54 protein-coding genes and 1 tRNA gene (1 of these 55 running past the window's edge) are annotated in these 56,204 nt (G+C 60.4%); 24 read left to right on the top strand and 31 right to left on the bottom strand.

Features of this window, described 5'->3' with window-relative positions; all coding sequences use genetic code 11:
* Positions 1-32: 32 nt before the first annotated feature.
* A complete protein-coding gene (locus PMI03_RS29695) occupies positions 33-773 on the bottom strand; it encodes an SDR family oxidoreductase (protein WP_007703179.1) in 741 nt (246 codons plus the stop codon).
* A gap of 123 nt (positions 774-896) precedes the next feature.
* On the opposite strand from PMI03_RS29695, the gene PMI03_RS29700 reads away from it, so the two are divergent.
* From PMI03_RS29700 to PMI03_RS29710, 3 genes are all read left to right on the top strand, one after another.
* Positions 897-1,808, top strand: a complete 912-nt coding sequence (locus tag PMI03_RS29700) for a LysR family transcriptional regulator (protein WP_007703182.1) — start codon at positions 897-899, stop codon at positions 1,806-1,808.
* A 142-nt stretch (positions 1,809-1,950) separates the two neighbouring features.
* Complete coding sequence (locus PMI03_RS29705) at positions 1,951-3,297, top strand: LLM class flavin-dependent oxidoreductase (protein ID WP_007703184.1); 1,347 nt, start codon at positions 1,951-1,953, stop codon at positions 3,295-3,297.
* A 10-nt stretch (positions 3,298-3,307) separates the two neighbouring features.
* Positions 3,308-3,850, top strand: coding sequence for a hypothetical protein (locus PMI03_RS29710; RefSeq protein WP_007703186.1), 543 nt, complete (start codon positions 3,308-3,310; stop codon positions 3,848-3,850).
* Between the two features lie 536 nt (positions 3,851-4,386).
* Here PMI03_RS29710 and PMI03_RS29720 read toward each other — a convergent pair.
* Entirely contained in the window at positions 4,387-4,815 is a 429-nt protein-coding gene (locus tag PMI03_RS29720) for an OsmC family protein (RefSeq protein ID WP_007703190.1), read from the bottom strand.
* Between the two features lie 153 nt (positions 4,816-4,968).
* Between PMI03_RS29720 and PMI03_RS29725 the strand changes: the two genes are divergently transcribed.
* The 3 genes from PMI03_RS29725 (at position 4,969) to PMI03_RS29740 (ending at position 10,320) form a co-directional block, all read left to right on the top strand.
* Entirely contained in the window at positions 4,969-6,234 is a 1,266-nt protein-coding gene (locus tag PMI03_RS29725; RefSeq protein ID WP_007703193.1) for a glycerate kinase, read from the top strand.
* A gap of 545 nt (positions 6,235-6,779) precedes the next feature.
* On the top strand, positions 6,780-8,525 hold the full coding sequence (gene ggt / locus PMI03_RS29735) for a gamma-glutamyltransferase (protein ID WP_007703196.1): 1,746 nt from the start codon (positions 6,780-6,782) through the stop codon (positions 8,523-8,525).
* A gap of 340 nt (positions 8,526-8,865) precedes the next feature.
* Complete coding sequence (locus PMI03_RS29740; RefSeq protein ID WP_007703199.1) at positions 8,866-10,320, top strand: DHA2 family efflux MFS transporter permease subunit; 1,455 nt, start codon at positions 8,866-8,868, stop codon at positions 10,318-10,320.
* A gap of 76 nt (positions 10,321-10,396) precedes the next feature.
* Here the strand turns inward: PMI03_RS29740 and PMI03_RS29745 are convergent, their stop codons facing one another.
* Together PMI03_RS29745 and PMI03_RS29750 are read right to left on the bottom strand one after the other, a co-directional pair.
* Positions 10,397-11,242 carry a tetratricopeptide repeat protein gene (locus tag PMI03_RS29745; protein ID WP_007703202.1) on the bottom strand — a complete coding sequence of 282 codons (846 nt, stop codon included), beginning with the start codon at positions 11,240-11,242 and terminating at the stop codon, positions 10,397-10,399.
* Between the two features lie 400 nt (positions 11,243-11,642).
* Positions 11,643-11,852 carry a cold-shock protein gene (locus PMI03_RS29750; RefSeq protein WP_007703204.1) on the bottom strand — a complete coding sequence of 70 codons (210 nt, stop codon included), beginning with the start codon at positions 11,850-11,852 and terminating at the stop codon, positions 11,643-11,645.
* Positions 11,853-12,360: 508 nt separating this feature from the next.
* Here PMI03_RS29750 and PMI03_RS29755 point away from each other — a divergent pair.
* On the top strand, positions 12,361-12,585 hold the full coding sequence (locus PMI03_RS29755; RefSeq protein ID WP_007703207.1) for a hypothetical protein: 225 nt from the start codon (positions 12,361-12,363) through the stop codon (positions 12,583-12,585).
* A gap of 139 nt (positions 12,586-12,724) precedes the next feature.
* The gene (locus PMI03_RS29760; protein WP_007703211.1) at positions 12,725-14,278 is read left to right on the top strand and encodes a VOC family protein; all 1,554 of its coding nucleotides are present in this window, start codon (positions 12,725-12,727) and stop codon (positions 14,276-14,278) included.
* A 51-nt stretch (positions 14,279-14,329) separates the two neighbouring features.
* Here the strand turns inward: PMI03_RS29760 and PMI03_RS29765 are convergent, their stop codons facing one another.
* The 3 genes from PMI03_RS29765 to PMI03_RS29775 form a co-directional block, all read right to left on the bottom strand.
* Positions 14,330-15,079, bottom strand: coding sequence for a dienelactone hydrolase family protein (locus PMI03_RS29765; RefSeq protein WP_007703214.1), 750 nt, complete (start codon positions 15,077-15,079; stop codon positions 14,330-14,332).
* Between the two features lie 93 nt (positions 15,080-15,172).
* Positions 15,173-16,450, bottom strand: coding sequence for an L-fuconate dehydratase (locus PMI03_RS29770; RefSeq protein ID WP_007703216.1), 1,278 nt, complete (start codon positions 16,448-16,450; stop codon positions 15,173-15,175).
* A gap of 40 nt (positions 16,451-16,490) precedes the next feature.
* On the bottom strand, positions 16,491-17,651 hold the full coding sequence (locus PMI03_RS29775; protein ID WP_007703220.1) for a CaiB/BaiF CoA-transferase family protein: 1,161 nt from the start codon (positions 17,649-17,651) through the stop codon (positions 16,491-16,493).
* A 240-nt stretch (positions 17,652-17,891) separates the two neighbouring features.
* Here PMI03_RS29775 and PMI03_RS29780 point away from each other — a divergent pair, with 240 nt between their 5' ends.
* On the top strand, positions 17,892-18,305 hold the full coding sequence (locus PMI03_RS29780) for a carboxymuconolactone decarboxylase family protein (RefSeq protein ID WP_007703224.1): 414 nt from the start codon (positions 17,892-17,894) through the stop codon (positions 18,303-18,305).
* Positions 18,306-18,369: 64 nt separating this feature from the next.
* Here PMI03_RS29780 and PMI03_RS29785 read toward each other — a convergent pair whose 3' ends face one another.
* The gene (locus tag PMI03_RS29785) at positions 18,370-18,759 is read right to left on the bottom strand and encodes a hypothetical protein (protein WP_007703228.1); all 390 of its coding nucleotides are present in this window, start codon (positions 18,757-18,759) and stop codon (positions 18,370-18,372) included.
* Positions 18,760-19,097: 338 nt separating this feature from the next.
* Between PMI03_RS29785 and PMI03_RS29790 the strand changes: the two genes are divergently transcribed.
* The 4 genes from PMI03_RS29790 to PMI03_RS29805 all read left to right on the top strand — a co-directional run bounded on the left by PMI03_RS29790 (position 19,098) and on the right by PMI03_RS29805 (position 22,497).
* Positions 19,098-19,586, top strand: coding sequence for a cupin domain-containing protein (locus tag PMI03_RS29790; RefSeq protein ID WP_007703230.1), 489 nt, complete (start codon positions 19,098-19,100; stop codon positions 19,584-19,586).
* A 213-nt stretch (positions 19,587-19,799) separates the two neighbouring features.
* Positions 19,800-20,645, top strand: coding sequence for a MetQ/NlpA family lipoprotein (locus PMI03_RS29795; RefSeq protein ID WP_007703233.1), 846 nt, complete (start codon positions 19,800-19,802; stop codon positions 20,643-20,645).
* 120 nt (positions 20,646-20,765) lie between these two features.
* Positions 20,766-21,851: a methionine ABC transporter ATP-binding protein gene (locus PMI03_RS29800; protein ID WP_007703236.1), complete on the top strand. Its 1,086-nt coding sequence runs from the start codon at positions 20,766-20,768 to the stop codon at positions 21,849-21,851.
* The gene (locus tag PMI03_RS29805; RefSeq protein WP_007703239.1) at positions 21,841-22,497 is read left to right on the top strand and encodes a methionine ABC transporter permease; all 657 of its coding nucleotides are present in this window, start codon (positions 21,841-21,843) and stop codon (positions 22,495-22,497) included. Before PMI03_RS29800 ends, PMI03_RS29805 begins: the two co-directional genes overlap by 11 nt.
* 3 nt (positions 22,498-22,500) lie before the next feature.
* Here the strand turns inward: PMI03_RS29805 and PMI03_RS29810 are convergent, their stop codons facing one another.
* Positions 22,501-23,871 (bottom strand): LLM class flavin-dependent oxidoreductase, encoded by a 1,371-nt coding sequence (locus tag PMI03_RS29810; protein WP_007703242.1) that lies wholly within the window; start codon positions 23,869-23,871, stop codon positions 22,501-22,503.
* Positions 23,872-24,092: 221 nt separating this feature from the next.
* Between PMI03_RS29810 and tauA the strand changes: the two genes are divergently transcribed.
* From tauA to PMI03_RS29825, 3 genes are read left to right on the top strand one after another with little or no spacing between them, the layout of a single operon-like run.
* A complete protein-coding gene (tauA, locus tag PMI03_RS29815) occupies positions 24,093-25,100 on the top strand; it encodes a taurine ABC transporter substrate-binding protein (protein ID WP_007703245.1) in 1,008 nt (335 codons plus the stop codon).
* 60 nt (positions 25,101-25,160) lie between these two features.
* Positions 25,161-25,958, top strand: coding sequence for a taurine ABC transporter ATP-binding protein (locus tag PMI03_RS29820; RefSeq protein WP_007703249.1), 798 nt, complete (start codon positions 25,161-25,163; stop codon positions 25,956-25,958).
* Positions 25,955-26,794 carry an ABC transporter permease subunit gene (locus PMI03_RS29825; RefSeq protein ID WP_007703252.1) on the top strand — a complete coding sequence of 280 codons (840 nt, stop codon included), beginning with the start codon at positions 25,955-25,957 and terminating at the stop codon, positions 26,792-26,794. The genes PMI03_RS29820 and PMI03_RS29825 overlap by 4 nt, the downstream gene beginning before the upstream one ends.
* Before the next feature lie 20 nt (positions 26,795-26,814).
* Here the strand turns inward: PMI03_RS29825 and PMI03_RS29830 are convergent, their stop codons facing one another.
* The 4 genes from PMI03_RS29830 to PMI03_RS29845 all read right to left on the bottom strand — a co-directional run bounded on the left by PMI03_RS29830 (position 26,815) and on the right by PMI03_RS29845 (position 31,014).
* The gene (locus tag PMI03_RS29830; RefSeq protein WP_007703255.1) at positions 26,815-27,810 is read right to left on the bottom strand and encodes a prohibitin family protein; all 996 of its coding nucleotides are present in this window, start codon (positions 27,808-27,810) and stop codon (positions 26,815-26,817) included.
* Positions 27,811-27,905: 95 nt separating this feature from the next.
* On the bottom strand, positions 27,906-28,937 hold the full coding sequence (locus tag PMI03_RS29835; protein WP_007703259.1) for a hydroxyacid dehydrogenase: 1,032 nt from the start codon (positions 28,935-28,937) through the stop codon (positions 27,906-27,908).
* 57 nt (positions 28,938-28,994) lie between these two features.
* Positions 28,995-29,690 carry a DNA-3-methyladenine glycosylase I gene (locus PMI03_RS29840; RefSeq protein ID WP_007703262.1) on the bottom strand — a complete coding sequence of 232 codons (696 nt, stop codon included), beginning with the start codon at positions 29,688-29,690 and terminating at the stop codon, positions 28,995-28,997.
* A 121-nt stretch (positions 29,691-29,811) separates the two neighbouring features.
* Complete coding sequence (locus tag PMI03_RS29845) at positions 29,812-31,014, bottom strand: multidrug effflux MFS transporter (RefSeq protein ID WP_007703264.1); 1,203 nt, start codon at positions 31,012-31,014, stop codon at positions 29,812-29,814.
* Positions 31,015-31,237: 223 nt separating this feature from the next.
* Between PMI03_RS29845 and PMI03_RS29850 the strand changes: the two genes are divergently transcribed.
* From PMI03_RS29850 to PMI03_RS31950, 6 genes are all read left to right on the top strand, one after another.
* Positions 31,238-31,906 carry a TetR/AcrR family transcriptional regulator gene (locus tag PMI03_RS29850; protein WP_039974921.1) on the top strand — a complete coding sequence of 223 codons (669 nt, stop codon included), beginning with the start codon at positions 31,238-31,240 and terminating at the stop codon, positions 31,904-31,906.
* 141 nt (positions 31,907-32,047) lie between these two features.
* Complete coding sequence (locus PMI03_RS29855) at positions 32,048-32,308, top strand: DUF982 domain-containing protein (protein ID WP_007703267.1); 261 nt, start codon at positions 32,048-32,050, stop codon at positions 32,306-32,308.
* A 283-nt stretch (positions 32,309-32,591) separates the two neighbouring features.
* Positions 32,592-32,891, top strand: a complete 300-nt coding sequence (locus PMI03_RS31275) for a hypothetical protein (RefSeq protein ID WP_080515863.1) — start codon at positions 32,592-32,594, stop codon at positions 32,889-32,891.
* Positions 32,892-33,884: 993 nt separating this feature from the next.
* Positions 33,885-34,973, top strand: coding sequence for a porin (locus PMI03_RS29865; protein WP_007703270.1), 1,089 nt, complete (start codon positions 33,885-33,887; stop codon positions 34,971-34,973).
* A 295-nt stretch (positions 34,974-35,268) separates the two neighbouring features.
* A complete protein-coding gene (locus PMI03_RS29870; RefSeq protein WP_007703278.1) occupies positions 35,269-36,222 on the top strand; it encodes a glycosyltransferase family 92 protein in 954 nt (317 codons plus the stop codon).
* 71 nt (positions 36,223-36,293) lie between these two features.
* Positions 36,294-36,440 (top strand): hypothetical protein, encoded by a 147-nt coding sequence (locus tag PMI03_RS31950; RefSeq protein WP_309574496.1) that lies wholly within the window; start codon positions 36,294-36,296, stop codon positions 36,438-36,440.
* Here PMI03_RS31950 and PMI03_RS29875 read toward each other — a convergent pair.
* From PMI03_RS29875 to PMI03_RS29910, 8 genes are all read right to left on the bottom strand, one after another.
* A tRNA-Met gene (locus tag PMI03_RS29875) sits at positions 36,419-36,495 on the bottom strand. The genes PMI03_RS31950 and PMI03_RS29875 overlap by 22 nt on opposite strands.
* Before the next feature lie 164 nt (positions 36,496-36,659).
* Entirely contained in the window at positions 36,660-37,859 is a 1,200-nt protein-coding gene (gene mnmA / locus PMI03_RS29880; protein ID WP_007703284.1) for a tRNA 2-thiouridine(34) synthase MnmA, read from the bottom strand.
* 190 nt (positions 37,860-38,049) lie between these two features.
* Entirely contained in the window at positions 38,050-38,700 is a 651-nt protein-coding gene (locus PMI03_RS29885; protein WP_007703288.1) for a CDP-alcohol phosphatidyltransferase family protein, read from the bottom strand.
* Positions 38,701-38,704: 4 nt separating this feature from the next.
* Positions 38,705-39,091, bottom strand: coding sequence for a hypothetical protein (locus tag PMI03_RS29890; protein WP_007703291.1), 387 nt, complete (start codon positions 39,089-39,091; stop codon positions 38,705-38,707).
* A complete protein-coding gene (locus tag PMI03_RS29895) occupies positions 39,088-40,038 on the bottom strand; it encodes a phosphatidate cytidylyltransferase (RefSeq protein ID WP_007703294.1) in 951 nt (316 codons plus the stop codon). Before PMI03_RS29895 ends, PMI03_RS29890 begins: the two co-directional genes overlap by 4 nt.
* Positions 40,035-40,724: a lysophospholipid acyltransferase family protein gene (locus PMI03_RS29900; protein WP_007703297.1), complete on the bottom strand. Its 690-nt coding sequence runs from the start codon at positions 40,722-40,724 to the stop codon at positions 40,035-40,037. The genes PMI03_RS29895 and PMI03_RS29900 overlap by 4 nt, the downstream gene beginning before the upstream one ends.
* Positions 40,725-40,859: 135 nt before the next feature.
* Positions 40,860-42,455 carry a phosphoglycerate dehydrogenase gene (gene serA, locus PMI03_RS29905; RefSeq protein ID WP_007703301.1) on the bottom strand — a complete coding sequence of 532 codons (1,596 nt, stop codon included), beginning with the start codon at positions 42,453-42,455 and terminating at the stop codon, positions 40,860-40,862.
* A gap of 146 nt (positions 42,456-42,601) precedes the next feature.
* On the bottom strand, positions 42,602-43,780 hold the full coding sequence (locus PMI03_RS29910; RefSeq protein ID WP_007703305.1) for a phosphoserine transaminase: 1,179 nt from the start codon (positions 43,778-43,780) through the stop codon (positions 42,602-42,604).
* 280 nt (positions 43,781-44,060) lie between these two features.
* Here PMI03_RS29910 and PMI03_RS29915 point away from each other — a divergent pair, with 280 nt between their 5' ends.
* Positions 44,061-44,813, top strand: a complete 753-nt coding sequence (locus tag PMI03_RS29915; RefSeq protein ID WP_007703308.1) for a glycosyltransferase family 25 protein — start codon at positions 44,061-44,063, stop codon at positions 44,811-44,813.
* Positions 44,814-44,821: 8 nt separating this feature from the next.
* Here PMI03_RS29915 and PMI03_RS29920 read toward each other — a convergent pair whose 3' ends face one another.
* Both PMI03_RS29920 and PMI03_RS29925 read right to left on the bottom strand, forming a co-directional pair.
* A complete protein-coding gene (locus PMI03_RS29920) occupies positions 44,822-45,652 on the bottom strand; it encodes an outer membrane protein (protein WP_007703310.1) in 831 nt (276 codons plus the stop codon).
* Between the two features lie 251 nt (positions 45,653-45,903).
* Positions 45,904-46,758: an outer membrane protein gene (locus tag PMI03_RS29925; RefSeq protein WP_007703312.1), complete on the bottom strand. Its 855-nt coding sequence runs from the start codon at positions 46,756-46,758 to the stop codon at positions 45,904-45,906.
* Between the two features lie 359 nt (positions 46,759-47,117).
* Between PMI03_RS29925 and PMI03_RS29930 the strand changes: the two genes are divergently transcribed.
* Positions 47,118-47,633: an SH3 domain-containing protein gene (locus PMI03_RS29930; RefSeq protein ID WP_007703315.1), complete on the top strand. Its 516-nt coding sequence runs from the start codon at positions 47,118-47,120 to the stop codon at positions 47,631-47,633.
* A 22-nt stretch (positions 47,634-47,655) separates the two neighbouring features.
* On the opposite strand, the gene PMI03_RS29935 is transcribed toward PMI03_RS29930, so the two are convergent.
* The 8 genes from PMI03_RS29935 to tolB all read right to left on the bottom strand — a co-directional run.
* Positions 47,656-48,006, bottom strand: a complete 351-nt coding sequence (locus PMI03_RS29935; RefSeq protein WP_007703317.1) for a hypothetical protein — start codon at positions 48,004-48,006, stop codon at positions 47,656-47,658.
* Between the two features lie 76 nt (positions 48,007-48,082).
* Positions 48,083-48,541, bottom strand: coding sequence for a MarR family winged helix-turn-helix transcriptional regulator (locus tag PMI03_RS29940; protein WP_007703325.1), 459 nt, complete (start codon positions 48,539-48,541; stop codon positions 48,083-48,085).
* 170 nt (positions 48,542-48,711) lie between these two features.
* Positions 48,712-50,064 carry a phosphoglucosamine mutase gene (gene glmM / locus PMI03_RS29945; protein ID WP_012652248.1) on the bottom strand — a complete coding sequence of 451 codons (1,353 nt, stop codon included), beginning with the start codon at positions 50,062-50,064 and terminating at the stop codon, positions 48,712-48,714.
* A 239-nt stretch (positions 50,065-50,303) separates the two neighbouring features.
* Complete coding sequence (gene ftsH, locus PMI03_RS29950; protein ID WP_007703330.1) at positions 50,304-52,247, bottom strand: ATP-dependent zinc metalloprotease FtsH; 1,944 nt, start codon at positions 52,245-52,247, stop codon at positions 50,304-50,306.
* Between the two features lie 125 nt (positions 52,248-52,372).
* The gene (tilS, locus tag PMI03_RS29955; RefSeq protein ID WP_007703331.1) at positions 52,373-53,695 is read right to left on the bottom strand and encodes a tRNA lysidine(34) synthetase TilS; all 1,323 of its coding nucleotides are present in this window, start codon (positions 53,693-53,695) and stop codon (positions 52,373-52,375) included.
* A gap of 5 nt (positions 53,696-53,700) precedes the next feature.
* Positions 53,701-54,768, bottom strand: coding sequence for a tol-pal system protein YbgF (gene ybgF, locus PMI03_RS29960; RefSeq protein ID WP_007703333.1), 1,068 nt, complete (start codon positions 54,766-54,768; stop codon positions 53,701-53,703).
* A gap of 161 nt (positions 54,769-54,929) precedes the next feature.
* Complete coding sequence (pal, locus tag PMI03_RS29965; RefSeq protein ID WP_007703336.1) at positions 54,930-55,463, bottom strand: peptidoglycan-associated lipoprotein Pal; 534 nt, start codon at positions 55,461-55,463, stop codon at positions 54,930-54,932.
* Positions 55,464-55,618: 155 nt separating this feature from the next.
* Positions 55,619-56,204: the end of a Tol-Pal system beta propeller repeat protein TolB gene (gene tolB, locus PMI03_RS29970; protein ID WP_039974925.1), read on the bottom strand. It continues 719 nt past the right edge of the window; the window shows 586 of its 1,305 coding nt (coding positions 720-1,305); its start codon lies off the right edge, out of view; its stop codon occupies positions 55,619-55,621.

A 56,204-nucleotide genomic window follows, 5' to 3' on the forward strand; every position in this document is an offset into this window, starting at 1 on the left:
CGGCGGGCAAAGCCCGCCGCCAATCGGAAGGCTCAGACCATGCCGCCATTGGCGCGCAACGTCTGGCCGTTGATCCAGGAACCATCGGGGCCGGCGAGGAAGGAGACGGTGGCGGCGATGTCCTCAGGCGTGCCGAGGCGCTCTAGCGGGTTCATCTTGGCCATGCGGTCGATCAACTCGTCGCTCTTGCCGTTGAGGAAGAGATCGGTGGCGGTCGGGCCGGGCGCGACGGCGTTGACCGTGATCGAGCGGCCGCGCATCTCTTTGGCCATAATGCCGGTCAGCGTTTCGACGGCAGCCTTGGTGGCGGCATAGACGCCATAAGCCTCGAGCTTCAGCCCGACGACGCTGGTCGAGAAGTTGATGATGCGGCCGCCGTCACGCAAGCGCTTGCCGGCTTCGCGCAACGTGTTGAAGGTTCCCTTCAGGTTGATGGCGATCTGACGGTCGAAGTTGGCGTCGTCGGCATTGGTGATCTTGGCCAGCTGCATGATGCCGGCATTGTTGACGAGGACATCGACACCACCAAAAGCAGCCTCAGCTGCATCGAACATGCGACGCACGGCTTCGGCATCGGAAACATCGGCCTTGGCGGTCAGTGCCTTGCCGCCCTTTTCTTCTATTCTGCGGGCCAGTTCCTCGGCGGCGGCTTCACTGCCGGAGTAGTTGACGACGACGGTGAAGCCGTCCTTTGCGAGGCGTTCCGCGATTGCGGCGCCAATGCCGCGCGATGCACCGGTAACGATGGCTACTCTGTTGGAATTGTTGGTCATTGTCTTCATCCTTCATATCTCTGCGCCGTGGCGCGTTTCGATGAAGGGAAGATGCCTCTTTTCAATCGGCGGATAATCATCCATTAATCGGCATCACTATCCGAAACTAGCGAACAAAGAAAAATGGACAGATTCGATGCCATGCGGGTGTTTTCCCGCGTCGTGGAGCGGCGCAGCTTCACGCTGGCCGCCGAAGACACCGGCCTGCCGCGCTCGACGGTGACCGATGCCGTCAAGCAGCTAGAGGCGCGGCTCGGCGTTCGCCTGCTGCAGCGAACCACACGGCATGTCAGCCCGACGCTCGACGGCGAAGCCTATTACCAGCGCTGCTTGCGCATCCTCTCAGACATAGAGGATGCCGAGGGCGCCTTTGCCGGCGCCAAGCCGAAGGGGCTACTGCGCGTCGATGTGCATGGGACGCTCGCCCGGCATTTCGTTCTGCCCAACCTGCCCTCCTTCCTCGAAACCTACCCCGAGATCGAGCTTTACATGAGCGAGGGCGACCGTTTCGTCGACCTGATCCGCGAAGGCATCGATTGCGTGCTTCGCGTCGGCACGCCGCAAGACAGCGACATGATCGCCCGCCGCGTCGCCCTGCTGGAGGAGATCACGCTGGCCGCGCCGGCCTATATCGAGCGCTTCGGTATGCCGACGCATCCGGAAGCTCTCGACGGCCACCGCATGGTCGGCTTCCGCTCCTCGGCGACGGGCGGATTGCTGCCGCTGGAATTCACCGTCGACGGCGCGATCCGTAACATCACCTTGCCCGCCACGGTCTCCGTCAACGCCGCCGAGAGCTATTTTTCGGCCGCCAAGCTCGGCCTCGGCCTGATCCAGGTGCCGCGCTATCACGCTGAGGAAGCCCTGAAATCCGGCGAACTGGTTCATGTCCTCAAGGACTTTCCGCCGACCAGGACACCGGTCTCGATGCTCTACCCCCGCAACCGCCAGCTCTCGCCGCGCGTGCGCGTCTTCATCGACTGGCTCGTCCGGGTTTTTGCCCGACAAACCGAGGCTGAAGGCAGCAGTGGATGAATATTTCCCCGAACCGATCAAATAAATGAAACCAGCTCTTTGAATGCGCCGACTGTGCTCCTACGTCGAAGGGGATAGTCTCGCCGGCGCCCGTCCGCGCACGCCGCCATGACCCCTGTGATTTTCTTGAGGGACTGGATCCATGACTGAACAGAAGCAATTGAAGCTCGGGGCCTTCATGCGTCCCGTCAGCCTGCATACCGGCGCATGGCGCTATCCCGGCGCCTACCCGGATGCGAATTTCAATTTCCAGCATATCAAAGGCTTCGCCCAGGAACTGGAAAAGGCGAAGTTCGATGCCTTCTTCATGGCCGATCACCTTGCCGTGTTGAACATGCCGGTCGAGGCGTTGAAGCGCAGCCATACCGTGACGTCGTTCGAGCCGTTCACGCTGCTCTCCGCACTTGCCGCCGTCACCGAAAGGATCGGCCTCGTCGCCACGGCGTCGACCACCTTCGACCAGCCCTACCATATCGCCCGGCGCTTCGCCTCGCTCGACCATATCAGCGGCGGCCGCGCCGGCTGGAATATCGTCACGACCTCCAACCCGGACGCAGCACTGAATTTCGGCCTCGACGAGCATATGGAGCACGGCGAGCGCTATCACCGCGCCCGCGAATTCTACGATGTCGTCACCGGCCTCTGGGACAGCTTTGCCGACGATGCCTTCATCCGCGATGCCGAAAGCGGCATCTTTTTCGATCCGGACAAGATGCATGTGCTCGCCCACAAGGGTGAGGAACTGAGCGTGCGCGGGCCGCTCAACATCGCCCGCCCGCCACAGGGCTGGCCGGTGATCGTTCAGGCCGGGCAATCCGATGTCGGCCGTCAGCTTGCGGCTGAAACGGCGGAAGCGGTCTTCGCCGCCCCGCGTAATCTCGCCGATGGCAAGGCGATCTTCGCCGACATCAAGGGCCGGATGAAAAAGATCGGCCGCAACCCAGATCATCTGAAGATCCTTCCTGCCGCCTTTATTGTCGTCGGCGATACCGTCGAGGAGGCCAAGGCCAAACGCGCCAAGCTCGATAGTCTGGTGCACTACGACAGCGCCATCGCCTCGCTGTCGATCTCGCTCGGTCATGACGCTTCCGGCTTCGACCCGGACGGCCCGCTGCCGGCAACGCCGGAAACCAACGCCAGCAAAAGCGGCCGCGAACGCGTCATCGCTTTGGCCGAGGAGGAAAAGCTGACCGTGCGCCAGCTTGCCCAGCGCCTTGGCGGCTATGCCGGCCTCGCCTTCGTTGGCACGCCGCAGACCATCGCCGACGAGATGGAGCAATGGCTGCACGAGGAAGGCTCCGACGGCTTCAACGTCGTCTTCCCCTTCCTGCCGCAGGGCCTGCTTGACGTCACAACCCGCCTCGTTCCGGAACTGCAACGCCGCGGCATCTTCCGCCGCGACTACGAAGGCACGACCTTGCGCGAGCATCTCGGCCTGCCGCGCCCAGACAATCGCTTCTTCCCATCGCTTTCCGAAGCGGCGCAATAAGAGACAACCGATGAGCCATATCACGCCGATCGACTACGACACCGCCTCCGACGCCGTCCGCGCCGAGCATGACCGCGAGGTGGCGCTGCGTGGCCGCATGACCAATATGAAGCGCACCCTGCTGCATTCGCCGGTGGCACATCGCATCTATGCCGAATGGTTCACCCTGCGCGAAGAACTGCGGCCGGCGCTGGACGACCGTGCCGTCTGGCTCTTCTGCCAAGCCATTTCGCTGGAAAGCCGCGCGATCATTCCCGTCGGCTTCTTCCGGCGAGCGCTGATCAATGCCGGCCTGACGCCGGAGACCGTCGCGCCGACCGAAGAGGAAGCACTGCTGATCGATTTCGGCAAGGCTATCGTCAGGGATTCCAACGCCGTGCCGGAGGAATTGTGGGCGCAGTTGAAGGCGCGCTTTGACGAACCGACACTCGTCAACCTCGTCGCTTTCGCCGGCATCATGATCGCCACGGCGGTCTATACCAATGTGGTGAAGGTGGATATCGATCCGGAGCTTGGCGCGTATCTGGATGGGTTTGAGCTGCCGGGGCGGTGAAATAATGGAAATATTAGCGCCAAGCATCTTTGGGGTGGATTAAGACGCCAATCAGGCTTGTAAGGCTCCCAACTATCAAACCAAAAACCATGACGATCAGTAATGACACTGATATGTCTGTCTCCGTGACAAGGAAAAAATAAATTCTATCTAGACCTAGTAGTCCGGTCCTCACCTCACAAAAATTACGAGCGGATTCGTATCGAGCTTCAATAAATTGGATCGCTGAGCAACCAGTCAGCGGCCAGTTGTTATAGACGATGAACTGCCAAACTCTATATCCGATGACGGGTAGAAAAAGTAAAAGAGCTATGCTGGCCACCGCTAAATTTGCCAGACCGAATGCGATCAATACCCTGCCCGGCAGAGAAACTATAGCGAGTCCGAGTGCCCTGAAATCCATTGACGCGCCTACTATAACCAGCAAAGCAAATTATAATATAAGTTGCATCAACGCAAAGTCTCTGTCTGAGACACTCATTTAAACTCAGACTTCAGGCGGAGATGATTTATTTCTAAGCGGCGTCCGTCAAACCTCACCCCGAAATCACCGTCTCGAACTTCGGATTCCCACGGATCGTATTGCTGACCGTGCAGATCTCATCCTCGGCGGCGTGCGCGATCGCATTGCGGATCTCGTCGCCGAAATCGCCCTTGATGGTGAAGGCGATGTTGAATTTTTCGACGCGCGACAGCCCTTCCGTCGCCTTCTCGCCAGTCACGACGGCGGTGACTTCGGTCAGCTTGTCGAGCACGCCGAGGCTACTTGCGGCCATGCGGGCGCTGAGCACGAGGCAGGCCGACAGCGAGGAATAAAGCAGGTCGAGCGGGTTGAACCCCGGCTGCGATGGCGAGGTGACGATGTCGATCTCGCCGCCGGTGACCGAGGTCACATGCGGAAAGCCGGTGCGGCCGACGGTGGCGGTGGCGCCCGTCTGTCTGGTCTTCACTCTCAATTCCGCCATGTCGAAAATCCCTCAAATTAAAAGGTTGAAACTGTTACTCGAAACATAGGGATTCACCTTGCCGGACACAATCGGCCATCTCCACCCTTGCGCACCGACGCCAGTTGAGCCACCAAATGGTTACGAGCTCATCGCAGACAGGCAGATTTCGACATGACCGTTTCCGATCCCCGCGCCTTCCTCACCTCCCTCTTTGACGCTGCCGTCCGCGCAGCCGATCCAATGACCGGCATTCGCGCGCACCTGCCTGCAAAGCCGAAAGGGCGCACCATCGTCATCGGCGCCGGCAAGGGATCGGCGCAGATGGCAGCCGCGTTGGAGCAATGCTTGGACGGCCCGCTGGAAGGGCTGGTGGTGACCCGCTACGGCTTTGCCGCCCCCTGCCGCCACATCGAGATCATCGAAGCCGCCCATCCTGTTCCCGACGAGGCCGGCCTTGTCGCCTCCGGGCGGTTGCTGAAGCTGGTGGAGGGCCTGACGGAGGATGATCTGGTGATCGCGCTGATCTCCGGCGGCGGCTCGGCACTGCTGCCGTCGCCTGCAGGTGGTCTGACCCTTGCTGACGAGATCGCCGTCAACAAGGCGCTGCTCGCCTCCGGCGCGCCGATTTCGGTGATGAACGTCATCCGCAAGCATCTGTCGACCATCAAGGGTGGCCGTCTGGCCACTGCGGCCTATCCGGCCAAGGTCGTCTCGCTGGTGGTCTCCGACATTCCGGGCGACGATCCGGCCCTGGTCGCCTCCGGCCCGACCGTGCCGGGAGCCGGCACCCGCGCGGAAGCACTGGACCTCATCCGCCTCTACCGTATCGACCTGCCCGCCGCCGTCCTCGCGCATATCGAAAAGCCGGAGGCCGATGCGCCACGGCCGGGCGATCCACGCTTTGCCCGCAACGAAGTGCATCTCATCGCCTCCGCCGGTGTCTCGCTGGAGGCCGCCGCCCAAGTAGCACGCGAAGCCGGCATCGAGGCCGCCATCCTTTCGGATGCGATTGAGGGCGAGGCCCGCGAAGCGGCGCACATGCATGCCGCCCTCGCTCGCGAGATCCTGCATCGCAACCGGCCCTTCGCCAAACCGATCGTGCTGCTCTCCGGTGGAGAGACGACGGTGACCCTGACAGGCAAGGGCAAGGGTGGGCGAAACTCCGAATTCCTGCTGTCCCTGGCGATCGACATCGACGGCCATACTGGCATTCATGCCATGGCGGCGGATACGGATGGTATCGACGGCAGCGAGGACAATGCCGGCGCCTTTGCCGATGCCAGCACGGTGGCGCGCTTGCGCAAGGCCGGGCTGGTGCCCGCCGAAATGCTCAGAAACAACGATGCCTGGACGGCGTTCAACGCGATCGGCGATCTCTTCGTCCCCGGCCCAACCGGCACGAACGTCAATGATATCAGAGCTATTCTGATCGCCTGACGTCAGGATTGAACGAGATCGGCGGTTTGCGCGCAATCCTCGCAGCGCCAATAGGCCGGCGCCGTCGATATCCATCGAAAGAAATGCCGGCGGCAATGCGCGCATTCGATTTCGACGACATGCGTCTTTTCGGCAACGACGACGGGCCTGGGTTTATTCTTGCGTTCGTTCTTCCACTGCTCAAGTTTCGTGACGGCCTTCGTTACTCTCCACGCAATACTTCGGCCTCGATATACACACACCTAAAGTAGACTGATCTGATGAATAAAATATTGCGAGTGTGGAAAGCGCCTGTCTCCTACATTTTGGGGCGGCATTAATACGAAAGCGCGATCGCGCGATTTGCATTTAATACTCGGCGGTTTCAAAGGCCGACAATCGCTCCGAGTATCGCGGCCGAAAGGCCGCCTTTTGCCGAGCCGTTCCTACGCCGGCGGCCGCACAGACCGGTGCATTGACTCGGTCGGAAATCGCCTCCGTCATACTGGACACCCTGTCCGCGATGCGCTCCTTTATCCCGATAACAAACTCCAAGAGGGACCATCATGCGCCATTTCCGCCAGCGGGCGATATCCTCGGCAACCATCCTTGCCTTCGGGCTTTTCTCCATCACCACAGTTCAAGCCGCGGCACCGCAGCCGGTCGAAGCGGAGCATGGGATGGTGGTGACCGCCCAGCATCTGGCGACCGATATCGGCGTCGAGGTACTGAAGAGTGGCGGCAATGCCGTCGATGCGGCAGTTGCGGTCGGCTATGCGCTTGCCGTGGTCTATCCGACCGCCGGCAATATCGGCGGCGGCGGCTTCATGACCATTCGACTGAAGGACGGCAAGACCGCCTTCCTCGATTTCCGCGAACGCGCGCCGCAGGCTTCGACCAAGACCATGTACCTCGACGACAAGGGCAATGTCGTCAAAGGCGCCAGCACGGACGGCTATCTCGCCGTCGGCGTCCCGGGCTCCGTCATGGGCTTCGAGACTGCCCGCGAGAAATACGGCACGAAAACCCGCCAGGAGCTGATGGCGCCGGCAATCCGCTACGCCAAGGAAGGCTTCACGCTGAACCAGGCCGATGCCGCCGAGCTGAACGAAGGCAAAAAATGGCTGTCGCGCGATCCGGCAACCGCCGCGATCTTCACCAAGCCGAACGGCGCTCCCTTCTCGACGGGCGACCGGTTCACCCAGCCGGACCTCGGCGCGGCGCTGTCAAGCATTTCGGAACAAGGGCCGGATGGATTCTACAAGGGACCGACTGCCGATGCCATCGTCAAGGCGAGCCACGACAAGGGCGGCATCCTGGCGAAGGTTGACTTCGAGCAGTACAAGGTTCGGGAACTCGATCCGGTGAAGTGCAATTACCGCGGCTACGAGATCATCTCCTCGCCGCCACCCTCCTCCGGCGGCGTAATCATCTGCGAAATCCTCAATGTGCTGGAAGGCTACCCGCTCTCCTATACAGGCTACGCCTCGGCCGACACGGTGCATCTGATGACCGAGGCCATGCGCCACGCCTATGTCGACCGCAACTCCACGCTGGGCGACCCCGATTTCGTCGACAATCCCGTCAGCAAGCTGCTGGACAAGGACTATGCCAGGAAGATCCGCGACAGTATCGACCCTTATCGCGCCGGCGTCTCCAAGGATCTGATGCCGAAGGGTCTCGGCGAAAGCCATGAGACGACGCATTATTCGATCATCGACAATGACGGCAATGCGGTGGCTGTCACCTACACGCTGAACGGCTCCTTCGGCGCCGGCGTCGTCGCGCCCAGTACCGGCATCCTCCTCAACAACGAGATGGACGACTTCACCTCGAAGCCCGGCGTACCGAACCTCTACGGCCTGGTGCAGGGCGAGGCCAACGCCATCCAGCCGAAAAAGACGCCGCTCTCCTCCATGAGCCCGACCATCGTCGCCAAGGATGGCAAGCCCTTCATGGTGATCGGCAGCCCTGGCGGCTCGCGCATCATCACCATCACGCTCGAAGCGATCATCAACGTCATCGATTTCGGCATGAACATCCAGCAGGCGATCGACGCGCCGCGCATCCATCATCAATGGCTGCCGGATAAAATCTATACCGAGCCCTATGCGCTCTCGCCAGATACGATCAAGCTGCTGAGCGGCATGGGCTATAATGTCCAGATCGGCGGCGACTGGCCGGTCTGGGGTCATGCGGCAGGCATCCTCGTCGGCGGCAAGAGCCTCAGCGATATCGCCAAGGGCGGCGGTGCCCGCTACAACGGCGCGATGGACAGCCGTGCTGGCTCGGGCCTCGCCGGCGGCTACTGATCCGCTCAGTTAATCCTGCCGGCAATGGCTTCGATAGCGGAGCGCATTTCCGGCAGGAAATCACCGACGAAAACACACCATCTTACACGGGAAAACAGGCTGTGATCGGCACAACCACGCTCGATCACGGCCTTCTGTTCATCTGGCATTCATCGGCTGTGGCATTCCTGCCCACCTGCGTCACTTTTTCCATTTCGATCAATAAGATTTGCGATTTCTGATATAGTCATCGCGCGTAAGCGGGAGTATACAACCCGCATTCCAATCGGCCTTTGCGCTGTTGTCAGACTTGCGGTTCTGTCTTTGGACCCCTCCGCACCATCGAGAGCGATCCCCGACAATGTCGGATCAGATTTTCCAGGCCGCCCCAACCCGGCGGGCCGCACCGAATTTTCGTGTAGTAGCGCTTATCGTCGCAAGCGCCATGTTCATGGAGCAGCTTGACGCAACCGTGCTCGCCACGGCCCTGCCGACCATGGCGAGGGACTTCGGCGTTAGCGCACCGGCGATGAGCATCGCGCTCACCTCCTATCTGCTTAGCCTTGCGATCTTCATTCCGGCGAGTGGCGCCATTGCCGACCGCTTCGGCTCGCGCACCGTCTTCCGAACGGCGATTGCCATTTTCGTCGTCGGCTCGATCCTCTGCGCCCAGGCGCCGAACCTGTTTCTCCTCGTCATCGCCCGTCTGATACAGGGCCTCGGCGGCGCCATGATGCTTCCAGTCGGCCGCCTGGTGCTGATGCGCAGCGTCGCGCGCAAGGATATGGTGAACGCCATGTCCTGGCTGCTCATTCCGGCACTTGTCGGCCCGATCCTCGGCCCGCCGGTCGGCGGCCTGTTCGTCACCTATCTCGACTGGCGCTGGATCTTCTACATCAACGTGCCGATCGGCATCATCGGTTTCATCCTGGTATCGATGTTCATCGAGGAGGTGAAGGGTCCGAGGAATGGCCGTTTCGACCTCTCGGGCTTCATCCTCTCAGGCATCTCGCTCGGCTCGCTGCTGTTCGGCTTCGAAATGTCGAGCCGCGAGGGCGAAGGCTATATGGCCATTTTCCTGATCGCGATCGGCCTGCTGTTCGGCATTGCTTACCTGCGCCATGCCCGCAAGCACCCCTCGCCGATCATGGATTTCTCGCTGATGAAGGTACCGACCTTCCGCACGTCCGTCATCGCCGGCTCGCTGACCCGCATCAGCCAGGGCGCGCATCCGTTCCTTATTCCCTTAATGCTGCAGCTTGGCTTCGGCATGTCGGCTGCCGCCGCCGGCCAGATCGCGATTGCAACCGCGCTCGGCTCGATGGCGATGAAGCCGTTGCAGGTCAGGATCCTGCGCACGCTCGGCTTCCGCACCGCCCTGTTGATCTTCGGCGTGATCGGCACGCTCGGCTATGGGCTTTGCTCGGTCTTCCAGCCCGACTGGCCGCTGCCGGTGATTTTTGCGATCCTGTTCTTCTGCGGCTTCTTCATGTCGTTCCAGTTCACCGCCTACAACACCATCGCCTATGACGAGATCGAACGCGATCAGATGAGTTCGGCGACGAGCTTCTACTCGACGTTCCAGCAATTGATGCTGTCGCTCGGTATCTGCATCGCCGCCCTTGCCCTGCATGGCTCGACGCAGCTGCGCGGACACGCGACCGCCGAAATGAGCGACTTCTCCGTCGCCTTCATCGTCGTCACCGCAATCGCGCTTCTCGCCGGGATCTGGAATGCCCAATTCTCGCGCACGGCCGGCTCCGAAATCAGCGGTCACCGCAAGAAGTCGCCTGAGGATATGCTCGGCGGGCACTGAGAGCCGCGAGTGCTGATATCGGGTTCCACCCGAAGCTGGTGGGACAGCAAAGAGCGCAGCAGAAACCCTTACAAAATCACGCCTTCTTTACAGGAAATAATCTCTGCAAATTGAGTTTTGCAGAGGGATCGCCGTGCTCTTCCGCCTTTCGGTACCAAGCAACGGCTTTCTCCATGTCTCGTGGCAGACCAAGGCCAGCTTCCAACATGTAACCTATACTGTTTTCTGAGGCAGCGTCGCCTTGCTCGGCAGCCTTGCGGAACCAAAAGATGGCTTGGGCATAATCCTGAACTGTGCCGCGACCATACTCATACATCGCGCCGAGATCGTTCTGAGCTCTAGAATGCCCTTGTTGTGCCGCTCTTCGAAACCAAATGACGGCCTGCGCATCGTCCTGGTTCACGCCCCGCCCCCAAAGATACATATAGCCGAGATTATTCTGGGCGTCAGAGATACCTTCGGCGGCAGATTTGGAAAACCACATCGCGGCCTTCGCGTCATTTTGTGAAACCCCATGGCCTAATAGATATAGTAAGCCGAGATTGTCCTGTGCACTGGTGTCGCCTTGCTCCGCAGCTTTCTGGTACCAAGCGGCTGCCGCCTCATAGCTTTGGGTCACTCCATAGCCGTGCTCATATAATAAGCCGAGATTGTACTGTGCCTTGGTGTCGCCTTGCTCCGCAGCTTTCTGGTACCAAGCGGCTGCCACCTCATAGTTTTGCGTCACGCCATAGCCGTTCGCATAGAGAAAACCAAGATCAAATTCCGCTTGCGCATTATCTTGGGCAGCTAGAGCTCGCCAATCGTCCAAGGCCTTCTTGTAGTCCCCATGCACATAGGCATCTTTCCCATCGTCAACAAAAGCACCTGACGCTAAGCAAAAGACGGCTATCGAAGTGACGACAATCCTTGCGAAGTGCATGATCTCTTCCTTGAATTTTCTCTATGGTCTTATAGACGATAATATACCGCCTGTGTCAGCCGGCAACTTTTGCAGAAACCCCAATTAAAGCGAGAGTTTTGCGCCTGAATTTCGCGACGCCGCGAAACGAGCGCTCTGCAACGGTTGAGCATGCAGAATGCTTCACGAAGACATTTCCGGCAAGAAGAATGCCCGCAATGCCCATGCCGCAAGCGGATTCGGCACCATCATTCGCCTCGATCCACATCTCAGCTAAGAGCTGGCTCTTAGGCCAGGGCTTTTCGTTTCACAGCTTGCCTGAATCAAGACAACAAAAAAGGCCGGGCTAACCCGACCTCTTCCTTCATCGCCTCAACGATCTATGCCAGTACATCCGTGGTCAAAGACCGGAGGCAGATGCTTACAGAGATTCCAGCTGATCAGCCGACATCTTGCCCGAACGCTTGTCCTTGACAAGCTCGTAGGAAATCTTCTGGCCATCACGCAGGCTGCTCATTCCAGCGCGTTCAACAGCGGAGATGTGCACGAAAACGTCCGTTGCGCCGTCGTCAGGCTGAATGAAACCAAAACCCTTGGCGGCATTGAACCACTTTACAGTACCTGTGCTCATAACGATGACCTTTCAATCACTCATATAAAGATCGCATTCCAGGCAACCGCCCGGGTGCAGTAGACCGATTTTGAGAGGAAGTTCGTCAGTGTCGCGCAGAGTGCGTCGAGGCAAAGTTCATTCAGCAATATCGATGCACGGCTTATAACGGAGGATCTAATCCTCCACAAGGAAAAACATATAAAACACCGAAAACGACCAAATATTTCATAAAAATCAGCCCGTGCGACATAAAATCATCACGTCTTGAGAGCCAAGATTCGCTGGTCGTTTTCTAGATATCTTCCTGATTCTCGGGTCGATTTCCGCAAGATTTATCGGAGTTTTTCTTTCCGTTTCGCCGGTTTTAGCGGCAAGTTCTCGCCTTATTTCTTGGGAAACGGCAGAATTATATCGCCAATACGGACGTCATCCGATACAGGATGGGATTTCTCGCCTAGCGAGCGCGGAAACACCCCGCGCAAGTCGGCAAGCACCGCCAACGCCGACACGAACCCTGGAGGCCAACATGGCGCCCAACAAAGACAACCTATTCGGATCCAAAAAGCAGGCATCCCTGGTCAAGGCCAGCCAGCTCGACTCCACCGTCAGGGATATCCTGGCCAGCGAGCAGACGAGCCGCGAGAAGAAGACGGCACGCCTGCGGGAGCTTCGCCTGCAGCAGGAAGCACTGCTACCGCCAGAGGAACCGAAGACAAAAGCCAAGAAGAAGACCGCCAAGACATCCGGATAGGCAAGACCGGATCCGATCTGTGACGTCGCGACGGACGTTACGCGTTTGGTGAACACTGTCTCCATGGACTGCGCATTGAATTGACGGCAGCTTCCGCCCTAAATAGCGACCAATTGCACAATCCGTTCTGGAGCATCCCATGGTCGCCGGCATTCACCACATCACGCTGATCACCCGCAAGGTGCAGGCGAATGTCGATTTCTACGCAGGCTTTCTCGGCCTGCGGCTCGTCAAGCGCACCGGCGGCTTCGAGGATGCGACGCAGCTGCATCTCCTCTACGGCGATGCCAAGGGATCGCCGGGATCGCTGATCACCTTCCTCGTCTGGGAAGACGGTGCCCCCGGCCGCGCCGGCGTCGGCCAGGTCGGCGAAATCTCGCTTGCCATCGACCCGATAAGCATCGGCTTCTGGCTGACGCGCGCGCTGAGCGCCGGCCTCAAGCCGGAAGGCCCCTCCGAGGAATTCGGCGAACCGGTCCTGCGCCTGAAGGATCCCGACGGCGTCATCGTCAAGCTGGTCGGCGCGGCGGAGCTGCCATCGGCCGCCCCCTGGGCCAGCGACAAAATCCCGCCCGAACATGCCATCCGGCGCATTCGCGGGGCAACGCTGTTCAGCGAGACGCCCGAGCAGACGCAAAGCCTTCTGGTCAAACACTTCGGCTACCGGCCGCAGGCGATCAACGGCGCGATCAGCCGCCTCGTTGCCGATCCCGGTGATATCATCGACATCCGCGACGCCAGCGGTTTCTGGGCAAGCGCGCCGGGAACGGGAACGATCGACCATGTGGCCTTTCGCGCCGCCGCCGATGCTGAATTGCAGGCCGTGCACGACGGGCTGCAGGCGCTCAACTCCTCGCCGACGGTAACGCATGACCGGAAATATTTCCGCTCGCTCTATGTCCGCGAGCCCGGCGGCATCCTGTTCGAGCTTGCCACGGATGCGCCGGGACCGCTGGTGGATGAGGACGAGGCGACGCTCGGCACGCGCCTGTTTGCGCCCGACGACAATCCGGAGCGACTGTCGGAGCTGAATGTCATCCTGCCGCAATTCTCAATGCCCGGCGAGCCACGCGTCATCTATCGCGACCTGCCCTTCATCCATCGCTTCTTCACGCCGCCAGAGCCGAACGGAAACACCTTCATCCTGCTGCACGGCTCCGGCGCCAGCGAGACGACGATGCTACCGATCGCCCACAAGGTCGATGCACAGGCGACCTTGCTCGGCGTACGCGGCCGAGCGCTGGAGGAAGGCTCACCGCGCTGGTATCGCCGCATCACGCCCTTCTCCTTCGACCAGGCGGATATTGCCAGAGAGGCGGAAGCCTTCGCCGCCTTCATCGACGGCGCGATCCATGCCTATGGCCTCGACCCGGAGCGCATCGTCTATATCGGCTATTCGAACGGCGCCAACCTGCTCAACGCCATGCTGTCGCTGCAACCGCATGTCATCCGCCGCGCCGTATTGCTGCGCTCCATGGCCGTCCTCGCTGATCCGCCACCGGCGGACATGTCGGATGCCGACGTGCTGATCATCGCCGGTGAGAAGGACATGTACGGTCCATACTCCCAACCCCTCGCCGAGCGCCTGCGGGCCGGCGGCGCAACGGTGAACCTACAGACCATCCCCTATGGCCATGAACTGGCCGACGCCGACGTGCCGCTCATCCAGGCATGGTTGAAGCGCTCGAACTGAGCGCTTCAACGGCGGCAACAGGAACATGCGCTTTCCTGCATCGGTTAAGGATCACTTCGACAGCCGCGATAGGAAAAAATCGGCGGCGCCCTGATGAGCCGCCGCCGCTTGCGGACCCGATTTCAGGAAGAAATTATGCGCGCCGCCCTGATAGACATTCAGGCTGACTGATCCACCGAGACCCTGTGCCATCCGCTGCAATTGCCGCGCGGTTGCGACGGGAAAGACCCGATCGGCGCTTCCCCAGACCATGTAGAGTGGCGGCAAGGAGCGTACCGGCTGCGAGTAGCCATCCGGAAAGCCGCCATCGACAAGCACGAGCGCGCCAATATCGCGCCTGTCAGCCGAAGCAACGGCGGCTGCCTGCGCTCCCAAGGATATGCCAAGCACGCCAACCTTGCCGGCATAGCGTGGCTGACTGTCGAGATAGGAAACCACACCGCGAACCATCGCGATCCAGTCCTGCCACCGCGTTGCATAGTAGGCAATGCGAGCGGGTGCACTGCCGGCGCGGGTAATGGCCTGCTGATCGGCCGGTGAGAGCAGATGGACGAGATAGGCGTCAAGACCGGCAGCATTGAAGCTCCGCCCGAGTTCATCATAGGCGGGCGGAGCAAAGCCATGGCTGCCGCTCAGGATGATCACAGCCGGACGCGCGGCACCTGAACTACTCGCGAAGCCCTCGACCAGGACATTGCCGCCGGGCGTCGCCACGTTGAACTGGCTGCCGACGGCGGCTTCGGCCCTTCCGCATGCGAGGGATAGCAAGAACGGCAAAACGACGGCAAAAGTGACTCGCATGCACCAATACTCCGACAAAGGTGCGCGGATATTGCACAGCTTCTACCGTCGAATAAAGGGCGGCGGATGACCGATACCAACCGAACGCAGAGATCACCCCTTGAACGTATATTCCACGATCGATTCCGGCTTCATCTCGATTGAAAAGCCCGGCAGGCTTGGCGGCATGTAGGCGGCGTCGCGGATCACGCAGGGGTCGATGAAGTGTTCGTGCAGGTGGTCGACATATTCGATCACGCGGCCGTCCTTGGTGCCGGAAACGGCGATATAGTCGATCATCGACAGGTGCTGCACATATTCGCAAAGCCCGACGCCACCGGCATGCGGCCAGACCGGCAGGCCGTATTTCGCGGCGACCAGAAGCACGGCCAGAACTTCGTTCAGCCCGCCCATGCGGCAGGAATCGATCTGCACGATGTCGATCGCACCTTCGGCGATGAACTGCTTGAACATGATGCGGTTCTGGCACATCTCGCCGGTCGCGACCTTCACCGGGCCGATCGCCTGACGGATCTTGCGGTGGCCGGCGACATCGTCGGGACTGGTCGGCTCCTCGATGAAGAAGGGTTTGGCGAAGGCGAGCTTGTTGACCCAGTCGATCGCTTGCCCGACTTCCCAGACCTGGTTGGCGTCGATCATCAGGTAGCGATCGGGGCCGATCACTTCGCGGGCGATGGTGAGGCGGCGGATATCGTCCTCGAGATCGCGGCCGACCTTCATCTTCACATGGTTGAAGCCGGCGTCGATCGCCTCCTGGCACAGGCGGCGCAGCTTGGCATCCTCATAGCCGAGCCAGCCGGCCGAGGTCGTGTAGCAGGCATAGCCCTCACGCTCGAGGGTGGCAATGCGCTCCGCCTTGCCGGGCTCGGCCTTCTCCAGAATGGCGACAGCCTCGTCGCGGGTGAGAACGTCGGTCAGATAGCGGTAGTCGACGATATCGGCGATCTGTTCCGCATCCATCTCGGCCACCAGCCGCCAGACCGGCTTGCCGGCTTCCTTGGCAAGCAGATCCCAGACGGCATTGACGACGGCGCCGGTGGCCAGATGCATCGCGCCCTTCTCCGGACCGATCCAGCGGAGCTGACTGTCGCTCGTCAGGTGCCGCCAGTATTTGCCGGGATTGCCCAGCACGGTCGCAAGCTCGGTGCCAACCACCAGATGCCGCATCGCCTCGATCGCCATGCAGCAGATGTCGTTGCCGCGGCCGATGGTGAAGGTTAGGCCGTGACCCGCGAGACCGGGCCTGTCGGTGTCGAGAATGACGTAGGCGGCGGAGTAATCTGGATCCGGGTTCATCGCATCCGAGCCGTCGAGGCTCTGCGACGTGGGGAAGCGCAAGTCGAATACGCGGAGATTGGTGATGCGTGTCATGGGAAACTCCTTCTAAATCTCTCGGGCGATCCCTCGGGCGTCAACCGAGATTGAATTCCTCCCAGATCGCCGCATTATGCTCGCCGACCTCGGGGGCCGCACGCTCGAATTTCGGTCTCTGTCCATCGATCCGGATGGGAGAACGCGTCGTCGCCAGGGAAACGCCATCGCCGCGCCCAACTGTCTGCAACATATCCAGCACTCCGAACCCTTCGCTCTGCAACAGCTCCGGCCAGTCCAGCACCTTGGCGCACCAGATATCCGCCGGCTCCAGGACGGACAGCCATTCATCGACCGTGCCGGTAGCAATGCGCGCCGCAATCAGCGCCTTGATCTCGTCACGCGCCATGAACCAGCTTTTAGGATCGTCGCGATAGGGTGCAAGTTCGTCCATGCCGAGCAGGTCGGCAAGTTTCGAAATCGGCGTCATGGCAATGGCAAGATAGCCGTCGCTGGCCGGATAGACGCCGTAGGGTGCCGAGAGATAGGCGTGGGCGCTGCGAAAATCGGAGCGCTGCGGCAGTTTATTGCCGCTGTTCATGTGGACGGTCAGAACCTCCACCTGCAGATCGACAAGCGCCTCCAGCAGGCTCGTCTCTACCAGCCCGCCCTTGCCGGTAATGCCGCGACGCACCAGTGCCGCCAGAATACCCTGTGCTGCCGCTGCTCCCGCCAGCATATCGCCGATCGCCAGACCGAACGGCACCGGCCCCTGCCCTTCATCGCCGTTCAGCCACATGACACCGGAGCGCGATTGCGCCAGCAGATCCTGCCCGGGACGAGAGACCCAGGGGCCTTCCTCGCCATAGCCGCTGATCGAGCAATAGACGAGCCGCGGGTTGATGTTGCGTGTGGCCTCGTAACCCAACCCAAGCCGCTCGATTACACCCGGCCGAAAGTTCTGCACCAGGACATCGGCCTGCGAGATCAGCCGGCGCAGCGCCTGCATGTCGCGCTCGCTCTTGAGGTCGATCGCCAGGCTTTCCTTCGAACGGTTGATGGCATGAAAAATGGTCGAATCGCCGCTCTCGGCGTCGCTGAGATAGAGCCTACGGGAAAGATCGCCGCCTTCCGGCCGCTCGATCTTGATGACCCTGGCGCCAAGATCCATCAGTCTGAGGGTGCAATAGGGTCCGGACAGGAACTGGCTCATATCCACGACCAGCAGGCCGGCCAGCGGCAATTCCTTTTCCACCACCATCGCTATTTCCGTTCCCCGACATCGCTCCCGGCAGGCTGCACACCCAGATTGATCGGCACAATCGCCAACCGAAACCCTGCATCCGCGGCCTTTAGTTTTCTTATGTAAATAGTATTTTCACATATGGATAAGTTTTGCAAACAAAAAGAGGCGGCATAATCGACCCGCCACTCGACCCAGACCGCCCGAAAATGCGTTATAGCTTTCACAGCAACGCGAATTGTTGAGAGGAGATTTGAGATGACGACAGTCAAATTGCTGAATGATGCGGAGGCCGAGGCGATCCCGGCGGTCAAGGCCGTGTTCGACGACATCCGCACCGTCAGAAAATCCGATTTCATCAATAATTTCTGGCGTGGCCTTGCCAATGATCCCGCACTTCTGAAGCGCACCTGGGAAGGGCTGAAGGCAGTAATGATGGCCGAAGGAGCGCTCGATCCGCTGGTGCGCGAGATGATTTATATTGCTGTGTCCACGGCCAATGGCTGCACCTACTGCGTCCACTCGCATACCGCAGCCGCCAGGGCAAAGGGCATGACGGACGCGCAACATGGCGAATTGCTGGCTGTCATCGGCCTTGCCGGACAAACCAACCATCTGGTGACGGCGATGCAGATCCCTGTCGATCCGGAATTCGACGTCAGCCGCGGCTGATATCGCAAAAAGAAAGCCCGCCGGACATCAGCCGGCGGGCTCTTCGATAGATCACATGCTGTGTTTAGCGATCCGACTTTTCCGTCACTTGACCCTTTACAGCAACGGCGACGACATCGACACCATTGCTGACGGCCAGGAGCCGTTTGCGGACGAGAACGCCCATCACCCGGGCAGCCGTCGAAAAAGTCATCGTGTCCAGCGGACCTTCGCCTGCCCAAGGCTTGGTCAGGCGTTCGGTGACCGCCGAAACGATATTGTTCGGCACGATGTCCGTGCATTCACGCATGGCTTCAAAAACGACGCTGACGGGGAAAATCCTCCCGTCGAACGTTACGATCGGTTCAGTGACCTCCGCGTCCCATTCCTCGAATGCATAGAGCGCTTCCCGGAAGAGCTGCTGCAAGGTAATGGGGGCATGACCCTCATGAAGGGGCGGCAAGGCATTCGACATGTCTGTCTCCTTTCAAGTGGAAGTCCGGCGCATAATGTAGAAACTAATCGGCCTCCCCCGAGGCCCACGCGCTGCTTCTGGGTTTGGCGCACCCCGAAACATCGGATCGGACAGCGGCGCGGCAAACCATCTTCTGTAACCGGCGCAACGCGGGAGCACACGAAATGTTCCCACCGGTCACTTAACTTGATCAAGTCTATAGATTAATCTCGACTTGAAAAGCCTCTTTCGGAATTTTCTGTAATTATCTATATTTTTGAATGGCTTCGTCGTAGACTGAAATCAGACTTCGCCTTCGGGAGAGATGCGAATCTCCTCCACGTAGTGAAAGGACCGTCATGAGCAACGACCACGAACATGATCACGACCACCCTCATTCCGACCACTGGCGCGACAATGGCGTGAAGGTCATTCCGGGCAATTCGCTCGATCCGAACACGGCGCAGACGCCGGGCATGAACCGGGCGACAGCCATCAGCAATGCCCGCGCCGGCGCCGAGAAGATCTGGGCCGGAACGGTGACGATCCACGCCAACGCCAAGACCGGCGCTCATCATCACGGCGATCTCGAAAGCATCATCTATGTCGTCAAGGGCAAGGCCCGGATGCGCTGGGGTGATAACCTCGAATTCGTCGCCGAAGCCGGCCCGGGCGATTTCATCTTCGTGCCGCCCTTCGTGCCGCATCAGGAGATCAATGCCAGCCGCGACGAAACGCTGGAATGTGTGCTGGTTCGCTCCGGTCAGGAACCCGTCGTCGTCAACCTCGATATCGAACCGATGGAAAAGCCGGAGGAAGTGCTCTGGATAGATCCAATCCATCGCTGATATGCACAATTCGCATGCAATCAGATTCCTCAATGCACAATAATACATCATATCCATAGAAAATTAGTTCTCTATCAGGCACAGCTCAAAAAGAGTTTTTCAGAAGTGCGGTGCACAACAAATGTTCCTGCTTCGCGTGACCGGCGGCCGTCTGAAATGATTGAGGCTGTCAACGAGACAATGGCGTCTCAATCACATGGAACAGGATTTCCAATGACGAAAAAGTCTTCTCAGGGTCTCGAGACGCTGCGCTTCACCCGCCGGACCGGCCTTGCAGCTCTCATTGCCTCCGCTGTCGCCGTTGTTGGCTTGACGGTCGCCACCCCCTCCTTTGCCGCCGACAAGACGATCAAGGTCGGCATCATCAGTGGTGAAGACGAAGACGTCTGGCGCGTGGTCACCACGGAAGCCGCCAAGAAGGGACTGAAGGTCGAAACAGTCGTCTTCAACGACTATACGCAGCCGAACGAAGCCCTTGAGCGCGGCGAAGTCGACGCCAACGCCTTCCAGCACCAGCCCTATCTCGACAACCAGATCAAACAGCACGGCTATCACATCGTCCGTGTCGGCTATACCGGCGTCTGGCCGATCGGCCTCTATACCAAGAAATACAAGACCGTCGCCGAGCTGCCGAAGGGCGCCGTCATCGGCGTGCCGAACGATCCGTCCAATGAAGGCCGTGCGCTCCGCGTGCTGCAGAACGAGGGCGTCATCAAGCTCAAGGACGGCACCGGCATTCTCGCCACCATCGCCGACATCGTCGGGAACCCCAAGAATGTCGAAATCAAGGAACTTGACGCCGGCATCGTCGGCCGCTCGATCGACGACCTCGACGCCGCCGTCGTCAACACCGACTGGGCACTGAAGAGCGGCCTTTCGCCGAAAGATCGCATCGCGCAGGAGCCGATCGACGGCAACCCCTACCGCAACTTCATCGCCGTCAAGCAGGGCAACGAGAACGAAGCCTGGGTAAAGACGCTGGTCTCCGCCTACCAGAACGATACCGTCAAGGCCGAATTCGAAAAGGTCTACAAGGGCACGGGTCTCAGCGCCTACTAACAGCAATTCAGCGCCGGGGGCTGCGCTGAAAACCAAGGCGGCCTGGGCATTTTTGCTCGGGCCGCCTTCGGTGTTTTCAGCAGATCGGCACCCGACGACACAAGCCGAGAGAAGATTGACATGAATTCCTTCGTTTCCGCCACAGCCATTGAGGGGCACGCGCCGCCAGGCTCACCGGGCAATGACGAGATCATCCGTCTCGTCGACGTCCGCCGCAGGTTCGGCACGACGCCGGCGCTCGACGGTATTTCGCTGACTGCCCGGCGTGGCGAAATCGTCGGCATTATCGGCCGCAGCGGCGCCGGCAAGTCGACGCTGATCCGCTGCCTGAACGGGCTGGAGCGCGCCGATAGCGGCGAGATCCATATCGAAGGACGCGACATCGTCGGCCTGTCGGAAAACGAGCTGCAGCCGCTGCGTCGCCGCATCGGCATGATCTTCCAGCATTTCAATCTGCTGTCGGCAAAGACGGTGGAAGAGAACGTCGCCCTGCCGCTGAAGATCGAAGGTGTGGCCAAGGCCGAGCGCCTAAAACGCGCCCGCGAGTTGCTCGACCTCGTCGGCCTTGCCGACAAGGCGAAGGCCTATCCCGCAGCTCTCTCGGGCGGCCAGAAACAGCGCGTCGGCATTGCCCGGGCGCTTGCTGCCCGCCCCGCTCTTCTCCTCTCCGACGAAGCCACCTCTGCCCTTGATCCCGAAACGACACGGTCGATCCTGGCACTGCTGAAGGATATCAACCGCAAGCTCGGGCTGACCATCCTGCTCATCACCCATGAAATGGAAGTGGTGCGCTCGGTTGCCGATCGCGTCGCCGTCATCGATGCCGGCAGGATCGTCGAAGAAGGTGCCGTCTGGTCGGTCTTTGCCAATCCGCAGACCGAGATCACCGCAAGCTTGCTCAGCACGATCCGCCCGCAACTCCCCGACCATATTGCCGAACGTCTGTCGCAGACGCCGGGAGCCGAAGCCATTCTCAGCATCGACCTCGCCGGCCCGGCCGCGCAAGGCGCGTTATTTGCCGAGCTCTCTGCGGCGCTGCCGCATTCCTTCCGCCTTGTCCATGGCGGCATCGATCATATTCAGAACCAGCCCGTCGCCCGCTTTTTCATCGCGGTGCCGACGCGCGATCCGGCGCTGCCGGCGCAGGTGACTGATTTTCTGATGGCCCGGTCCGCCCGGGTGGAGGTTCTAGGCTATGACAACTGACATCATCCTTGGCCTGCTCTGGCGCTCCTTCTGGGAAACCATCTGGATGACCGGCGCATCCGGCCTGCTCTCGCTTGTCATTGGCCTGCCGCTCGGTCTCGCTTTGGTCGTCACCGGCCGCGACGGCATCGCCGAGCAGCTCACCGTCAACCGCATCCTCGCGGCCCTGGTCAACGGCTTCCGCGCCGTGCCCTTCGTCATCCTGCTGATTGCCCTGATCCCGCTGACGCGGCTGATCGTCGGCACGGCACTCGGCACCACAGCGGCCATCGTGCCACTCACCATCGCGGCCATCCCCTATTACGCCCGCATCGCTGAGGTATCGCTGCGCGAAGTCGATCGCGGCCTGATCGATGCCGTGCGCGCCATGGGTGGCAATCGCTGGACGATCATTCGCGAAGTGCTGGTGCCGGAAGCACTGCCCGGTATCGTTGCCGGCTTTACCGTGACGCTGGTAACCCTAATCGGCGCCTCCGCCATGGCCGGCACGATTGGCGGCGGCGGGCTGGGCGACCTTGCCATCCGCTACGGCTACCAGCGCTTCGAGACCGGCGTGATGATCGCCGTCGTCGTCGTGCTGATCATCCTCGTCTGCGGCATGCAATGGCTCGGCGACCGCCTCGTCGCCAAGCTCGATCATCGCTAGAAGCTAGTCGTGGTGACGGAATGCGGCTGCCGGATGACTTGACGGCAGCCGCCCGTCGCCTCGGCCAAACAGCTTCTGGCGCAGCGTGCCCTCGGCATAATCCGCCTTGAACAGCCCGCGCTCCTGCAGCACGGGAATGACGAGATCGACAAAATCGTGCAGGCTTTCCGGCGCCACCGTGCGCGCCAGATTGAAGCCGTCGATCCCGCCCTCCTCCATCCATAGCTGAAGGCGATCGGCAATTTGCTCCGGCGAACCGACCATCGGCTTCTGTCGGCTGCCGAGCACCATCTGGTCGATGATCTCTCGTGGGGTCATCGCCGGCTTGCCGCTCGCCTTGCCGGTAACGACGGCAAGAGCCGCCTGCTGCGCATTCGTCGTCTTCTGTTCGATCGGCTCGTCGAGGCCAAATTTCGAGAGATCGATGCCGATGGAGCTGGAATAATGCGCAAGCGACGCCTCGACGCTGGCGTGGCGGCGATAATCCTCCAGCCTGTCCTCGGCCTCCTTCTCCGTTCGCCCGACGACGACGGTGATGAGATTGAGGATACGGAGATCGTCGCCGCGCCGGCCGAAATCCACGGCCCGCTGCCGCAGCGCATCCGTCATCGGCTTGGCGCCCTGCGGCACCGGGCTCGCAATGAACACGCATTCGGCATGCCGCGCGGCAAAATCCTGGCCGCGTGCCGAAGCGCCGGCCTGGAACAACAGCGGCGTCCGTTGCGGCGACGGTTCACTCAGGTGAATGCCTTCCATCCGGTAATGGCTGCCTTCATACCGGACGGCGCGCACCTTCGATGGATCGGCAAACAGCCCGCCCGCCTTGTCGCGCTTGACCGCATTATCGTCCCAACTTCCCTCCCAGAGCTTGTAAACAACCTCGAGATACTCTTCGGCGGCATCGTAACGGGCATCATGATCAGGCTGGCGCTCCATCCCCATGCTGCGAGCAGCACTGTCGAGATAGCCGGTGACGATATTCCAGCCGATGCGGCCCTTGGTCAGATGGTCAAGCGTCGACATCCGTCGTGCGAACAGAAACGGTGGCTCGTAGGTCGTATTGACGGTGACGCCGAAGCCAAGATGCTTCGTCACATAGGCCATCGCCGAGAGCGGGATGATCGGGTCGTTGACCGGTATCTGCGCACCCGTGCGGATCGACGTCTCGGGGCTGCCCTTATAGACATCATAGACACCGACGATATCGGCGAGGAAAATGCCGTCCAGCTTGCCGCGCTCGGCGGTGCGGGCGAAATCCACCCAGTAGTCGAGATTGGTATAATTCAGCGACAGATCGCGCGGATGTGTCCAGAGGCCGTGATTGATATGCCCGACGCAGTTCATGTCGAAGGCGTAGATTTGCATCGGCTTCATTGCACAGCCCTCACCCCTTGAATTCATCGTCCCGCCTATTTTCCTTCAGCGACCGCAAAAAGATCCGGAGTTTCGCGATATTTGGAAGCAGGTTGCGGCGGATGACCCGAATCCGGAATTTTGTATCTCTATATTTTCTATCAATTTCACGATCATTAGTGCGGATCAGCTGCCATGTCAGCGATTAAAGACCATTTCGAAGCACCATGCCCGGGGGAAACATGACCATCAATCGACGCAATCTTCTGACCACCACAGCCGTCACCATTTTTGTCGCAACTTTCGGTTCTTATGCAAGTGCCGCCGACGTGACGCTGAATATCGGCTATCAGCCGATCGTCGAGCCGTCACGCGTGCCGCAAGCCGATGGCGACTATGAAAAGGCGACCGGCGCGAAGATCAGCTGGCATAAATTCGACGGTGGCGCCGATGTCGTTGCCGCCATCGCCTCAGGCTCGATCGATATCGGCTATGTCGGCTCCTCGCCGCTTGCCGCCGCCGCCAGCCGCGAATTGCCGATCGAAGCCATCTACGTCGTCGGCAATATCAGCGATGCGGAAGCACTCGCCGTCAAGGGCATCGACAAGCCGGAGGATCTGAAGGGCAAGAAGATCGCCACCCCCTTCGTCTCCACCTCGCATTACAGCCTGCTGACCGCACTGAAGCATTGGAACATCGACCCCAAGACGGTGCAGATCCTCAACCTGCGCCCGCCGGAAATCGCTGCCGCCTGGGAGCGCGGCGACCTCGATGGCGCCTATGTCTGGGATCCGGTTCTGTCGCAGATCAAGAAGAACGGCAAGATCCTCGCGACCTCGGGCGACGTCGCCAAATGGGGCGGCCCGACCTTCGACGCCTGGATCGTCAGCAAGAAATTTGCCGATGCCCATCCGGAGATCGTGACCAGCTTCGTGCAGGTCACCGGCAAGGCTTACGCGTCCTACCACGCCGATCCGGCAAGCTGGAACGCCTCGTCGCCGCAGGCCGCCAAGATCGCCAAGTTGACCGGCGCGAAGCCGGAAGAGGTGCCGGAGCTGCTGAAGGGCTATTATTTCCCGACACTCAAGGAGCAGGCGAGCGCCGAGTTCCTCGGCGGCGACACGGTGAAGGCAATCGCCCAAACCTCCGCCTTCCTGCTGGAGCAAGGCAAGGTCCCGGCAGTGTTGAAAGACTACGCTCCCTACGTCAACGCCAAGTTCGTCACCGACGCGGCCAAGACCGGCCTTTGATTTCTACCCTTGGCGCAGACTGGGATCCCCCGTCTGCGCCAATTCATTGGAGTCCCACATATGAGCATCCTTTCCCTGCAATCCGTCTCGCTGAATTTTCCCGGCGACCGCCGTCGGCAGGATGCCCGCCGTGTCCTCGATAATCTGACGCTGCATATCGCCTCCGACGAATTCGTCACCGTCATCGGCCGCTCCGGCTCTGGCAAGACCAGCCTGCTCAATCTCGCCGCCGGCTTCCTCGCGCCCACCGAGGGGCGCATCCTTGTCGATGGCAAGGAGATCGACGGACCGGCAGCCGACCGTGCTGTCGTCTTTCAGGACGATGCGCTCTATCCCTGGCTCAATGCCCGCGACAACATTGCCTTTCCATTGCGCCTGCACGGAATCGCGAAGGAAGAGCGCCGCCGCCGCGCCGAAAGGCTGCTGGCCAAGGTCGGCTTGGAAGGTGCCGGCGATCGCAATATCTGGGAGCTTTCCGGCGGCATGCGCCAGCGGGTCGGCATCGCCCGGGCGCTGGCCTCCGATCCGCGTTTCCTGCTGATGGACGAACCGCTCGGTGCGCTGGATGCGCTCACCCGCACCCGCATGCAGCAGTTCCTGCTGAAGGTCTGGTCGGAGAGCGGCACCGGCGCCTTGCTGATCACCCACAGCATCGACGAAGCCCTGCTGCTCGCCACCCGCGTCATCACCCTGACGCCCAATCCCGGCCGCATCACCGCCGATATCCCCCTGTCCTTCGGCAAACGCTACCTTGCCGGCGAACCGCTTGCCGAGATCAAAGCGTCCGCCGAATTCAAGCAGCTCCACGATGACCTGACCGGCCTGATCCACGACGAGAATGAGGAGGAGGCAGCTTGACCGCCGATATCGAAAAGATCGCGACCGTCGCCACCAAATCCGATACCGTGCCCGCAACCAAGAACAGTTCGTCCGGCTCGACGCTGTGGATCTCGCTCGCAACCGTGCTGGCACTGCTGGTGATCTGGGCTGTTGCGGCGGCCTATAGTGTCGTCTCGCCGGTCTTCCTGCCCTCGCCCTTAACCGTCGCCAAGGCGCTCTACGCGCTGAACGTCACCGGCTTCGTCGATTCGACGCTGCTCGAGCACGCCTTCGCCAGCCTGCTCAGGATCTTCGGTGGTCTCGCCGTCTCACTGGTGATCGGCATTCCGGCCGGACTGGCGATCGCCACCAGCCGTGTCGGCAAGGGTATCCTCGACCCGATCGTCGAATTCCTGCGGCCGCTGCCGCCGCTTGCCTATCTGCCGCTGGTCATCATCTGGGTCGGTATCGGGGAGGCATCGAAGATCACCGTCATCGCGCTTGCCATGCTGCCGCCGATCATCCTGTCGACCGCTGCCGGCGTGAAGGCCGCTCCCGTCGACTATGTCAACGCTGCCCGCTCCTTCGGCGCCGGCCGGCTACAGGTGCTGCGCCACGTCATCCTGCCGGGCGCCATCCCCTCGATCCTCACCGGCATCCGCATCGCGCTCGGCGCCGGCTGGTCCACCCTGGTCGCCGCCGAATTGGTCGCGGCGTCACAGGGCCTGGGCTTCATGATCCAGTCAGCCGCGCAGTTCCTGGTGACCGATATCGTCATCAGCGGCATCATCGTCATCGCGCTGATCGCCTTCCTGTTCGAGATCACCGTCCGGCTGATCGAACGCCGCCTCGTGCCCTGGTCGGCTCATCGCTGAGCCGATCGAGAGGGCTCGGCTTATTCCTGCGCCGCCGGCGCGGCGGAATTCTGCCGCGCATCGAGATTGAGCATCGGCACAGAGCCGTTCGGCAACATGGTGGTCGGCAACTGCCCGTTCCACTTTTCCGCCTGAGTCAGGAAGATCAGGTTCGGATTGTCGCGCAACGCGTCGCCGCGCGCCTTGATCGCCTTCGCCTCGGCATCGCCGCGAAGCTGGATTGCCTGTGAATCGGCTTCAGCCTGCAGCCGCACGGCATCGGCCTGCGCCTGTGCATCGGCGCGGCGGGCATCGGCGGCCGCCTGGGCCTGCGTCACGGTAATCTGAGCCTGCACCTTCTCACGCTCGGCATTCTGCCGCAGCTTCTGCACTTCTACTTCGGCCAGCATGCGTTGCTCGATGCTGTTCTCATAGGCATCGGAGAAATCGATATTCTCAACCTGAACACTGTCGATCTGCACCGGCCCTTGAATGCCGGCCTCGATCGCCGCCTGAACGTCGGTGTTGAACTGCGCCCGATTCTGGATGACGGAAGCGGCGGTGAACTTGCCGAACACCGTTTTTACGTCCTGCGGCGCACGCCGCGACACCAGCCGTGATTCCAGATTACCGAGCGAGCCGAATTCGGAATAGACCTTCTCGACCGCATCCGGCGGCACATGCCAGGAAATGGTCACGCGCATGTCGGCCGGCTGCTGGTCCTGCGAATAGGCCTGCATCTGCGGATGTTCGCCCGCCTCGCAGTTCGCGCCGTTCTGGCAGGTCCAGTAGGTCACCTGCTGCGTCACGGGGATTTTGACGACGGTTTCGATCCACGGCAGCTTGAAATGCAGGCCCGGCTCGGCCGTACCGACCATGGCGCCGGTGCGCAGAATGACGCCGCGCTCCCCCTGGTCGATCGTGTACCACGAGCTGAGGACGAGCATGACAATAGCGATGACGGCGGCAATGCCTAGAAAGGCAGGCAGGCGACCCCTGGTCGCCGCATATGCCAGGTCGATTTCCCGATTCGCCATCTCTGTCCCCACCATTTCCTCAATGGCCGAGACATAGATGAGTCGGAGCAAGAATGCACCCGTCCAGGTTTAGGCGGCAAATCCGCAGCGCTTCATCAGTTCCGGGTGACCGGCTTCGAGCGCATCCGCGACACCGTCTCCCGCTCCGCCCGTTTGCAGCGCATTGGCGGCAGGCCACGATCCATCAGGTCCATGTCCTCCAGCACCATGTCGCCCATCTTCTTGAAGGCGCTGTCGAGCGCGCCGGCGCGATGCGCCGATCGGATGAAACCCTTGAGACTGCGGACCGGATGATCTCCGCTGAGTGGCTCCTCGGGATAGACATCGCTCGCCGCAACGATATGGCCGGAGGCAACCGCCGCCATCAGCGCTTCGAAGTCCACGACATCGGCGCGGCTGAGCAGGATGAAGGCCGCCCCCTTGCGCATGCGAGCGAAGGCCGTTCCGCCGAGAAACCCCTTGTTCTCGCTGGTGACGGAGGCGACGACGAAAATGAAATCGCTGCCCGACAGCACCTCGTCGAGACTGGCCGGCTGGACGCCATGCTCCCTGAGAATAGACGGCGGCATCCAGGGATCGAACACCCTGACCGTCGCGCGAAAGCCGGAGAGCAGCCGGTTCAGCGCCTTGCCGAGATCGCCGAAGCCGACAATGCCGATATCGCTGCCGGAAAGCAGCCGGGCGCTGGCATTGCCGTCCCCACCCCAAAGCTCCTTGCCCTGACGAAAATCGACATCGGCATCGACGATGCCGCGCGCCAGGCTGAGCGCGAAACCAAGCCCGATCTCCGCCACCGGCTCGGCAAAGACCTGCCCAGTGGTGACGACATGGATGCCGCGCTCGAAGAGCACATCATAGGGCATGTTGTTGATGAGATTGCTCTCGACATTCAGGATGCAGCGCAGGCGCGGCATGCGGTCCAGCACCTCTTTCGACAGCGGCGGCTGGCCGATGATGTATTGCGCCTCACCAAGAATATCGTCGCCAAGATCGGCGACATCCTCCGGATCCGTCTCGACGATCCGATATTTCGAATGGAGGAGCGACAGCGCGTCCTTGGTGAAAATAAGCTCAAGCGAACGCGGCTCGGGCGCGCTGATGGCCAGAGGCCTGTTGTCGGTCGACATGATTGTTTCCTCCCTATTTCGAGGCGCGATCCAATATCATTCAGCGGACCAAATCAATCAGTCCTCGGCCTCTTCCCCCGGCATTCCGACGGAGAAGGCGCAGATGCGCGAGAGGTAGGTTTGCGGCAGGCCGGTTTCGACGCCCCAGGCATTGAACTGATCCTGGATCAGGCGCAGATCCTTCTTGCCCGGCTTGGTCTCCGAGATCGGCAGACCGGAGAGGCGCAGGCAAACGAGTACGTCATGGCTCATCACGAAACTGTCGCGGCCGATGGCGCGCAGGAAATATTGACCACTCATGCCGCCGAGCCGGTCGGCGCGCTTATCGAGTACGGCGAGCAGACCGATGTGATCTTCCACCGGCCAGTCCGCGAAGAAGCCCCCGGCGCTGCCATGCTCCTCGGCAAGCTGACGAATGAAGTGCGCGTTGGCCCTGACCGACATGATCTTCGCGCCATTGCGCACCACGCGCTTATCGGAGGTCAGGTCGTGCCAGTAATCATCGGGCGCGAAATTGAGAAAGGCGGGATCGAAACCGGAAAAAGCCGCTTCGAACCCCGGCCATTTGGAATCGATGACATTGCGAACGAAGCCGGCATAGAAGACATAACGCGTCATTTCCGACAGCAATCGGTCGTCCGGCATGGCGCGCAAAACGTCGTGATCCGGCGCCTTGGGCATGAGCGCCTTCAGCCCTTCGGCCCCGCCCTTGCGCTTCTCCGCCCGCTCCAGAATCTCCGCGAAGCTGCCCATCCGCCTCTCTCCCTTTTGGGTTCGAAGTCTTCATGATCTTGGCCCACTCCGCAAGATGCGAGTGCCGGAATCGAAAAGGCCGGAGCAATGCCCCGGCCTCATTCTTCTCTCTGTAAAGGCGTTATTCCGCGGCGGCTTCCACCACCGGCCGGCGGGCGATCGTCGCCTGAGTCAGCAGCAGGGCTGCGACGGCGCAGAGCGCGATGCCGGCAACCATCGGCAGGGCAGTGCCATCGAAGAACACGGCGGCAATGATCATGGCGATGGCAGCCGTGACAAATTGCAGTGTGCCCATCAGCGCCGAGGCCGTGCCAGCAATTGCGCCGTGATCCTCGAGCGCCAGCACCGCCGTCGTCGGGATGACCAGGCCGAGGAAGCCGTAGCCGACGAAGAGGAACACGACCAAGACCGGCAACTGATTGAAGCCAAGGCTCATGACGATGGCGAGCAGCGCCATCGTGGTGGCAAAGGCGGTAACGGCGACCCGCATCACCCGCACCAGGCCGAAGCGCTCGCCGAGCCAGCCGGTGAGCTGCGACACCGTAAAGAAGGAGACAGCATTGACCGAGAAGGCAACGCTGTATTCCGTTGGCGTCAGGCCATAATGGTCGATCAGGATGAACGGCGAATTGGCGAGATAGACCAGGAAGCTGGAGATGCCGAGACCGCCGATAAAGCTCAACGTCAGGAAATTGCGGTCGCCGAGCAACAGGCGGTAGGCGGCCATGGCGCTGCCCAGGCCGCTTTCAGAACGCTCCGCCTTCGTCCGGGTCTCCTCAAGCTGCGTCGACAGCAGGATGAGGCCGATGATCGCCGCAATCGTCACGGCCCAGAACACGCCGCGCCAGCCGTAGAAGGCGATGACGGCGCTGCCGGTCAGCGGTGCAAGGATCGGCGAGATGCTGAACACCAGCATCAGCAGCGACATCAGCCGCGCCGCCTGAACGCCGGTGTGCATGTCGCGCACGATGGCGCGCGGCACCACCATGCCGGCCGCACCGCCGATGCCCTGCAGGAAGCGGAAGGCGATCAGCGTCTCGATATTGCTGGCCGTGGCGGCGCCGACGCTTGCCACCGCAAACAGGCCGATGCCGATATAAAGCGGCGCCTTGCGGCCCCACATGTCAGACAGCGGCCCATAGAGAAGCTGAAAGATGGCGAAAGGAATGAAGAAGAAGAGCAGGCTGAGCTGAACGACATTGTTCTCCGCGGCAAGATCCTTGCCGATCGACGGCAGAGCAGGGAGATACATGTCGATCGCAAAGGGACCGATGGCCGACAACAGGCCGAGGATGATCGCATAGCGAAGGAAAGACGTCGTCATGATGATGATCTTTCAGAAAGTTTCGAGCGCGAAAGCCGGATTGCCGTCGCGCCGCATCTCCCTTGAGGGGAATTCAAATCTAGGTGGTCACCGGAACGCCACACGGCCTTGGGAGGAAAACGCGGGTTCCGAATTGCGCTTAACAGTCTCGTCCATTTTTTTGGACACAGATGTCAAATTAGACACTATTGTCCAAATCGTCAATACGCATTATCTTCATCCCATGAACAGCCGAAACGCCGCCGCCTTGCAGGCAAGAACTGCAAGACCCGCCCAATGCCTGAAACGCGTCCCCATCCTCGATGCCGCGGCCGACGTCTTCTGCCGCGAGGGATTTTCGGGCGCGAGCATTGACGAGATCGCGGCGCAGGCCTGCGTCTCCCGCCAGACCATCTACAATCACTACCGTGAAAAAGAGACGCTGTTCATCGCCGTCATCGCCGACGTGACCGCGCGGGCCAATACCGCCATATTCGCCGCACTGGCCGCTTTTCCCGACAAGCCGCAGAACCTGCGGGAAGATCTGGCCACCTTCGCCATCAATCTGAACCGTAATTGCCTCTATAATCAGGATGGAAAATTCCTGCGCAAGCTCGTCCAGTCCGAAGGCCCCCGCTACCCGCACCTCTTCGAAGCCTGGCGCGAACACGGCCCCTGCAAGATCGGCACGGCAATCGGCGCCATCTTCGCCCGCCTCCATCATCAGGGCCTGCTCAATGTCCCTGACTGCGACATCGCCGCCCGGCAATTCACCGCGCTGATCAATGCCGACCTGCAGATGACGACACTCTTCGGCGAAACGCCAACCGAGGCGGACATCGAGATATCAGCCCGACAGGGCGTGGATATGTTCCTGCGAGGCTATGGAGTTCAAGCGAAAGCTCCCGCCTGAAACCTGCCTCATGTCTTTCCTGGAGCTATTTTAACGATGGCTTCAGTACCTTCGATGCGCAACAAACATTGCTTCGAAATTTACTTGTGCCTTTGCATGCCAAGGCGCTAACGTGCGCAGCATGGGTCGGAGCTTCGAAAAATGAGCAATAGACGTTGGAATTACCCCGTGCAGGTGATCTGCACACGCACCGGGACAACCTACACCGTCAGCACCACGAAAGAAGCATTGGACATGCTGCTGAATGCATGGCCGGTCGCCGAAGGCAAGGCGTTCCTGCGCGCCATGCTCGTCTGCGCCGACGTTGAAAGCGGGCTGAGGCAGCCGCTCGAAGCCCGCAGCAGCTTCATCGCCGCCGCCATGGAAGCCGGTGTTCCGATCGAGACCGTGATGGCCGACTAGGCCACTGGCGTCTCTTGCGCCATGTCCATCCGCAAAGCCCTTTCATTCCGATCGGATGCCCTTCAGCTAGGCTTCAGCTTATGGTGGTAGACCTTTGTCGTGCGGACGAGATCGCCGCCCCCCAAAAAAGCTCGTTCGCACTCGAGCCAGTGCCTGGCCTCCCGGCTCTGCCTTTCCCTCGGAAGGCAGAGCCGATTTCTTGAGGCGAATTGAATGCTCGGCAACCATTCATCCCCCGTTCAGCCCCTTGGTTTCAGGATGAAGAGGATGAAGGAGGTTCATCATGAAAATCTTTAAAACTCTACTTGCTGCAATCCTTGGTATCGGCCTGCTTATCGGCGCCGGTGCGGCGTCGGCTACGCCGATGATGAATATGACGAAGCCGGAAGTTCAATCGTCCGTCCAGACGGTCGACTATCGTCATCATCGCCATCATCGTAATTGGCACGGTCAGCGCCATCACAGGCATCACTGGAAATCGCATCGCAGCCACCGGAGCCACTACTGGCGCGGTCATCACCGCGGCTGGCACAAGCATCACCGGCCCCATCGGCATCATCGGCACCACTACTATCGAGCCTGAAACCAGCTCCCGACACAGCTTAATGTCGGCGTGAAATGGCAGCGCTCCACCGGGCGCTGCCTCCAAAAATGTGTTGCGCGTTTATCGACGCCCTGAGTTTATCAGGAACGCGTCCTCACAACGCCGTAGGTAATATTCGAAACCCTATAAATCACCACACCAGCCGCCTCGGTCACTCACGAGAACCGGCTCGATCAATCGCCTTGAAGGCTGGATCTGGGTTGATGGCCGCGCGCCTGAAGGTGGCGGCTCGTTCCGCTCTCTTCATCCATGGATGCCCGTCCCACCCATCAGTGGAAATATCGCTCGGGGCATGCCAATAATCGTCTCAAGACATGTGGCTTGCCGGAGCATGAGCTTGCTCTCGATGCCTGGAAATGAAAGCCTTGATCGTTGGCGCAGTCTCACCTTTCCTGTAGGCAATGGCGACGTCCGATGTCGTTGTTAGCCCTTCAAGCGGCCGGTGGCCAATGTTCGGCAGGGCAGCGACGCATATCGGCGTTCCCGTCATGCTTGCCTGGAGGGAGGCCGGCCTCGATTAGCGCGATTTCCATGGGAACAGATGCGCTTGATTCTTGCGGCAACGAACCAAACCCTGCATTCATCCTTCAAAATTTGCGCTGCCAAATGTGGCATTCGCCAGGCGGAAAGCAGATGCCCTTTTGGTGAACATACATCTACCAAAAGGAAAAGCGCGAATCATCGTAATAAATGTCCAAACTAAGACGTACGTTTCTCAAATTTTCTTGAAATATAATGAAGTTTAAATCACGAAACAATACATTGAATATCGAGATATTTTGGCAACACACCCTTGAATCACTTCAATTAACTAAGTCGTTGCTTGGTAAATATTCGAAACTCCAAAAGTTTTCACAGCTAGATATAGCGCGGAAGCCAATCAGCTTTCAGCCGGAAACCATAAAGCTAGCACGAGGCATCGCCAGGTCGCTTCGCGATGTCCGTAGGTAGCCAAAACCAAATGGAGCCAGAATGAATATCAAGAGCCTTATGCTCAGCTCTGCAGCCGCTCTCATCGTCGCATCGCAAGCCAGCGCTGCCGATGCGGTTGTCGCAGCCGAGCCGGAGCCGCTGGAATATGTAAAAATATGCGACGCATACGGCGCCGGATACTTCTTTATCCCCGGTACCGAAACATGCCTGAAGATCGGTGGCAAGGTTCGCACCGAAGGTGAATGGGGCAACGCCTACAATCCGAGCAGCAAAAACGGAACGCTCTGGCATACGCGTGCCGAGCTGCAGCTGCAGACGGCGACCGACACCGAATACGGTCCGCTGAAGACCAACGCCGAGCTGCGTTGGGACTGGAATGACGGCAATTCCACGACGACCAACCTGCTGCACGCCAGCATCAGCCTCGGCGGCTTCACCGTCGGCAAGGAAGACTCGCAGTACAACGTCTTCACCGGTTATGCCGGCGACGTCATCAACGACGACGTCGTCTATGATGGCCCGTACGAACTCAACCAGTTGACCTACAACTATGACGCCGGCAACGGCTTCACGGCCGTGATCTCGCTCGAAGACACCAATTCATCCGATGATGCGAGCAGCTATGACGGCGCCTGGGTCACCTCGGAATCCAATCACTATGCTCCGAACGTCGTTGCCGGTGCCGGTTACAAGGCTGGCGCATGGTCCTTCAAGGTCGTCGGTGGTTATGACTCCATCGTCGAGGAAGGCGCGGTCAAGGCTCGCGTCGACGCTGACTTCGGCGTTTTCTCGGCCTTCGTCATGGGCGGCTACAACACGGACGGCAGCAAGCTGAACCAGTATGCCGGCTCGAACAACGATGAATCGACTTGCCCAACCAACCAGGGCTACCTTTGCGGCTGGGGCGACTGGGCAGTCTGGGGCGGCGCAAGCGTTCCGATCAACGAAAAGCTGAAGTGGAACTTCCAGGTCGCCTACACCGACTCGAAGATCTTCGCCGCAACTACGAACGTCAAGTTCAACCCGGTTAAGAACCTCCTGATCGAGCCGGAAGTCTCCTACACCAACTGGGATTCGGTCAACGAAGACCAGTGGGCCGGCATCCTCCGCTTCGAACGCAGCTTTTGATCTGATCTGAATTTGACCTCCGATCAGTGACAGGAAGGTCCGGCTTCCCCTGCCGGGCCTTCTTCTGGCTAGTTTTCGAGCCAACCAAACGGATCAGCGACGCCAGATCAGCGGCAGCGATGGGTGGGGTACGATCACCTGCGTGTGACGTCCGCCACCCGAAGTCCAATGAACTCATCGTCCCTGGATGGCGATCATAGTGCTAACGCCTGCCAAACCGAGCGGGTGAACAGATTTTCGATCTCTTGCGGCTGGATTCGGTTTCGGTTGGGCTGCTTCGACAGTGGGAACATCAATGCGGTGGTTCGGACGCGGAAAGTCATCGATCAAGAAACTCGCAATACAACCGCCAGCGCCATTTCCTGAAAGGCACGGCATCGCCATCGTGGTCTGCGTGAAGGACGAGGGAGCCTATATCGGCGAGTGGGTTCGCTTTCACCAGGCTGTTGGTATACGCCATTTCATCCTCTACGATAACGGTTCAGCGGATGACACCTGCACGATCTTGCGACAGATCCTCACGCCGGACGCCCTGACAATCGTGCCCTGGGCGGGACGGATGACCTATGGCGAAGACGAGCGCTTCCTCGATTGCCAAGTGGTTGCCTTCGCCCACGCAATTCTCAACTTCGGCAGCGCATTTCGGCGCATGGCTTTCATCGACGCCGACGAGTTCCTCCTCCCGAAAAAAGGCACGACGGTCGAGGAGGCGCTCGTCGCCACCCAGAATTTCCCCAATATATCTCTGCCCTGGCATATGTTCGGCACCAGCGGCCACAAGACAAAGCCGGAAGGACCCATCCTGTTGAGCTACACCAGGCGCAGCGCCGATCCACTGAGCCGCAAAGAGCATTCTACCAATTTCAAATGCATCGTCGATCCGTGCGAGGTCGTCGAAGTCAGCATCCACCAGTTCAAGACACGCGAATTTGGGGATCTGACGGTAAACGATGGCGGGCATCGCTTTACGCGCAGAGGCCGAAAATCAGCCGCCTTCTATTCAAACCAGTTCCTGCAGCTCAACCATTATTACAGCAAATCCGAAGAGGAACTGCAGGCGAAAATTCAACGCGGCTCAAACTTCGCGACTTCGCACCAGAAGCTTGAAGCGAAGGTGCGAACAACGATTGCGAATATCGAGGCTGACGAGATCGAAGATCACGCCATGGAGGACTTCGTGATACGCAACGCCATTGAACTTACGGATGACGACCGCAGTCAGGACCGCGCTGTGGCTCACTCCCGGTGAGCCTCGTTGGTATGCAAGGCATCCTGTCCGCAAATTCAGCCATGCGGCTATAGAGCAAAGGCGATCTACTGATGGAGTTCGGTCTTGGCTCTCCGTCCAATCATCGTTTGGAAACGATCAATCAGATTGCCGGCCTCAATCAAGGCAGGAACACCAGCCTCTATGGACATGATCGTAATTATGTCGGCTGTTTTGATGGTAGCGGAGGAGGGATTTGAACCCCCGACACAAGGATTATGATTCCTCTGCTCTGACCTACTGAGCTACTCCGCCACATCCGCGCATAATCATTACTTATGCACAAGGGCCAAACGAAACCGCCGCTCAAGGAGCGTTGGCTCGTCGGTTGAGCGGCTTATAAGGTGCGGTTCGGCTTTGTGTCAAGCGGATGATTTGGAAAAATCAACGCTTTCCCCTGCCCCGGTCGTCACCTGCCTTCAGGCCGCAACCGGGCTTGCCAGCAATGCCTTCAGCGACGCCTCAGCCATCGGCTCGCGCTCGGAACGTTCGATGAAGCCGCCGCCATAGACGCGGGCGTCATCGCCGGGGGCGGAATAGAGCGCACAGGCCTGGCCGGGTGCGACGCCGGCTTCGCCGATCGTCAGGTCGACATAGATGCCGTCCTTGTCAGCGCGCAGCACGGCGGGCTCCGGCGGCCGGGTGGAGCGGACCTTGGCGTAGCAGGCAAAGCCTTCGCTGGAGGCGGCTTCCAGCAGCGGTTCGTCGCCAAGCCAGTTGACGTCGCGCAGATAGACGCGGTGCGTTTCCAGCGCTTCCTTCGGGCCGACAATGACGCGGCGCGAGCGGGCGTCGAGAAAGACCACATAGAGCGGATCGCCGGTGGCGACACCGATGCCGCGGCGCTGGCCGATCGTATAATGCAGGATGCCTTCGTGGCGACCGAGCACGCGGCCGTCGAGATGAACGATCTCGCCCGCAAGCGCCGCATTCGGCTTCAGCTTGGCGATGACGTCGGAATATTTGCCCTGCGGCACGAAACAGATGTCCTGGCTGTCGGCCTTCTTGGCGACGACAAGGCCCATCTCTTCCGCAAGCGCCCGCGTCTCCGCCTTCGGCATGCCGCCGAGCGGGAAGCGCAGATAGTCGATCTGCTCCTGCGTCGTCGCAAACAGAAAATAGCTCTGGTCGCGGTCGGCATCAGCAGGGCGATAGAGCGCACGGCGGCCGGGATGATCCGCAGACGGGTTCGGGCGCGAGCGGATATAATGGCCGGTCGCCAGCGCGTCGGCGCCGAGTTCCTTGGCGGTCGCCAGCAGATCGGCGAACTTGACGGTCTGATTACAGGAGACGCAAGGGATCGGCGTCTCGCCGGCGACATAGCTTTCGGCGAAGGGATTAATCACCGTCTCGCGGAAACGCTTCTCGTAGTCGAGCACATAATGCGGAATGCCGATCGTCTCGCAGACGCGGCGGGCATCGTCGATATCCTGGCCCGCGCAGCAGGAGCCGGCGCGATGCACGGCGGCACCGTGATCGTAAAGCTGCAGCGTTATGCCGAGCACATCATAGCCCTGGCGCTTCAAAATGCCGGCAACGACCGAGCTATCGACGCCGCCCGACATGGCGACGACGACGCGGGTGTCTTCCGGCTTCTTGTCAAAATCCAGTGTGTTCACGGTCTTGCCGCCAATCTCAGTCGATCTTCGGTGCTGTCTTCTTTCCACCGGTTGCCATGCAAAAGCGGCGGATTTTTATCATCTGGGGGCACACGGCGGCTTTAACCGCCCGGCCTCAATCGATCAGGGATATAGAAAGGATTGCCGCCGGACGCAAGGGGCGGCGAATCAAGCCGACCGCGAGCAACGCTCAGTGCTTCGCCTTCAGCTGCCGAATGAGGTTGAGCCCGCGCCGCAACGCCGTCACCGCAGCCCCCACAGCGACGATCCAGAGCGCGATGGTCAGCACCCAGCTGCCGCCGGTCCAGAGCACTTCGAGAATGGAAAGCAGTGCTGCGGCCGTGATTGTCGCCATGCGATGCTGCTTGGCCATCGGCCCGCCGAAATCGCTGGGATTGCCGGTGGCGCGGCCGAGCTCGCGGACATAGGCGGTGAGAACGGCAAAGGCGGCAGCCGCCCAGCCAAGGCCGGGCGTGGCGATACCATAACCGACACCGGCAAAGACCAGAATATCGGCGACGCGGTCCGGGAATTCATTCCAGAACGGCCCATCCGCCTCGCCCTTGCCGCCCTCGACGGCGACCATGCCATCAAGCAGATTGCACAGCAGCCGCAACTGGCAGAAGAGCGCCGCAAGGATCAGGAACAGGATGCGCAACTCGACATCCTCCTGCCCCGACAGCCAGAAGGAGCCACCCGCCAACGCCGCCATGACCATGCTCGCCTGCGATATCTGGTTCGGCGTCACCGACAGCGCGGTCATCCACCGCGCTAATCCCTGCGCCCAGCGCGTGTTGCGGCTGGCCAATGGCCGCCTGTCGCCCGTCCCTTCGCCCACCATGAACTTAACCCCTCCCGCCGGAAATCGAATAATTGTAGAGCGCCGCATAGCTGGTCGACACCAGCAGCGGCACTGCGATGGTCTTCAAGATCTCCGGCGTGCCGCTGAGCGTATGGATCGTCACCAATATGCAGGTGGAGCCAAGGCAGGCGATCAATGGCGGCGCCCAGAGGGCGGCAAAACCATGGAATCGCCGCGACAGGGCTTCGATGACCGATTTGAGGAATAGCGTCAGGCAGGCCGACAGAATGCCCTGGACAAGACCTGCGATTACGGGCCACGGCATCGGATGCATCCGGTTGGCGAAAACGGCCCAGCCGCCCATGGCGAGGAAAGCGAAAAGCACATGCACGGCGCTACTGCCGGCAAGCGCCCTCACCCGCCCGGTCATGACGCCACCCACCAGTAGCGAACCAGATGAAAGAAGATCGGTGCGGAGAAGACGACGGAATCCAGACGATCGATCAACCCGCCATGGCCTTCGATCAGGTGGCCCCAATCCTTGACGCCGCGATCGCGCTTGATCGCCGACATCACCAGGCCGCCGAAGAAGCCCATGATCGTAATGACGAAGGCAAGCAGCCCCGCTTGCAGCGGGGTGAACGGCGTGATCCACCACAGCGCCGCGCCGATCAGCGTCGCGCTGGCGACGCCGCCGACAAAGCCTTCCACCGTTTTCGACGGCGACAGTTTCGGCGCGATCTTGTGGCGGCCGAACAGCTTGCCCCAGACATATTGCAGCACATCGCTGAGCTGCACGACGATGACGAGGAAGGCGATCAGAAGGACGTTGCGGCCTTCATAGCCGGGAATATGCAAGGTCAACAGCGCCGGCACATGCGAGGCGCAGAAAACGCAGATCATCAGCGCCCATTGCACTTCGGCGATGCGGATCAGAAAGCGCTCGGTGTCGCCGCGCAAGACCGCGATGATCGGCATCAGCAGGAAGGCATAGACCGGGATAAAGATCGCGTAGATGCCGTATTGCTCGGCCCATAGCAGATAATACTGCACCGGCAGAGCGACGAAGAATGCGGCGGCGAGCGCCCAATGGTCGGCACGCCGGGTACTGATCAGCGTGACGAATTCGCGCAGCGCCGCAAAGGAACAGAAGGCGAAGAGCAGGATGACCCCGGCGCGGCCCGCCAGAAAGGCGAGACCGATCAGGATGACCATCACCCACCAGGCCTTGATGCGGGCATTGAGGTTTTCGATCGCCGCGTTCGATCCATCCGGCGACAGCCGCTGCTGCAACACATAACCGATGACGGACGCGATGATCAGCACGCCGAAAATGCCGAGAACCAGATGGATCAGATCGGAGCTTGCCGCGCTCATTCGCCATGCCCCACTTGCTTGGGCGACAAAGCCAGCAGCGCCGATTGCGCCCGCACCAGAAAGTCCGCCTTATCCTCGTCCGCGCCGATATGCAGCGCCTCGCCGAAGGTCACCGTGCAGATCAGCGGAATGGGCACGAACTCACCCTTGGGCATGACGCGGTTGAGATTGTTGATCCAGACGGGAATGAGATCGATATCGGGACGAGCCATCGCCAGATGATAAAGCCCGCTCTTGAACGGCTGCAACGGCGCATCCGTCAGGTTTCGCGTGCCTTCGGGAAACAGGATCAGCGAGGAACCAGCATCGATCGCCGCAGCCATCTGCTCGACCGGATCTTCCGTTCGCGCTTCCCGATCGCGCTCGATCAAGACGGCATTGAAGACGTCGCGGCCGATGAAGCTGTTCAATTTCGACTTCAACCAGTACTCGGCACCGGCGACCGGCCGTGTGCGCTGACGAAGCCGCGGCGGAAGTACGGTCCAGATCAGGATGAAATCGCCGTGGCTGGAATGATTGGCGAAATAGACGCATCGGCCGGACGGAACACCGCTCTCCGGCCAGATCGCCCTGACAGCGGTAATGGCCCGCGCGAACAGCACGATGGCAACGGATGCCGGTTTCGCAAGCCATTCGACCGGCTTGCCCAGCGTGTCCCCGAAAATGCTCTTTAGCAACTCCCCCATGACAAAGAGATAGGCGTGTTTGAACGGACCCGATAGCCTGATGCGTGGACTTATCCACAGCCGCAGAAGGTAAAGAAAAGCCCGGCACAACTGACGTTACGCCGGGCTCTTCGGATAGCTCTTGGGAGGAGCGATTTAGTCGACGTTGAACACCAGCGGCTTGGCCTGACGGATCGCCTGATGCGCGGTCAGTTTGCCCAGAACCTCGTCGTTGATCGGGCCATCGACATAGAGCAGCGCGATGGCGTCGCCGCCCTGCTTGTCGCGGCCGAGCTGGAAGTTGGCGATGTTCACACCGGCGGAACCGAGTGTCGAGCCGATGAAGCCGATCATGCCGGGAACGTCGGTATTGGCGAGATAGACCATATGGTTGCCGACATCGGCATCGAGATTGATGCCCTTGATCTGGATGAAGCGCGGCTTGCCGTCGGAGAAGACAGTGCCGGCGACCGAGCGGCTCATGCTGTCGGTGGTGACCGTCAACTTGATGTAGCCGTCATAGACGCCGGTCTTGTCGCGCTTGACTTCGGCAAGGACGATGCCCTTTTCCTTGATCATGATCGGCGCCGAAACCATGTTGACGTCGGCCACCTGGTTGCGAATGAGACCGGCCAGCAGCGCGCTCGTCAGCGCCTTGGTATTCATGCCGGCGGTGACGCCATCATAGAGGATCTCGATTTCCTTGATCGGATCGTCCGTCACCTGACCGACGAAGGCACCGAGAACATCGGCGAGCTTGATGAACGGCTTCAGAAGCGGCGCTTCCTCGGCGGTGATCGACGGCATGTTGATGGCGTTGGAGACCGCGCCCTTGACCAGATAGTCCGACATCTGCTCGGCCACCTGCAGAGCGACATTTTCCTGCGCTTCCGTGGTCGAGGCGCCGAGATGCGGCGTGCAGACGACGTTCGGCAGGCCGAACAGCGGGCTTTCCTTGGCGGGCTCGACCTCGAAGACGTCGAAGGCGGCACCGGCGACATGGCCGGACTTGATGGCGGCGGCAAGCGCTTCCTCATCCACCAGACCGCCTCGGGCGCAGTTGATGATACGAACGCCCGGCTTGATCTTGGCGAGTGCATCGGCGTCGATGATGTTGCGGGTCTTGTCCGTCAGCGGCACATGCAGCGTGATGAAGTCGGCACGGGCGAACAACTCATCGAGCTCGACCTTGGTGACGCCCATTTCCTCGGCGCGTTCCTTCGACAGGAACGGGTCATAGGCGACAACATGCATCTTCAGGCCGATGGCGCGGGCAATGACGATCGAACCGATATTGCCGGCGCCGATGACGCCGAGCGTCTTGCCTGTGATTTCGACCCCCATGAACTTCGACTTCTCCCACTTGCCGGCCTGGGTCGAGGCGTCGGCAGACGGAAGCTGGCGGGCAACGGCGAACATCAGGGCGATCGCGTGCTCGGCCGTGGTGATCGAGTTGCCGAAGGGCGTGTTCATGACGATGATACCGCGGCGCGAGGCCGCCGGAATATCGACGTTGTCAACGCCGATACCGGCGCGGCCGACGACCTTGAGGTTCTTCGCCGCTTCGATGATCTTCTCGGTCACCTTGGTGGCGGAACGGATGGCGAGACCATCATAATTGCCGATGATTTCGAGCAGCTTGTCCTTGTCCTTGCCAAGCTGCGGCTGAAAATCGACTTCGACGCCACGATCGCGGAAGATCTGAACGGCGGTTTCCGACAGTTCGTCGGATACGAGAACACGAGGTGCCATGGGAGGCCTCCTGAAAAAGGGTCAGCGATGATGGGCAATTCCAAGAAAAGTGCGAAACGGCTTTCCGTCCGGAATTGCGTGAAAGCAAACAGAGAGTTCGGAATGCTGGGCTCCGCCCTTTTGGCGGAGCCGGGAACGCTTAAACCTCAGGCAGCGGCCTGGGAGAGCGTTGCCTTCTGCGTTTCGAAAGCCCAGGAAAGCCAGGGCATCAGCTTCTGCATGTCGGCAGCTTCGATCGTTGCGCCTGCCCAGATGCGCAGGCCCGACGGCGCGTCGCGATAGTGGCCGACGTCGTAGGCGACGCCTTCCTTTTCGAGAAGAGCCACCAGACCCTTGGCGAAGTTCGCCTGACCGTCATTATCGAGAGCGACGACATCCTTGTCGACGATCTTCAGGCAGACGGAGGTATTGGACTGCGTCTCGACCTTGTTGGCCAGATTGGCGATCCAGTCGTTGGCAGCGACAAAGTCATGGATGACCTTGGCGTTGGCATCGGCGCGACCGATCAGAGCCTTGAGGCCACCGAGATCCTTGGCCCAGAGCAGAGCGTCGATATAGTCCTCGACGCAGAGCATCGACGGCGTGTTGATCGTCTCGCCGGTGAAGATGCCTTCGATAAGCTTGCCGCCGCTGGTCATGCGGAAGATTTTCGGCAACGGCCAGGCGGGCTGATAGGTGGTCAGACGCTCGACGGCACGCGGCGACAGGATAATGACGCCATGCGCGCCCTCGCCGCCCAGAACCTTCTGCCAGGAGAAGGTGACGACATCGAGCTTGGCGAAGTCGAGGTTCTGCGCGAAAGCGGCCGAGGTGGCGTCGCAGATCGTCAGGCCCTTGCGGTCGGCCGGGATGAAGTCGGCGTTCGGGACGCGGACGCCGGAGGTGGTGCCGTTCCAGGTGAAGACCACGTCGCGGTCGAAATCGACAGCGGAAAGATCGGGCAAATCGCCGTAACCGGCTTCGAGCTTGCGGACGTCCTTGAGCTTCAGCTGCTTGACAACATCGGTGACCCAGCCGGCACCGAAGCTTTCCCAGGCGAGCATGTCGACGCCGCGCTCTCCGAGCAGCGACCAGAGCGCCATTTCGACGGCGCCGGTATCGGAAGCGGGAACGATACCGATGCGGTAATCCGCAGGTACGTCCAGAATATCACGGGTAAGGTCAATGGCCTGCTTCAGCTTGGCCTTGCCGACTTTCGCACGGTGCGAACGGCCAAGAGGCGCGTCGGAAAGAGCATCGAGCGTCCAACCGGGGCGCTTCGAGCAGGGGCCAGAAGAAAAATGGGTATTATTCGGACGGAGGTCCGGCTTGGCGAGCTTAGTCATGATGCTATCCTCTCAGATAGAAAGCTCCTCGTTGGGGAGGAGTGTCCCGCCGCCGGATATATTGGAAGCCGAGCTTGGGCGCAATAGGCAAAAAGTGCGGGTGGACAGAGCTTCACGAATTCGTGCAGGAACGTGCTGGCGAAGATGCTGAATTAGCCACACAAAAGCTCGCTTCTTTGCGGACACGCCACCATATGATATGGCGTTTCATGGATTTGCGCCGACCGATGAAGAGCAAATGTCCCTAATACATCAAGCCGCATTGTCCGAAAGCCCTCGCATGCCCGCGCAGCCGCTGCCCGTTTACCTCATCAACATTGATCGAGCGACGGACAGATTGGCGGAAATTCAGCGGCAGAGCGATGAATTCGGCATCAGGATCGAGCGCGTTAACGGCGTCGACGGTGCTCTGTTGCCGCAGGAGCAATGGGTCGACGTCGATCACGAGCGATTCCAGCGCCGACATGGCAGGGTCATCCTGCCCGGTGAATATGGCTGCTATCGCAGTCACCTTCTGGCGCTCCGGCAATTTCTGGCGGGCGACAGCCAATCGGCCATCATCATCGAGGACGACATAGCACTGGATGGCAACTTCCTCGCCCGCGCTGTCGCGGCGCAAGAGGCAGCACCGACCGCCGAGGTCATCAAGCTCGTCAATCATCGCTGGGGCGGCTTCCATGCCACGGCCCGCAGCCGCAAAGGAGACGTGATCGGCCGTTGCCTCTTCGGCCCGCAGGGCTCGACGGCCTGCTACCTCGTGACGCGCCGCGGCGCGGAAAAGATCGTCAAGTCGCTCGCCGTCATGTCCCTGCCCTGGGATGTCGCCATCGAACGCGGCTGGGACATGCGGACGTCCATCGTCACCACGCGCGCCAATATCGCCGGCTTCAGCCCATTGCAGAGAACCACGATGATCGGCTGGCGCCGCGACTATCACGCCGCGAAGTCCACCGCTTTGCGGCGCATCCCGGCGCATCTTTTCCGCACTTTCGATTTCTTCCGCCGCATCGCCTACGTTCTCACGACACCGTAGGAGACGGCCTACCAGGTGGTGATTCGCAAACCGACGCGGATTTCATGACGTGACAGCGCGCCATCGCGGCCCATCGTGCCGCCAGCGCCTGCCGCCGAATCGGCAGCGGAATAGCCGAACATGTCGCCGCCGGCGACATGCGAGAAACGATAGCCAAGATCCAGCTTCACATTCGGCGCCACTTCATAGGCAACGCCGGCCATCAAGGCGTAGGTGAAACGCCAATCGCTGTCGCCGGGATAGCGAGTGCTGACCGAGCTGCTGCCACCACAGCTAGAAGAGCCGTCGACACAGGAGCCGACGGCATTGACGCTGCTCCAGGAAATCCTGGTCGCTCCGAGACCGGCGCCGACATAGGGCGTGAAGCCGGCAAGCGTGCCGAGATCGACATAGCCGTTCACCATCAGGCTGCCTGCCTTGAAGGAGGAGCGGGCCTTGGTGGAGCAACCCGTGCCGCCTGCACTGCCCGAGCAGGGCGATGCGCTCGAAGTCCGACCTTCGTAGTCGCCGCTGAAGTAATCGCCAGTGAGATCGGCGCGGAACAGGTCGTTGAATTGGTAGCCGACACCCAATCCGCCGGAGAAATCGCCGCTGAAGCGATCCGAATCGAATCGACCGGAGCCGTAGTCGCCACCGGCGGGATCATAGGTGCGGAAACTCGTATCGCCGTGACTGGCGTTGACGGCATAACCGAAATCGCCGCGCACATACCAACCCTGGGCGTCCTTGACGCTGACTTCCGGCATCTTGATTTCCGGCGGCAGATCACTCGCAAAGGCGCTGCCCGCACATGCGCTCGCCATCATCGCAGCCAGCGCCAAAGCGTCGAAACGGATCATTACCCCTCGCCTTCCATCCTCGGGCAGGCGCCCGCATTCCGAGCCTGGCCGGCTCTTGTCGTTCCCACACTCCGGCTCTCCGGGAGGAAAGGCCGGGATCGAGCCGCTGCCATTGTTATTTCGTTAACCATAGGGAATTCATGGTTAATGAAGCTTTAAGATGCTGCGGAATTGCTTAACGGCGGTGATGAAAACGCAAAAGCCGCCCGGAGCAACCGAACGGCTTTTCAATGGCTTGGAGCGAAAGACGCTTACTTGTAGACCGGCTGCGGCTGGACCGGGATATCGGCCGGCGGCATATAGCTGGCGGTCTGGCAGCCGCCGAAAGTATAGCGGGCGCCGATGCGAGCTTCATGCAGGTTGATGCCCTTGTCGTAACCGGGACCACCGTTTTCCGCATAGCCGAACATGTTGCCACCCTCGATATGGCGATAGCGATATCCGACATCGGCCTTGAGGTTACACGAGAGGTCGATGGAGGTACCGGCCATCAGCGCGTAGGTGAAGCGCCAGCTGCCGCGGCCCTTATGCGAGACGGTGCCATCGCAGGAGTCCGGATTGGCGTCGGAGCAGGAAGTATTCTTCAGGTCGCTCCATTTGACGTAAGTGCCACCGAGACCGCCACCCACGTAAGGCGTGAAGATACTGTATGTGCCAAGATCGACATAGGCATTGGCAAGCAAGCTGTAGGCCGTCAGCGAAGCGCGATCGCGCGAGGTCGCCGGCACTGCCGTGAAGCCGGGGCCGCAGCCACCGCAATCACCGGTCGTCGAGCCTTTGAAATTGGATTTGAAGAGATAATCCAGCGTCACGTCCGTGCGCAGGTAGTTGTTGATCTGATAGCCGACACCGCCGCCGAGCGTCATATTGCCGTTGAGCTTGGCGCTATCGAAATCCACCAGGCTGGAATTTGAGCCCTGGAAATAATTGGAGCCGCGCAGTTTGGTGAAGGCATAGCCGACATCGCCGCGCAGATACCAGCCGCTGGATTGGCTGACCGCCACTTCCGGCGTCTGCTGCGCCGGCTCAGGCGTATAGAGATCAGCAGCAAAGGCAGACGTGCCAACCAACAGAGCGGCAACTGCCCCAATCAAGGTTTTCATCATGGATTTGGCTCCAAAGTTATTGCCATTGGCACGACAAACGCTTGCCAATTGAAAAGACATGACATGGATAATGGTTGATAAGAGTTAAAACCCGATTAACTACGAATATTTACTCTATTTGGTTGCAGGATATACTTTATTTTGTACATTAGTAATTAATAATTATAGTGCTTTAACAGCAGGATAACTTGATCGGCCAGAGCCTCGTGTTCCAGGCCGAGATGGCTTGAAGCCCATGCCACCGACGACTTTTAAACCAATTGGCAAGAATCGAGCCGTTACCATGATGCTCACCAGGGCCCGAACCAAGGAGGAAGTCGCTGACTTACTTTCGCAAGCTATGTGCCGGCTTCTGCCTGATGTTGGGCTTCCTGACCTCCGCTGCGCTCGCCACGCCGATGCCAGCCCAGCCCGTCGCGGCCACGGCCTGGAACAAGGGGCGGGAGACCGGGCTGCCGATCCCCCGCTACGTCTCGCTGAAAGCACACAAGGCGCGCATGCGCGTCGGACCATCGACGATCTACGCCACCAAATGGATCTATATGAAGCCCGGCCTGCCGCTGGAAATCATCGACGAATACGGTCGCTGGCGGCAAGTACGCGACGACACTGGCACCACTGGATGGATGCACGGCGCGCTACTTTCGGGACAGCGGACAGCGGTGGTCGCGCCCTGGCTGAAGACGAATGCCATGCTGCATGGCGGCCCGGAAAAGACAGCCAACCTCATTGCTGAGCTGCAACCCCGGGTGCTGCTTTCGTTGCATTCCTGCACCGGCGCATGGTGCAACGTTTCCGTACGCGAGCATTCCGCGCGCGGCTATATCAGACAGGACCTGCTATGGGGTGCCTATCCCGGCGAAATGTTCCAATGATATCGGCTTGATAGTGTTTCAACTATAAGACTATTCGCTTGCCATCAGTGTTCCCGGGGGTGTTGCCGCCGTGAAAACGACTGAAGTGCCGTGCCGAAAATAGAGCGATGAGGACAGCTCCCAAGCCGACGGCTAGGACGTCGGGCAAGTTGTGCAGCGAGAAATCACCGACGTCGCAGAGCAGAAGATAGGCAATGATCAGATTGGCGAAGCCCCAAAGCACGTTGACGCTCGACGAGGACAGGCCTTGTCCCGGTGGCTTGGCGAAGGGAGTCTGGAACGGCCGACCCATGACCCCACTGACCGCATGCGGCACGGCGTTCATGAGAAACAGACCACCGAAGAAATACGATAAAAGATAGGGCCATTGCATATCAGGCAGTCCTCGATGCAAGCGGGTTGACGATATTTCCGGTGGCTGGCCGATCTCGGGATTGAAATCTGTGAAGTCAGTCGTCAGCAAGCCGCTGGAGCAGTTTGACAGCAGACAGAAGATGGTCCTGCTCCTCGCTGGAGAGCCGTGTTTCTATCGCACGCGAAAGCCAGTCCTGCCGCGCCGCCCGGCCTTCCTCGATCCATCTGCGACAGGCCTCAGTGATCGACAGGATCGTTTGCCGCCCATCATTTGGATCGGCTGTTCCCCTCACAAGCCCAGCTGCGTCCAGGGCCGCGATGATCGCTCCCATCGATTGCGGTCGCATGCCCTCGGCTCTGGCCAGGCTCGATGTCGTCATCGGACCGTCTTTCTCAAGACGAAGAAGCACCGATGCCTGCGCCGGCGTCAGGTCTCCCACGTCAGCCTGATCGCGCAGTCGGCGCTTGAGCTTACTCACGACGCTGCGCAGGTCCTGCGCGATAGTGGCGGCAACAGCGAGTTGCGGTCGATCCGATTGGTCGTTCATACGCATGACTTAGCATATAGGAAGCTAAACTACAAAGGTAATCTTCATATATGGAATCAGGCTTGCCATCTCCGACGCATCTCTGAACCTTGCAGCGCAACCTTAAAACGACAAGGCCGCCCTCGATGGGGCGGCCACAGGTCCAATACTTGGATATCAATAACGGATTGCCCGGATCAGGCCGCGTTGCGAACGCTCGAAATCACGTCGATCAGGCCGCCGACGATGCGCTCGATCTGGCCGCGATCGTCGCCTTCCGCCATGACGCGGATCAGCGGCTCGGTGCCCGAGGGGCGGATGACCAGGCGGCCGTTGCGGGCAAGCTCGCTCTCCGCATCGGCGATTGCCTTGCGCACCTGGTTGTCCTCCAGCGGCTTGCCGCCGGAAATGCGGACATTGCGCAGCAGCTGCGGCACAGGCTCGAAACGCCGGCAGACTTCGCTGACCGGCTTGCCGGTACGCTTGACCACGGCGAGAATCTGCAACGCCGCCACGAGGCCGTCACCGGTCGTGCCATAGTCGGAGAGCACGATATGGCCGGACTGCTCGCCGCCGACATTGAAATTGTGCTGGCGCATGTGTTCGACGACATGACGGTCGCCGACCGCGGTGCGCGCAAGCGCCATGCCCCGGTCTTCCAGGAAGCGCTCAAGGCCGAGATTGGACATGACGGTAGCGACGATGCCATTGCCACGCAGTGACTGGTTTTCCGCCCAGCTCTCGGCGATGACGGCCATCAGCTGGTCGCCATCGATGATGGTGCCGGTCTCGTCGACGATGATGACGCGGTCGGCGTCGCCGTCGAGCGCGATGCCGATATCGGCCCGCACTTCGTCCACCTTCTTTTGCAGTGCGACCGGGCTGGTGGAACCGCAGTTGAGATTGATGTTGGTGCCGTTCGGCTCGTTGCCGATGGTGACGACCTCCGCGCCGAGTTCCCACAGCACGGCCGGTGCGACCTTGTAGGCAGCGCCATTGGCACAGTCGATGGCGATGCGCAGGCCCTGCAACGTCACGTCGCGCGGCAGCGTGCGTTTGGCATGCTCGATATAGCGGTCATGCACGCCATCGACGCGCTTGGCGCGACCGATATTCTCGGACTTGGCGAGATGCGCCGTCATGTCCTTCTCGAGCAGATCCTCGATCTTCATCTCGAGATCGTCGGACAGCTTGTAGCCGTCGGGGCCGAAAAGCTTGATGCCGTTGTCTTCGTAAGGATTATGCGAAGCGGAGATCATCACGCCGATATCGGCACGCAGCGACCGCGTCAGCATGGCAACGGCGGGCGTTGGGATCGGGCCGAGAACGAAGGCATCGACGCCGGCGGCGGTAAAGCCCGCCACCATGGCGTTTTCCAGCATATAGCCGGAAAGACGCGTATCCTTGCCGATGACCACGCGATGGCGGTGGCTGCCCCGATGGAAGATCGTGCCAGCAGCGATACCCACGCGCATGGCAAGATCCGGCGTCATCGGATAGATGTTGGATTGTCCGCGGATTCCGTCCGTTCCGAAATAGCGACGTTTCATATGCACTCCCGTGATTGCGGCGTCCCACTGTGGGACCGCGGCATCCCGTTCAGCTCCCGTGAAGTCCATGGGCGGCGCGAACATCGATGCTTGAGGCTCATGCCACAGATTGCAAAACTCGGCACTTAAATTACCGAGAATGCCTATTACACCGCGTTACCGTTAAAAAGCACTAAAAAAGGCCAGTTCCCGGTTGCAAGGGAGCTGGCCTCTTCATTTAGGCTGTATTGCCTCAACCGTTAGTGCGGCTGCGGCTCCAGATCGCCCTCGGGCTCATCGCCCTTGTTGCCGAGCGAACCGTCCTTCTTGGCGCCGGTCTTCGGCACAGCCGAACCACGGCTCGGCGGCGTGTCGTCGCCAAGATCGCGGGCGGGCTTTTCTCCGCGAATAAGCGCCTTGATCTCTTCACCGCTCAGCGTTTCGTATTCGAGCAGGCCTTCGGCGATCGCCACGAACCCGTCATGCTGTTCGGTAAGGATATCCTTGGCTTGACGGTAAGCCTGGTCGATCAGGCGGCGGACTTCGTTGTCGATCTTCTGCGCGGTCGCTTCCGAAACGTTCTTCGACTGCGAGACGGAGTGACCGAGGAAGACTTCCTGCTGGTTTTCGCCATAGGCAACCAGGCCGAGCTCGTCGGAGAAGCCCCATTGCGTGACCATGGCGCGGGCAAGCTTGGTGGCCTGCTCGATATCCGAGGATGCGCCGGAGGTGATGTTCTCCTTGCCAAAGGTCAGCTCTTCCGCAACGCGGCCACCCATCATGATGCAGAGGCGCGATACCATCCACTTATAGCTCATCGAGTAACGGTCGCCCTCGGGAAGCTGCATGACCATGCCAAGCGCACGGCCGCGCGGGATGATGGTCGCCTTATGCAGCGGGTCGGCAAGGGCGACATAGAGCGCCGTGATCGCGTGACCGGCTTCGTGATAGGCGGTGAGCTTCTTTTCCGCTTCGGTCATCGCCGAAGAGCGGCGCTCCGCGCCCATCATGATCTTGTCCTTGGCGTCTTCGAATTCCTGCATGGTCACCAGGCGCTTATTGCGGCGGGCGGCCATCAGGGCAGCTTCGTTGACGAGGTTCATCAAATCGGCACCGGAGAAGCCGGGCGTGCCACGGGCAAGCGTCTTCAGATCGACGTTCGGAGCCAGCGGAACATTGCGGGCATGTACCTTGAGGATACGCTCGCGGCCGATGATATCGGGGTTCGGCACGACGACCTGACGGTCGAAGCGGCCCGGACGCAACAGCGCCGGGTCGAGAACGTCAGGACGGTTGGTGGCGGCAATGAGGATGATGCCCTCATTGGCTTCGAAACCGTCCATCTCGACAAGCAACTGGTTCAGCGTCTGCTCGCGTTCATCGTTGCCGCCGCCGAGACCGGCGCCACGATGGCGGCCGACAGCGTCGATTTCGTCGATGAAGATGATGCAGGGCGCGTTCTTCTTGGCCTGCTCGAACATGTCGCGGACGCGGCTTGCGCCGACACCGACGAACATTTCCACGAAGTCGGAACCCGAAATCGTGAAGAACGGCACGTTGGCTTCGCCGGCGATGGCACGCGCCAGAAGCGTCTTACCGGTGCCGGGAGGGCCGACCAGAAGGACACCGCGCGGAATACGGCCGCCAAGACGCTGGAACTTCTGCGGATCGCGCAGGAATTCGACGATTTCTTCCAAGTCCTGCTTGGCTTCGTCGACACCGGCGACATCGTCGAAGGTGACGCGGCCATGCGCTTCAGTCAGAAGCTTGGCCTTGGATTTACCAAAGCCCATCGCGCCGCGTGAGCCACCCTGCATCTGCCGCATGAAGAACAGCCAGACGCCGAGGATCAGAAGCATCGGCAGCAGCGTGCCGAGATAGCTCAGGAAGCTCGAAGAGCCATCCGATTCCGGACGGCCGACAATGTTGACGTTCTTGCTTTGCAGGCGATCAAGCAGGCTGTCATCCACGACCGGGGCATAGGTCTGGAAGGGTGTTCCATTCTCGACATAGCTGCCGACCACGCGATTGCCCGTGACGGTAACGTCGCGGACACGGCCGGAATCAACTTCCCGCAGGAATTGCGAATATGGAATTTCCCTGGAGCCTGTTTGTGCCGGCGCGTTCTGGAACATACTGAACAAGGCAATCAATAGCAGAGCTATGATTGCCCATAGAGCGAAATTACGAAAATTAGGGTTCATCGAACTCCCCAGCACTGAAACTTCCACCGTTAAACGGCGGCATTACTTGATCCCTAACATAGGGTTGCGCCAAGCCGTTGCCAAGGCAAACCACACCGACACATGCTTTATTCCGTCAATAAGTCTCAAAGCGGCGGCGACACATAGGGTTCGCGGCCGAGGCAAGCCGCCAACCGGTTGGCGAATGTGAGATTGAATCGTGTCAAAAAGCGGTCGAAGGGCGCCAGATAGGGCGCAATCGTGACCCACGCGGCAGCGCCCTCGTCACCCGCGACGACTTTCGGCAGCACGGCGCTCGCCCGCTGCACCGCGCCTTTCGGCAACTCTTCCGGAAATTCCATTGCTCCCGTTGTACCCGTAGCTTCGACGCAAATGGCGGCTACTCCGTGATTGCCGATCCGGAAGCGGCCATCCCAGATACCATCAGCTCCGGCGGCAAGCACCAGTGGCCGGATATCGCGGCTCTCGCGCATGAGGTAAAGCCCGTCCCGTCGCAGATCGAAGACGACACCGCCGGCCGTACGCCGACCCGGCCTGCCCTCGCCGATGAAATCCAGAATGCGGCGCATCCGTTCGCGACCAGGTCCATAGGATTCGCCACCGAAGACGGCGGCGAGATAACAGAGTGCATAGGCGATGACGCCTTCATCGGCCGAGAGCGCTTTGCGGCTGATGGCGCAGAGGACGCCTGCATGAACCACAACATGTTCCCCCAGCCACGCCGCAGCGTCGGCCGACAGCGCCGCGCGCGCAGCCGCTGCGTCCGGCAGAGGAAACAGCGCCGGTTCCTGCAACAGGCTTTTGCGTGTGCGGACGCGCTCGTAGCGGACATCCTCGTTGCTTGGGTCGTCCAGCCAGGACATGCCACTCCCATCGAGATAGGCGCGAATATCCGCGCGACGGCAGGCAAGAAACGGCCTGACGATCCAGATGCGCCGGTCGAACAGCATCGCCTCGGCAATGCCCGTTCCCGCCCCAGCCTCACCTTCGTTCAGGCGTGCCGTTCGCATGGCCAGCGTCTCGCGCTGATCGTCGATTGTATGGGCGGTGACGATGACATTGGCCGAGATTTCGGCGGAGATTTCGGCGAGCAGCCCATAGCGCGCTTCGCGGGCGGCGGCCATGATGCCGCTTTTCGGCTTCTCGCCCTCCCATCGCCGCGTGACATGCGCAATTCCAAGCGATGCGCAGAAAGCGGCGACTTCGCGCGCCTCCTCGGCGGCTTCGGCGCGCAGCCCATGATCAATGGTGGCGGCGGAGAGGGTGACGTCGGAATTCGGAAGGGATTTCAGATGCTCTGCAAGAGCGGCCAGGAGGCCGGTGGAATCGCTGCCGCCGGAAATGGCGACCAAAATATGCGCAGGTTTGAAAAGGGAATGAATGAAATCGGCCGCTGCGGCTTCGGGCATTTGCACTGTGGCAGCACCATTCGCAGCGTCAGCAAACATGGCAATCAGCAGGCAAGACGTTTTTCTTCGCTGGCCACCTTGTTGGTAACGGGCTTCGAAGCCTTCGGATAACGCTTGGTCACTTCGCGCAGCGTCGCGCAGGCCGTGTCCTTGTTGTCGAGGGCGGCGAGCGACATGCCGAGCTTCAGGAGCATCTCCGGCGCCTTCTCGGAGGTGCTGTATTTTTGATGCGCGTTCAGGAAGGTCTTGGCGGCATCATTGTACTTGCCCTGCGAATAGAGCGCTTCGCCAAGCCAGAAATTGGCGTCCGCCGAACGGCTGCTGCTCGGATAGCTGTCGATATACTGGCGGAACTCCTGTTCGGCGACGCTGTAGTCGCCGGACAGGACGTGGCCATAGGCGGCCTTGTACTCATCGTTCTCGCTGCCGAGCGAAGCCGTCTGCGTGCCGGAACCCGCGCTCGGCGGTGCGCCGGAGCTATTATTCGCACGCGACGCCGTCGCGCCGATCTGCTTGCCATTCTGATCCAGCTGGATCGAGCCGAGCTGGGTCGGCGGTTTGCCGGAGCCACCGCTCTGCTGAGCCGTGGCCGGCATGTCGCTGCCTGAATCGCCGATGACGCCGGCGATATCGTCCTGCTGGCCGCCAGCCGGTGCCTGAGCCGGAACATCGGCTTCGCTCTTCTTCATCGAGCCGCCGCCGATCGTCGTGGTGCCACCGCCGGGGGGATTAGCCGAACCGCCGCCGCTGCTGTTACCACCACCGCCGCCGCGCTTTTCAAGCTGCTGGAAGCGGAATTCATTGTCTTCCTGCGTCTTGCGAATCTGCTCCTGCATCTGCAGCAACTGATAGCTCATCTCCTCGACGCGGCCGTTCAACTGGCGCATCTGGTCCTCGAGTTGCTGCAAACGGACTTCCGCATTGCTGCTCTGAATGTTGATGACAGGCGCTTGTTCGGCCTGGCCCTGACGAGCGGCATTGCTCGGAGCGGCTTGTTCCGAGGCACCACGGCCGCCTAGATGCAGTCCGAAAAGCGAAAGGGCGGAAGCGTCACGCTCGCTGCCGACAATAGCAGCGAGGCAAAGTACGCTCGCCACGACAAGTTTTCTCATATGGATCTATCCTGTTCCATTGATTCTTCGCGCCTTGGGCACAACACAGGAGATTTTTACAATTACTCTCAAAAAGCAACGGAGTTCGGCCAAAGTGTGGTCAAAAAAACAAAGGCGGCCACGGGGGCCGCCTTTGCACGTTTTGAGCGGAATTTCGGCTATTAGGAACCGGCGCCGTTGAGCACGGTGACAGCGCGACGGTTCTGCGACCAGCAGGAAATATCGTCGCAGGTCGCAACCGGGCGTTCCTTACCGTAGGAAATCGTCTTCATGCGCTGAGCCGGAACACCACGCGAAGCGAGATAGTCCTTGGTAGCGGCAGCGCGACGTGCGCCGAGAGCCAGGTTGTATTCGCGAGTGCCGCGTTCGTCAGCATGGCCTTCGACGGTGATTGCGTAGTTCGGATAACGGGCAAGCCACTGAGCCTGACGGTCGAGCGTCTGGGAAGCGTCAGAACGGATCGACGTGCTGTCGGTGTCGAAGAAGATGCGATCGCCGACATTGACCGTGAAGTCCTGCGGCGAGCCCGGAGTAGCACTGCCGGCGCCATTGAGGCCAAGGCCGTTGGCATCGTTCGGCAGGCCCTTCTTGGAGGCGCAGCCAGCCAACGAAAGGCCGACGAAAAGCGCGATCATGATCGGGTTGCGTGCGAGGGTCTGCATGTGGCCAAGGGCCGGGGTAGCGATGCGGCTCATGGCCGGTCTCTCCTTAAACATCTCTATCAGGGTTGCCAGACTGTAACCGGATGCGGTTAATCCGATTTCAACAAATATGGTTAATGCTGTCTTAAAATTGTCCTTAACTGGTCCAGTCACAGGACTTTGCGGCGATAACGTGGCGCGCGCCTTCTCTACTCGAGAAGCGGCGACCAGGCCGGGTCGGAAGCGAAGCCCGGAGTCGGGATCTTCTGCTCGTTGTAACCGGTCAGATCGATCGAATAGAGCTGCGGGCCGCTGGAGCCGGCAGGCTCGCGGAAGAACATGATGACACGGCCGTTCGGCGCCCAGGTCGGACCTTCATTGTGGAAGCCCGTGGTCAACAGGCGCTCACCCGAACCGTCCGTCTTCATCACGCCGATCGAGAAGCTCCCGCCCGACTGCTTGGTGAAGGCGATGAGATCGCCGCGCGGCGACCAGACCGGTGTCGAATAGGAACCGTCACCGAACGAGATACGGCGCTGGTTGGAGCCATCGGCGTTCATGACATAGATCTGCTGCTTGCCGCCGCGATCGCTTTCGAAGGCGACCTGCGTGCCGTCGGGCGAATAGGACGGCGAGGTGTCGATGGCAGCCGTCGACGTCAGGCGCGTCGTGGTGCGCGAGCGCAGATCCATCGTATAGATGTTGGCATTGCCTTCCTGCTGCAGGCTCATGATCACCCGCTGGCCATCCGGCGAGAAGCGCGGCGAGAAGGTCATGCCGGGGAAGTTGCCGACG

It is taken from the genome of Rhizobium sp. AP16, from assembly GCF_000281735.1.
GTDB lineage: Bacteria > Pseudomonadota > Alphaproteobacteria > Rhizobiales > Rhizobiaceae > Rhizobium > Rhizobium rhizogenes.

What these genes read in the sequence shown, in the direction of transcription:
- PMI03_RS29695 (WP_007703179.1), bottom strand. Translation starts at nt 773, where the DNA reads ATGACCAACAATTCCAACAGAGTAGCCATCGTTACCGGTGCATCGCGC.
- PMI03_RS29700 (WP_007703182.1), top strand. Translation starts at nt 897, where the DNA reads ATGGACAGATTCGATGCCATGCGGGTGTTTTCCCGCGTCGTGGAGCGG.
- PMI03_RS29705 (WP_007703184.1), top strand. Translation starts at nt 1,951, where the DNA reads ATGACTGAACAGAAGCAATTGAAGCTCGGGGCCTTCATGCGTCCCGTC.
- PMI03_RS29710 (WP_007703186.1), top strand. Translation starts at nt 3,308, where the DNA reads ATGAGCCATATCACGCCGATCGACTACGACACCGCCTCCGACGCCGTC.
- PMI03_RS29720 (WP_007703190.1), bottom strand. Translation starts at nt 4,815, where the DNA reads ATGGCGGAATTGAGAGTGAAGACCAGACAGACGGGCGCCACCGCCACC.
- PMI03_RS29725 (WP_007703193.1), top strand. Translation starts at nt 4,969, where the DNA reads ATGACCGTTTCCGATCCCCGCGCCTTCCTCACCTCCCTCTTTGACGCT.
- ggt (WP_007703196.1), top strand. Translation starts at nt 6,780, where the DNA reads ATGCGCCATTTCCGCCAGCGGGCGATATCCTCGGCAACCATCCTTGCC.
- PMI03_RS29740 (WP_007703199.1), top strand. Translation starts at nt 8,866, where the DNA reads ATGTCGGATCAGATTTTCCAGGCCGCCCCAACCCGGCGGGCCGCACCG.
- PMI03_RS29745 (WP_007703202.1), bottom strand. Translation starts at nt 11,242, where the DNA reads ATGCACTTCGCAAGGATTGTCGTCACTTCGATAGCCGTCTTTTGCTTA.
- PMI03_RS29750 (WP_007703204.1), bottom strand. Translation starts at nt 11,852, where the DNA reads ATGAGCACAGGTACTGTAAAGTGGTTCAATGCCGCCAAGGGTTTTGGT.
- PMI03_RS29755 (WP_007703207.1), top strand. Translation starts at nt 12,361, where the DNA reads ATGGCGCCCAACAAAGACAACCTATTCGGATCCAAAAAGCAGGCATCC.
- PMI03_RS29760 (WP_007703211.1), top strand. Translation starts at nt 12,725, where the DNA reads ATGGTCGCCGGCATTCACCACATCACGCTGATCACCCGCAAGGTGCAG.
- PMI03_RS29765 (WP_007703214.1), bottom strand. Translation starts at nt 15,079, where the DNA reads ATGCGAGTCACTTTTGCCGTCGTTTTGCCGTTCTTGCTATCCCTCGCA.
- PMI03_RS29770 (WP_007703216.1), bottom strand. Translation starts at nt 16,450, where the DNA reads ATGACACGCATCACCAATCTCCGCGTATTCGACTTGCGCTTCCCCACG.
- PMI03_RS29775 (WP_007703220.1), bottom strand. Translation starts at nt 17,651, where the DNA reads ATGGTGGTGGAAAAGGAATTGCCGCTGGCCGGCCTGCTGGTCGTGGAT.
- PMI03_RS29780 (WP_007703224.1), top strand. Translation starts at nt 17,892, where the DNA reads ATGACGACAGTCAAATTGCTGAATGATGCGGAGGCCGAGGCGATCCCG.
- PMI03_RS29785 (WP_007703228.1), bottom strand. Translation starts at nt 18,759, where the DNA reads ATGTCGAATGCCTTGCCGCCCCTTCATGAGGGTCATGCCCCCATTACC.
- PMI03_RS29790 (WP_007703230.1), top strand. Translation starts at nt 19,098, where the DNA reads ATGAGCAACGACCACGAACATGATCACGACCACCCTCATTCCGACCAC.
- PMI03_RS29795 (WP_007703233.1), top strand. Translation starts at nt 19,800, where the DNA reads ATGACGAAAAAGTCTTCTCAGGGTCTCGAGACGCTGCGCTTCACCCGC.
- PMI03_RS29800 (WP_007703236.1), top strand. Translation starts at nt 20,766, where the DNA reads ATGAATTCCTTCGTTTCCGCCACAGCCATTGAGGGGCACGCGCCGCCA.
- PMI03_RS29805 (WP_007703239.1), top strand. Translation starts at nt 21,841, where the DNA reads ATGACAACTGACATCATCCTTGGCCTGCTCTGGCGCTCCTTCTGGGAA.
- PMI03_RS29810 (WP_007703242.1), bottom strand. Translation starts at nt 23,871, where the DNA reads ATGAAGCCGATGCAAATCTACGCCTTCGACATGAACTGCGTCGGGCAT.
- tauA (WP_007703245.1), top strand. Translation starts at nt 24,093, where the DNA reads ATGACCATCAATCGACGCAATCTTCTGACCACCACAGCCGTCACCATT.
- PMI03_RS29820 (WP_007703249.1), top strand. Translation starts at nt 25,161, where the DNA reads ATGAGCATCCTTTCCCTGCAATCCGTCTCGCTGAATTTTCCCGGCGAC.
- PMI03_RS29830 (WP_007703255.1), bottom strand. Translation starts at nt 27,810, where the DNA reads ATGGCGAATCGGGAAATCGACCTGGCATATGCGGCGACCAGGGGTCGC.
- PMI03_RS29835 (WP_007703259.1), bottom strand. Translation starts at nt 28,937, where the DNA reads ATGTCGACCGACAACAGGCCTCTGGCCATCAGCGCGCCCGAGCCGCGT.
- PMI03_RS29840 (WP_007703262.1), bottom strand. Translation starts at nt 29,690, where the DNA reads ATGGGCAGCTTCGCGGAGATTCTGGAGCGGGCGGAGAAGCGCAAGGGC.
- PMI03_RS29845 (WP_007703264.1), bottom strand. Translation starts at nt 31,014, where the DNA reads ATGACGACGTCTTTCCTTCGCTATGCGATCATCCTCGGCCTGTTGTCG.
- PMI03_RS29850 (WP_039974921.1), top strand. Translation starts at nt 31,238, where the DNA reads ATGAACAGCCGAAACGCCGCCGCCTTGCAGGCAAGAACTGCAAGACCC.
- PMI03_RS29855 (WP_007703267.1), top strand. Translation starts at nt 32,048, where the DNA reads ATGAGCAATAGACGTTGGAATTACCCCGTGCAGGTGATCTGCACACGC.
- PMI03_RS31275 (WP_080515863.1), top strand. Translation starts at nt 32,592, where the DNA reads ATGAAAATCTTTAAAACTCTACTTGCTGCAATCCTTGGTATCGGCCTG.
- PMI03_RS29865 (WP_007703270.1), top strand. Translation starts at nt 33,885, where the DNA reads ATGAATATCAAGAGCCTTATGCTCAGCTCTGCAGCCGCTCTCATCGTC.
- PMI03_RS29870 (WP_007703278.1), top strand. Translation starts at nt 35,269, where the DNA reads ATGCGGTGGTTCGGACGCGGAAAGTCATCGATCAAGAAACTCGCAATA.
- PMI03_RS31950 (WP_309574496.1), top strand. Translation starts at nt 36,294, where the DNA reads ATGGAGTTCGGTCTTGGCTCTCCGTCCAATCATCGTTTGGAAACGATC.
- PMI03_RS29885 (WP_007703288.1), bottom strand. Translation starts at nt 38,700, where the DNA reads ATGGTGGGCGAAGGGACGGGCGACAGGCGGCCATTGGCCAGCCGCAAC.
- PMI03_RS29890 (WP_007703291.1), bottom strand. Translation starts at nt 39,091, where the DNA reads ATGACCGGGCGGGTGAGGGCGCTTGCCGGCAGTAGCGCCGTGCATGTG.
- PMI03_RS29895 (WP_007703294.1), bottom strand. Translation starts at nt 40,038, where the DNA reads ATGAGCGCGGCAAGCTCCGATCTGATCCATCTGGTTCTCGGCATTTTC.
- PMI03_RS29900 (WP_007703297.1), bottom strand. Translation starts at nt 40,724, where the DNA reads ATGGGGGAGTTGCTAAAGAGCATTTTCGGGGACACGCTGGGCAAGCCG.
- serA (WP_007703301.1), bottom strand. Translation starts at nt 42,455, where the DNA reads ATGGCACCTCGTGTTCTCGTATCCGACGAACTGTCGGAAACCGCCGTT.
- PMI03_RS29910 (WP_007703305.1), bottom strand. Translation starts at nt 43,780, where the DNA reads ATGACTAAGCTCGCCAAGCCGGACCTCCGTCCGAATAATACCCATTTT.
- PMI03_RS29915 (WP_007703308.1), top strand. Translation starts at nt 44,061, where the DNA reads ATGCCCGCGCAGCCGCTGCCCGTTTACCTCATCAACATTGATCGAGCG.
- PMI03_RS29920 (WP_007703310.1), bottom strand. Translation starts at nt 45,652, where the DNA reads ATGATCCGTTTCGACGCTTTGGCGCTGGCTGCGATGATGGCGAGCGCA.
- PMI03_RS29925 (WP_007703312.1), bottom strand. Translation starts at nt 46,758, where the DNA reads ATGATGAAAACCTTGATTGGGGCAGTTGCCGCTCTGTTGGTTGGCACG.
- PMI03_RS29930 (WP_007703315.1), top strand. Translation starts at nt 47,118, where the DNA reads ATGTTGGGCTTCCTGACCTCCGCTGCGCTCGCCACGCCGATGCCAGCC.
- PMI03_RS29935 (WP_007703317.1), bottom strand. Translation starts at nt 48,006, where the DNA reads ATGCAATGGCCCTATCTTTTATCGTATTTCTTCGGTGGTCTGTTTCTC.
- PMI03_RS29940 (WP_007703325.1), bottom strand. Translation starts at nt 48,541, where the DNA reads ATGCGTATGAACGACCAATCGGATCGACCGCAACTCGCTGTTGCCGCC.
- glmM (WP_012652248.1), bottom strand. Translation starts at nt 50,064, where the DNA reads ATGAAACGTCGCTATTTCGGAACGGACGGAATCCGCGGACAATCCAAC.
- ftsH (WP_007703330.1), bottom strand. Translation starts at nt 52,247, where the DNA reads ATGAACCCTAATTTTCGTAATTTCGCTCTATGGGCAATCATAGCTCTG.
- tilS (WP_007703331.1), bottom strand. Translation starts at nt 53,695, where the DNA reads ATGTTTGCTGACGCTGCGAATGGTGCTGCCACAGTGCAAATGCCCGAA.
- ybgF (WP_007703333.1), bottom strand. Translation starts at nt 54,768, where the DNA reads ATGAGAAAACTTGTCGTGGCGAGCGTACTTTGCCTCGCTGCTATTGTC.
- pal (WP_007703336.1), bottom strand. Translation starts at nt 55,463, where the DNA reads ATGAGCCGCATCGCTACCCCGGCCCTTGGCCACATGCAGACCCTCGCA.